Origin of the sequence: Pseudomonas sp. NPDC087358 (assembly GCF_044900785.1) — a bacterium.
Classification (GTDB): domain Bacteria; phylum Pseudomonadota; class Gammaproteobacteria; order Pseudomonadales; family Pseudomonadaceae; genus Aquipseudomonas.
The window spans coordinates 17,054-74,724 of record NZ_JBJDOA010000003.1 but is presented as its reverse complement, the minus strand read 5'-3'; the positions used below and the strand labels follow the sequence as shown (position 1 = coordinate 74,724).

Sequence of the window (57,671 nt, the reverse complement as noted above, 5' to 3'; positions counted from 1 at the left end):
CCGTAGAACACCTCAGCCAAGGGCATCGCGCCCACGGCTGCCGGCAGACCATGCCCGGTGAAGTCCCCCAGCAGCACGTGCATGTTGCCGGAGGGCGCCCATGCGGCCAGCAGCAGATCGCCGTTGAACAACGCATAGGGCGACTGCAGATAGCGGATATTGGGCGCGCTCAGGCAGCCGGAGTGGGCGATTTGGTCGAATACCGCCTTGGCCACGCGTTGCTCGTTGAGTAAGTACTTGTGATGTCGGGCGATCAGATCGCGCTGCTGCAGGACGGTTTCCTGCAGCTTGCGCAGTCGGTTCATGGCGTTGATCTTGGCCGCGAGCACCACCTGGTTGTACGGCTTGGCGACGAAGTCATCGCCGCCGGCATCCAGGCAACGCGCCAGCCCCTCGCCTTCGGTCATGGATGTCAGGAAGATGATCGGCACCAGGGCTTCCCCGGCCAGCTCCTTGATCCTGCGCGCCGCCTCGAAGCCATCCATCACCGGCATCAAGGCATCCATCAGCACCAGCTGCGGACGCCGTCGCTCGAACAGACCGACCGCTTCGGCACCGTCACTGGCGCTGAGCACGTCGTGGCCCTGACGACTGATGATCGCCGACAACAACATCCGGTCACTGGCATTGTCATCGGCAATGAGGATCGTCAGCCGCTCGTGTACAGGAGCGAGCATCAGCCGATTTTGAAGAGTTTGGAGAAATTGGAAATGGCGAGGATTTTGATGACATCGGCATTGCAGTTGATCAGGCGCACATCGGCGTGGTCGCCACCGGCATGATCACGCAGCAGCAAAAGCATGCCCAGCGCCGAGCTGTCCAGGTAGTTGGTCTCCTTGAGGTCCACCACATAGCGCTTTGCGGCAACGCCGGCACCTTCATAGGCGCCGCGAAACTCCTGATGCCTGGAAAAATCGAAGCGACCCTTTATGTTGATGGTCAGTTGCTGATCGTCGGATGAACGCTCGAAGGTTACTGACATAGACAAATCCCTTAGGTAAAACGGCGTCGGACGCTTGAAGTTTTAGCACCGCCAGCGAGGCGCGGCAAATGGAAGATTGCACGAAGGATCGTAGAGAGCATCAAGCCACGCCGTAGAGCTGGATTTGCTACCGCTGCGCGCCAGATCGTCGGCAAGGTGCAGCGCCACCATCCGGGCAGAAGCGATGGGCATCTGCGCTCATACAGGGATAACTGCGGGCAGTTCGATCAGAACGCCTCATGCCTGGGCAAACGCTGGGACAATTCGTCCAGCAGCTTCTGTTCGCGCTTGTCTTCCAGCGCTCGGGCTTCGTCCATGTAGCGCTGCACCAGTTTGCGCAGGCCTTCGACCCGGGCGTAGGCTTTTTGCCACTCGCCGCGGGCCTTGTTCAGGTTGTTCTGGTGCCAGCTCAGACTTTGCCGCTGCTGACTGACCGCCGTCTCCAGCTGATTCAGGAAGCGCTGGTAGTTCATCAGCCACTGCCCGGACACCCCGTGGGCGCCCTTGTCGATCCACTGCTGCTGATAGTCGGAACGAAACTTCTCAAGCTCGGCCAGCTTGCCTTCGGAGATCCGCACCTGGCCCTGAAAGTGGCCCAGACGCTGGGCCGCGGTTTTCTCGGCTTTTTCGGCCATGTCCACCACTGGCGCCAGACGGCCCGCGCGAGTTTGCGCCATGAGCTATCAGCCGCCTGCCTGAGGATTGAAGATCTTCGCCAGCAGCGCCTCGCTGTTGTGCATGCTTTCGTTGTCATGCAGCCCCTGGCGCAGGTATTTCACCAGTTGCGGCTGCAGCGAAATGGCCAGGTCGGTTTCGCGATCGCCACCGGCCACGTAGGCACCCACGCTGATCAGATCACGGCTCTGCTGGTAGCGCGACCACAGCTGCTTGAAGTACTGCGCCTGCACCATGTGCTGCGGATCGACTACCGAGGGCATGACCCGGCTGATGGACGCTTCGATGTCGATGGCCGGGTAATGCCCCTCCTCGGCCAGACGCCGGGACAACACGATGTGACCGTCAAGCACGCCCCGCGCCGAGTCGGCAATCGGGTCCTGCTGATCGTCACCTTCGGACAGCACGGTGTAGAAAGCTGTAATCGAACCACCGCCCTTCTCGGCGTTGCCGGCGCGCTCCACCAGCTTGGGCAGCTTGGCAAATACCGATGGCGGATAACCCTTGGTCGCTGGCGGTTCGCCGATGGCCAGGGCGATTTCCCGCTGGGCCTGGGCGAAACGGGTGAGCGAATCCATGAGCAACAGGACGTTCTTGCCCTTGTCGCGGAAATATTCGGCGATGCGCGTGCAGTACATGGCCGCACGCAGCCGCATCAGTGGCGCATCGTCCGCAGGCGAAGCCACGACCACCGAGCGCTTGAGGCCTTCTTCACCCAGGCTGTGCTCGATGAACTCCTTGACCTCACGACCCCGTTCGCCGATCAGCCCGACCACAATAATGTCGGCTTCGGTAAAACGGGTCATCATCCCCAACAGCACACTCTTGCCCACCCCGGTACCGGCGAACAGGCCCAGACGCTGACCGCGCCCGACCGTCAACAGACCGTTGATGCTGCGAATGCCCACGTCCAGCGGCTGGCTGATCGGGTCACGCTTGAGCGGGTTGATGGTCGGGCCGTCGAGCGGCACCCAGTCTTCGGCTTTCATGCCGCCCTTGCCGTCCAGCGGACGACCGGCGCCATCGAGCACGCGACCGAGCATGGTCATGCCCATGGGCAGGCGTCCGGTGTCTGGCAAGGGCACCACGCGGGCGCCCGGTGCGATACCGGCCACACTGCCCACCGGCATCAGGAATACCTTGGCGCCGGAAAAGCCCATGACTTCCGCTTCGACTTCCACCGGGTGATGGCTGTCGTCGTTGATCACCACGCAGCGACTGCCCATGGCCGCACGCAGGCCTTCGGCTTCCAGGGTCAGACCGACCATGCGCAGCAGGCGGCCTTCGACCACCGGCTGCGCAGGCAGGGCAATGGCGTCGGCGTAGGTGCTCAGACGCTTGCCGAAACTGGTTCGCTCAAGACGCATCGGACACGTCCGCCTGATGATGCTGCATCGACTGCTCGGCACTCTTGATCGCCGCTTCCAGATCGACACTGACGTCGGCCACGGCCGGGTGCAGCGCCTGCTCGTGCAGCTGGTCGAACATCTTGGCCAAGGCCACGCTGATGCGCGTTTCGATGGTGGCATCGATGCGGCTGTGTTCGGTTTCGACCCGGCAACCGCCCGGCTGCAACGTGTCGTCTTCGAGAATCCGCCAGTTTTCCTCATGCCGATCACGCAGCGCCTTGACCTGGGCGAAGTCCTGGGAGTTGACCAGGATCCGCACGTTGCTGGCGCCCATCGGCAACAGGCGCAGGGCGTCCTGCAAGACCTTGCCGATCTGGCTGGAATCGGTTTTCAGCTCACGCTGGATCACCTGGCGAGCAAGGTGCTCGACCAGTTGAACCATGGATTTTTCGATCTGTGCATCCTGGTCGGCAATCGGCTCCAGCAGATGCCCCATGAGGATTTCCAGGCTCTCGAGCTTGGCCGCCAGTGCCGCTTCGGCCTCCTGGCGAACCTTGAGCTGAGTGCTGTGAAAACCTTCTTTTTCACCAATGGCGAACCCTTCGTTGTAGGCGTCCTGACGGATGCTTTCCAACTCTTCCAGGGTCATCGGCTGGACTTCTTCGAGCGGCACTTCTTCGCTTTCGGCAGGCGCCGGTTCTTCGACCACCGGCTCAGGCTCGGGTGCCTCTACGTGAGGGTCGAAGCTGGGCAATGCCCAGACCCCGGCCGCTCGCGCATCCTTGGCGCGGATGAGCTCACTGTGTGGTTCTTTATCGGAGCTGAACATCGACGGCACCTGCTGTTAGATCATTTCCTCGCCACCCTTGCCGCCGAGAACGATCTCCCCGGCCTCCGCCATACGACGGGCAATGGTGAGGATCTCTTTCTGGGCGGTTTCGACGTCGCTGACGCGAACCGGGCCCTTGGCTTCCAGGTCGTCGCGCAGCAGTTCGGCGGCACGCTTGGACATGTTCTTGAAAATCTTTTCCTTGATTGCGTCGTCCGAACCCTTCAATGCCAGGACCAGCACATCGGAGGACACTTCGCGCAGCAAGGCCTGAATGCCACGGTCGTCGACGTCGGACAGGTTGTTGAAGACGAACATGAGGTCTTCGATCTGTGTCGACAGGTCTTCGTCCACTTCGCGGATGGAGTCCATGAGCTGGCCTTCGATCGAGCTGTCGAGGAAGTTCATGATGTCCGCCGCACGCTTGATACCGCCCAGCGTGGTACGCGAGGTGTTGGCGTTGCCCGAGAACTGCTTCTCGAGGATCTGGTTCAATTCCTTGAGCGCCGCAGGCTGCACGGTGTTCAACGACGAGACGCGCAGGATGATGTCCAGGCGCACCTTGTGGTCGAAATGGCTCAGTACTTCACCGGCCTGGTCAGCGTCCAGATAGGCGACGACGATGGCCTGGATCTGCGGGTGCTCAAAGCGGATGACGTCCGCAACGGCGCGCGGTTCCATCCACTTGAGGCTGTCCAGACCACTGGTGTTGCCACCGAGCAGGATGCGGTCGATCAGGCCGTTGGCCTTGTCCTCACCCAGTGCCTGAGTCAGCATCTTGCGAATGTAGCCGTCGGAGCCGATGCCCACGCCGGTCTGGTCGCCAATGACGTCGACGAACTCGCTCATCACCTGCTCGACCTGCTCGCGATGCACATTGCGCATTTGCGCCATGGCGACGCCGACACGCTGGACCTCTTTGGGGCCCATGTGACGCAACACCTGCGCAGCATCAGTCTCACCCAGGGTGAGCAGCAGGATCGCAGCCTTATCAACTCGGGTCATTTTGACCGCAGCAGCACGACTATCACTCATCTGTGTTGATCCACTCTTTTACGACCTGAGCCACACGAGCCGGGTCTTCAGCCACTAGGCTCTTGATTGCGTTGAGCTGCGCGTCATAACCCTCGCTCGGGCTCGGCAGCAGAATGCTTTGCGGACCGCCCAGACTCACGCGGTCGTTTGCCAGTTCACCGTCCATACCGACCATGCCGCCCAGCTCGACGTCGCCGTCAGCGTGCTTGCTCTTCGGATTGGTGATGTTGTTCAGCACCGGACGCAGCACACCGAACACCAGGACCAGGATGAACAGCACACCCATGGCCTGCTTGACGATGTCCCAGAACCAGGGCTGCGAGTAAAACGCGATTTCCGGAATCACTTCGCCACGATCGGTGGAGAACGGCACGTTGATCACGCTGACGCTGTCGCCACGGCTGGCATCAAAGCCCACCGCGTCCTGAACCAGACGGGTGAAGCGTGCCAGTTGATCCGCTGTCCACGGCACCATGGTGGTTGCACCGGTGGCCGCGTTGACCTTGACCTGATCGTCCACCACCACCGCTACCGACAGGCGATTGACCTTGCCCTGTTGTTGCTTGGTGTGGCTGATCGAACGGTCCAGCTCGAAGTTCTTGGTCGACTGGTTACGCTTGTCTGCCGGATACGGCGCCAGCATTGGCTGGCCGGTTGCCGGGTCCATGATCTGTTGACCGTTGGCATCGAGCAACGGTTGGCCTGGAGCGATCGCGCCGGCGGCACCAGCAGCACCGGCAGTGGCGTTCTGCGGAGCGGTTGCAGGGCCTGGCGGCTGGTTGCTCAGAGCACCCGGCACGCCTTGCGGACCGCTGCCGCTGGAGCGTTGTTCGTTGACCGTCTGCTCACTGCGCAGTGCAGGCTGGTCAGGGTTGAAGCTTTCAGCAGTCGATTCCACCGCGCTGAAGTCGACGTCGGCCGAAACCTCCGCCTTGTAGCGATCGTTGCCCAGCACCGGCTGCAGAATGTTCTGCACACGCTGGGTGAGCATGCTTTCCATGCGACGGGTGTAGTCGAACTGCTTGCCAGCCATGCTCAGTTCGGAGTTTTCACCCTGATCGGACAGCAGGTTGCCCTTCTGGTCGACCACAGTGACCTGGGATTTGGTCAACTCAGGAACGCTGGTTGCCACCAGGTTGATGATGGCCAATACCTGACCCGGCTCAAGCGAACGACCGGCGTACAGCTCCACCAGCACCGAAGCGGTTGGCTTGCGGTCATCACGGACGAACACCGAACTCTTCGGAATCGCCAAGTGCACGCGAGCGGCCTTGATGTTGTTCAGGCTGGAGATGGTGCGTGCCAGTTCGCCTTCCAGACCACGACGATAACGGGTGGCCTCCATGAACTGGCTGGTCCCCAGCCCCTGGTCCTTGTCGAGGATCTCGAAACCGACGTTGCCATCGGTTTGTGCGATACCGGCACCGGCCAGTTTGATACGGGCACGGGACAAGTCGTCGGACTTGACCAGCAACGCGCCGGAATTGGGCTCCACGGTGTACGGAATGTCAGCCTGAGCCAAGGTATCCATCACCTGCTTGGTGTCCATGCCCGACAGGCTGCCATAAAGCGGCTTGTAGTCCGGCTGCTGCGACCAAAGCACGACGGCAAAACCAATCGCCACACTGGCAGCCAGACCGACCATGAGGCCGACCTGGCGCAGCATGGTCATCTCGGACAGATTTTGCAGGAACGCCAAACCGAACATTGGCGGTTTGCTTCCTGTCGCACCCGTTTTGGCGGGTACGTTATCGGCGACGGCTTCAGCCATGACTTAAATTGTCCTCAAACCGGCATTTGCATGATGTCTTGGTACGCCTGAACCAGCTTGTTGCGTACCTGGGTCAGCGCCGTAAACGAAACGCTGGCTTTCTGCGAGGAAATCATCACATCGGTGAGATCCACGCCGCTCTTGCCCATTTCAAACGCAGTCGACAACTGGTTGGACGCCTGCTGGGTGTCGTTGACCTTGTTCACAGCCATACCGAGCAAGTCGGAAAAGCTGCTCCCACCCGCCTGCTCGGGGGCCTGGATCGCCTTGGGCATGGCCATGGCATCCATCTGCATGGAGCGCATGTCCAACATCAAGCGATTAAATTCAACACCTTGGCTCATGAACTTCTCTCTCAAAGGGGCCGCAAATTTTTGACACCGATTCAGCGGTTATCCATGTAGTAGCAACAACGATGCCAGACCAGTAAAGGCACGTTGCCACTTTTTCAGGAAAGTATTTGCACGGTTACAGAAGGGGCTTCAATCAGGCGTGAGTACTCTGTGGCAGCACGGCTTGCCGGCGGTGGCGTCCTCAAGACCGCCACCGTCGGCAAGCCGTACTGCCAAGGGCTGTGAGTTGATGTCACCAGCAAGCGCCGGCTGCCACAGGTTTGTACGTCTACAGGGTTATCCGATGTCAGGAAGCGAACAGATAACCTTCGACATCCATCCCGGCGTCACGCATCTGCGCCAGTTTGTAGCGCAACGTACGCGGGCTGATACCCAGCCGCTCGGCAGCTTCCTTACGCCGGCCACGCTCGGCGCGCAGGGTGTCGATGATCATCTGGAACTCGCGCCGGCGCAGGTCTTCACCCAACGCACCGGCCTGCTCGCCGCTGACCGGCTCGGGCGACGTATCCGCGGCACCGAACGTTGTCGGCAGCGATGCCGCCATCTGCAGCACAGGCTGATGGATTGACGCCGCGCCAAGCGCCGGAGCAAATGTCACAGGACCTGCCAGACAGAAGTCCTCGGCCTGAATCACCCCGCCCTGCTGCAGGATCAGCGCCCGCTGTACCGCGTTGTCCAACTCACGGACGTTGCCCGGCCAGCTGTACCCGACCAGACACTTTTGCGCATCGGCCGAGAGCCGCACCGGTGCGTGCTTCATTTTATTGACGTGCTTGGCCAGCAATCGCTCGGCCAACGGCAGAATATCGGCGGGACGCTGACGCAGCGACTGCCAGGCCAGCGGGAACACCGACAGGCGATAGAACAGATCTTCGCGGAAACGCCCCGCTGCCACTTCACCGGCCAGATCACGGTTGGTGGTCGCCAGCACGCGGATGTCCAGCTCGATAGGCTTGCGTGCGCCAACCCGCTCTACTTCCCGCTCCTGCAAGACCCGCAGCAACTTGGCTTGCAGACCCATGGGCATTTCCGATATTTCGTCGAGCAGGATGGTGCCGCCCTCGGCCTGTTCGAACTTGCCGGCCTGCGCCGCTATGGCGCCGGTGAACGAACCCTTCTCGTGGCCGAACAGCGTGGCTTCGAGCATGTTGTCCGGAATCGCCGCACAGTTGATGGCGATAAAGGGCTTGCTGGCCCGTGGCGATTGCTGGTGGATGAAACGTGCCAGCACTTCCTTGCCGGTGCCCGACTCGCCGGAAATCAACACCGTGGAATCGCTCTTGGCCACCCGGCTCGCCAGGTTCAACAACTGCACGCTGGCAGGCTCGACGGCAATCGGGCCTTCGCCATCAGCCGGCCCCAGACGCCCCAACGCATGACGCTGCACCAGCGCCAGCAGCGCCTTGGGCTCGAACGGCTTGACCAGATAGTCAGCGGCGCCTTGACGCATCGCTTCGACGGCGCGATCCACCGCCCCATGGGCGGTCATCAGCAACACCGGCAACTGCGGATAACGGCTGCGCAGCTGACTCAGCAGTTGATGGCCGTCCATGCCCGGCATATTGACGTCGCTGATCACCAGACTGAAGGACGCCTGCGACGCTGCCAGCAGCGCATCTTCGGCAGATCCGACGGCGTGATAGGCGTGCCCCGCCAGCTCAAGGGTTTCGCCCAGGGCTTCACGCAGGGAGTGATCATCTTCGACCAGCAAGACCTTGATCGTCATAAGTGGCTATCCCGCACGCTGGCGCCTGGAATCAGCGGCAAGGTGACGATCGCGCAGGTGCCGCGACCGGGTCGCGAACGAAACTGTACCTGCCCCTGGTGAGCCCGGGCCACCGCAGTGACCACCGCCAGCCCCAGGCCGGTGCCGGTGGTTTTGGTGGTGAAGAATGGCTCGCCGATGCGCTTGAGCGCCACGGCGTCAATCCCGCTGCCGTTATCGCTGACGCACAGGCGCAGCGTGTTGCCACGGCTGTACGCGTGAACCTTGATGCGCGTCTGACTCTTGCTGGCCTGAACGGCGTTCTCGACCAGGTTGAGCAGCGCGCCGACCAGTGTGTCGCGGTTGCACAACAGCTCCCCATCGACGCTGTCGCTCTGCCAGCGCACGACCACGTCGCGCACATGGGTCTGCGCCGCTGACTCCAGGGCCTGCACCAGTGCTTGCGGCGTCAGCCGGTCGGTCAGCGGCAGCTCACCACGGGCGAACACCAGCATGTCGCGCACTTGATGCTCGAGTTCGTGCAGGCGCTCCTTGAGGCGGCCGGCAAAACGCTGCTGAGTGTCGACGTCCAGCGCTTGCTCAGTCAGATGGCTGGCGTAGATCATCGCGGCGGACAATGGCGTGCGGATCTGATGGGCAAGCGAAGCCACCATCCGCCCCAGCGACGACAGCCGTTCGTGACGCGCCAGCTGACTTTGCAGGTGACGGGTTTCGGTCAGATCGTTGAGCAGCACCAGCTGCCCTGGCTCGGCGTCCAGCGAACGCGTGGCGATCGACAGACGGCGCCCGTCCTTCAGGGAGATTTCGTGACCGTCGTCTTCGCGTGGCGCGAAGCAGCGCGCGATGACATGCCGCCAGAGCAGGCCGATCAACGGCTCGCCGAGCAGGCCACAGGCGGCCGGGTTGGCCTCGCGAACCACCCCCGTACCGTCGATGACAATCACCCCGCCCGGCAACAGGTCGAGCAAATGCTGCAGACGGTTGGCCAGGCGCTCTTTCTCGGCCAGTTCCTGCATGCGCTGGGCACTGACCACCGCCAGCTCACCCTTGAGCTCGGTGACCCGCGCTTCGAGCAGGCTGTAGGAATCGGTCAATTGCACGGACATTTGATTGAACAGCGCAAACGCCTGTTCAAGACCTTGTCGGCTTTCCACTTCCGGGGACGGCTGCACTTGCAAACCCGTGGGTAAAACAGGTTCGCAAGACATATGAGCGGCCTGGGGCATAGTTGATCTCTCGCGGGGCTAACCGTCAGTAAACGGTGTGTTGCAAGAGACATAGCAATCCTCGTGCCGAAAAAAAACCGCTGATAAATCAGCGGTTTGTTTTTTCGGTGTCAAACGAGTGTCAGTCGTCGCCCTGATCGTCGCCTTCGCGGCGGCTCATGCCGTACTTGCGCATCTTCTCCACCAGCGTGGTGCGGCGGATACGCAGACGTTCGGCGGCGCGCGCGACAATTCCGTTGGCGTCGTCCAGCGCCTGCTGAATCAGCCCCTGCTCCAGACCGCCCAGGTAGTCCTTGAGGTCCAGGCCTTCAGGCGGCAGCATCGCGCTGTTGGCGAAATTGGGCGTATGACCGTTGATGGCCACGCGCTCTTCCAGATCGCTGCGCAAGCTGTCGACCAGTTGCTCGTCTTCGTCGTCGACGTAACGGAATTTCTTCGGCAGTTCAGCGACGCCGATCACCCCGTACGGATGCATGATCGCCATGCGCTCCACCAGGTTGGCCAGCTCACGAACGTTGCCCGGCCAGCCGTGGCGGCACAGCGACATGATCGCCGCCGAATTGAACCGGATCGAACCGCGCTTCTCGTGCTCCATGCGTGAAATCAGCTCGTTCATCAGCAGCGGAATGTCTTCCACTCGCTCACGCAACGGGGCCATCTCGATCGGGAACACATTGAGGCGGTAGTACAGGTCTTCGCGGAATCCACCGGTCTCGATCATGTCTTCGAGATTCTTGTGGGTGGCGGCGATGATCCGCACATCGACGCTCTGGGTCTTGTTGCTGCCCACGCGCTCGAAGGTACGTTCCTGCAGTACACGCAGCAGCTTGACCTGCATCGGCAGCGGCATGTCACCGATTTCATCGAGAAACAGCGTGCCACCGTTGGCCAGCTCGAAACGCCCGGCGCGGCTGGTGATGGCGCCGGTAAAGGCGCCCTTCTCGTGACCGAACAATTCGCTTTCGAGCAGCTCGGCGGGAATCGCACCGCAGTTGACCGGCACGAATGGCGCATCGCGGCGCTTGGAATGGTAATGAAGATTACGTGCGACCACTTCCTTGCCGGTGCCGGACTCGCCGAGGATCAGCACGCTGGCGTCGGTATCGGCCACTTGCTGCATCATCTGGCGTACGTGCTGGATGGCACGGCTGGTGCCGACCAGGCTGCGGAACAGATTGGGTTCGCGTTGGCGACCGCGCTCGCGGGCCTGGTCGTACATCTCGCGATAGACCTGGGCGCGGTGCAGGGAATCCAGCAGTTTGCTGTAGCTGGGCGGCATCTCGACGGTGGAAAGCACACGCCGGCGCAGGTCTTCGGCGAGGTCGGCCGAAGAATTTTCGCCCATCAGCAGAACCGGAAGGAACTCATCCCATGCGGCAACGGTCTTAAGCAGCCCTTGTAGACTGCCCGGGGCATTGACGGTGCCGACCAGCACGCAAAGGACTTCCCGAGTGGACGTCAGGGAACCCACGACTTGCTGCCAGTCGGTACTGGAGCAGGAGAGGTTCTCATCGCCGAGGAAGTTCAGAATCACCGCCATATCACGGCGGCGCTGGCTATCGTCATCGATTAGCAGAATCTTGATTTCACGCCACATGCAATAGCAACTTCCCTAGTCAACTCGATGCCCAATCAGGGGGCAAGCTTGGCTTTTGTATGGTCCGCAGAGACGCTACAGCTACCAGAAATTAGTGAACATCACTAGTTAAGTCAAAAAACCGTACACAGTCAATTTTATGGCGCACAATTTTTTTCGATCAACCAAGCGTCAACCGAACAGATGGTAAACCTTTGCGGCGCTTTTCGCTCGTTGGATCTGCGACATTTCATCGACAATTGCCTGACGCTCACCCACCGCGATATCTATCAGCTGTCGGTACACGCCCAATAACTCTTCCAGATTGCTTCGCAGCTGCGGCTCATCGTCGTTCGCCTCGCGAATGACATCGTCGACGCAGGCACGGCAGGCCAGATCGAGCTTGCCAATCGCCTCCCAGTCACGCTCGGCGAGTGCATCGACCAGGGCTTCGCGGGTTTCTTCGATTCGCTTGAGTGCGGCAATCATGGTGTTCTCCTTTACAGCGCGGGTTGCTGATCGCCAATCGCGTCCCAGCCTTCCTTCACGGTGGTCAGCAGGCCGCTGACTTCCTCGAGGATTTTTGGGTCGGTCTTGATGTTGGCCAGCGCCAGACGCTTCATCATGTAGACATACAGGTTGTCGACATGGGCCAGGGCCTGCGCCTGTTTTTCCATGTCCAGGCCTTCACGCAGACCGCCGACGATCTCGATCGCCTTGCCGATCAGGATGCCCTTGGCAGGCACGTCCTTGCGCTCGATGGCGCCTTTGGCCTGAGCGATCCGGTCCAGACCCGCTTCCATGAGCATCTGCACCAGACGGTGTGGCGTGGCTACAGCGGTCTGGGCTTGTGAGTTGACCTTCTGATACTGCCGAAGGGCTGCCATACGGTTCATGTTCTTACCTCACACAACTGGAAGTTTCTATATTCAGGGTATCGACATGGCCCTGAAAAACTTTAAGGCCAGATGCCAAAAACCCGGCACGGGGGCCGGGTCTTGATTGGCGTGACTTTTTATCAGCTCTTCGACGCGTTCAGCGAGTCGAAGAACGAGGTGATACTGGTAGCGGACGCCTTCAGCTGCCCGACGATCAAGTCCATGGCGTTGTACTTGGCAGTCAGGGTTGCGGTCAGTGTGGTGACTCGCAGATCCAGTGCCGCCTGCTGATCCTGAAGATCGCTCTGCTGCTTGTTCAGGCTGGTGGTGCGCGTATCGAAGATACCGCCGGTCTGGGTATAGGGCGTGATTGCCGCGTTCATCCGCGCAAGCAAACCGTTGCTACCGTCGCCGGTGCCGCTGAATAACTGCTGTACGTTGCCTGCCAGGCCCTTGTCCATGGCTGCCTGGAACTTGGTGCTGTCCAGCGTCAGCTTGCCGTCGGACTGGCCCGTGGTGATCCCCAGCTGCGACAGCACCGACAGATCGCCGCCGGCACCGGTGCTCACCAGCTCGTTACGGATCGCCGAAAGAATCGAGCGAGGCATCGAGTCGCCAGTCAGCGCAGCCGGGGTCACGGTAGAACCGGTCGTGGCATCGGCGGTGTCACTGACCGTGGCTTTGGTGACGGTGGAAACGGCGCCGACGACAGCGTTGTACGAGTCGATGAAAGACTGGAGCGAACTCTTGAGCCCGTCGGTGTTGGTCGCGACCGTCACCGTTGTCGTCGAGTTATCACTGCCCGGCAGCAGCGTCAGCGAGACACCACCCAGGGTCTTGGCCAGCGTGTTGCTGGTGCTGGTCACCGCCAGGCCGTTGATCGTCACCGAGGCGCTGGCAGGAACGCTGCCAATGTAGCCTGCCGAGGTTGCCGAAGTGGCATCGAGCTTATCGGTCTTGCCAATGGTGAAGCCGGTGATATCACTGGTGGTGGTGATTTCGGAACCTGCACCGGTGATTGTCGAACCCAGCACCAGACGCGAGCCTTTGTCGTCGGTGATGATGTTGGCGCTGATATTGGTGGTGCTGGTGTCAGCGTTGATTTGCTTGACCACCGACGCCAGTGTCGCACCTGTTGGAATCGTGTAGCTCTTGGAATTGCCATTTTGACTGATGGTTAATGCACCACTCGGAATGGCACTCGTAGATCCGCCAGAGAACGCAGCAGTACCGACGCTCGAACTGGTCGCAATGTTGTTGATCTTGACACTGTAAGTGCCGGGCACCGCGGTGTTGTCGGAGGTGACGGTCAGTTTGGTGGTGTCGGAAGAAGTCGCCGAGTAACCTGCGAACTGCAGCTTGCTAGTGGTGCCGACGGGCGGTTTGATCAGCGTCTGAAACGCGGACAACGCCGATTTCAGCGTACCGATGCCGGAAAGTTTGGTGGTGACCAGCTTGGTCTGGGTGGTGATCTGCGTCTGCTTGGCGAGCTTGTCGGAGTTCACCAGTGCGGTGACGATGTCCCCGATCGCGAGGCCCGATCCGAGGCCGGTTGAAGGGGTGATTGGACTAGCCATTTGCATCTCCTTTCGGTTTGATCGGTTTTTTGACTACAGCACAGTTCAAAGAAACCGCGTTCACGTTTCATGCCAGTTAAACTTTTGCGTCGAACAACAGGCTGTTTGCGTTTTTCAGACTGTCGGCGATTTTCAAGGCTTCGGCAGACGGCAATTGCCGCACCACTTCGCCCGTTTCCGTGGCAATTACTTTCACAACCACCTTGCCTGAATGCTCATCGATCGAGAATTCCAGGTTGCGACGAACCGACTGAAAGAACTTTTCCATTTCCTGAACGGCAGCTTTCAAATCCTTGGACTCTTTATCGGGATCAGAGCCTTTACTTGTCGCCGTGTCCGACTTCGCAGCATCCGCTGTGGCGTTGACGACTTGAGGCGCAGGTGTCGACTTGTCAGACCCCACGGGTACCGATGGCAACGGCTGCACCGCAGAATAAGCCACGTTCAGCCTGGTGCTGATGTCCATATACACTCACCTCTCAAAGTAAAAAGCGGGAGAGCACGCAAGCACACTCCCCCGCCAAAACTCTACTCGCTATTACTGAAGCAGTTTCAGTACAGCGGATGGCAGTTGGTTAGCCTGGGCCAGAACAGAAGTGGAAGCCTGTTGCAGAGTCTGTTGTTTGGTCAGGTTAGCCGTTTCAGCTGCGAAGTCGGTGTCTTGAATACGACCCAGTGCAGCGGTGGCGTTTTCGTTGACGTTCTGCAGGTTGGAAATGGTGCTGGTCAGACGGTTTTGCGAAGCACCCAGGTTTGCGCGGGTTTCGTTGATCTTGGCCAGTGCGGCGTCGATCGCGGTGATCGCGTTGTCGATGCTGCCGCTAGTGCCGCTGATCGATACCGAACCGCTGGCAACCGACAGGGAAGTAGCGTCGAACTTGGAGCTCAGAACCAGGTCGATGCGGTTGGCCGAACCTACGTCCGAACCTACTTGCAGGGCCATGGTGCCAGCCGAACCGTCCAGCAGGTTTTTGCCGTTCAGGTTGGTCGACTTGGCGATACGAGTCAGTTCGTCCGACATTTGGCCGAACTCGGAGTTCAGAGCGCCACGGTCAGCAGTGCCGTTGGTGTCGTTGCGGGACTGAACAGCCAGTTCACGCATACGTTGCAGAATGTTGGTCGATTCTTGCAGAGCGCCTTCAGCGGTCTGAGCCATCGAGATGCCGTCGTTGGCGTTCTTGATTGCTACGGTCTGGCCACGGATTTGCGAAGTTTCGCGAGTGGCGATCTGCAGGCCGGCCGCGTCGTCTTTAGCGCTGTTGATTTTCAGGCCGGAAGACAGACGAGTCATCGAAGTCGACAGAGCATCGGATGCTTTGTTGAGGTTCTTCTGAACATTCAAGGAAGTTACGTTAGTGTTTACTGTTAAAGCCATGATGAATTCCTCGTTAGTTGGGTACCGCGGCTATCCGGCCCTGGCAAGCGCCGGGTGTGGCCTAGAGAACCTACATAATGTTTATCGTCGTATGTCGCAGGAGCTTGAGGGCTTTTCAAAAATTTTTTGCCACCAGAGCGCCACCCCTGCTTTTGACCGGGGCTACACAGCGTTTCGGCGCGAACCTCATAAGCTTTAATCACAACGTTAAATCATTGTTCCATAACGGGTTTTCGGCCGGTCCCGCCTCGCGACGGTCCCGGTTGATGCATGGCTTATAGCAGCATCAGGATCACTGAAGCAGCTTCAACACCGCCGCCGGCAGCTGATTAGCCTGCGCCAGGATGGCGGTTGAGGCTTGTTGCAGGGTTTGTTGTTTGGTGAGCTCGGCGGTTTCGGCGGCGAAATCGACGTCCTGAATCTGCCCTCGGGACGCCTCGGCGTTTTTCACCATGTTCTGCAGGTTCTGCATGGCGCTCATCATGCGATTCTGATTGGCGCCTAGATCCGCGCGGGCTGAATTGATCTTGCTGATCGCCTTATCGATGGCTGAGATGGTGTATTCGATGTTTTCCGTACGCGCAGCCTTGTTCAGGGCTATGTCTGAAGCTTGGGCGTTCGCAACGTCCTTTTCGGCGTCAAACAGTTTTTTCTTGGCCGTGTTCAAGGTATCGATATCGGTTTGCGCGGGGCTCTGGATTGCCGCAAAAGTCGTCTCGGCAGTTTCCAATTCCGTCTTAGCAGTGTCTACCGCATCGGTCATCGCTTGCGTGACGGTGTTTGAAATATTACGAAAGCCAGAGCCGTCGATAGAAAGGGGCGTGTACTGTCCTTTGACGATGGCTTTGGAGCCAGAGGTTGTCGCGTCTGCAGGGACATCAGCCCGATCTTCAGCCGCAGCGAGGATCGACTCGGACGAGAAATCATCACTAAGAGTAAGACTGATCTTTTCCGTCGCGCCGACATTGGCACCGATCTGGAAGCTCAGCTCCCCCGCACTGCCATCGAGCAAGTTAAGCTCTGCACCGAACGTCGTTCCTTTGGCAGTCCGAGACACTTCTGCGCTCAACTTCAAGAACTCAGCATTCAAGGCAGCGCGTTCTTTGGGGCCCTTATCACCGTTCGCGGCTTGAACGGCCAAATCGCGCATCCGCTGCAAATTGTTCAGCGATTGATCCAAGGCACCTTCCGCCGTTTGAATAATCGAAATTGCCGCTCCAGCGTTACGCGTTGCCACAGTCATTCCGCGAATCTGGGTCGTGAGGCGCGTCGCCAGCTGTAATCCTGCAGCATCATCCTTAGCCGTGTTGATCCGCAAACCCGAAGACAACCGCGTCATGGCGGTACTCAACGAATCAGAGGAGCGGTTCAAGTTTCGCTGAACCGACAGCGACGCAATATTGGTATTAACGGTCAAAGCCATTTTGAATTCCCTCGTTGATAGAAACGGCAGGTTTTCAAAAAGCGGGGAAATCCATTTCTCCCGGAAAACCTACAGTTTCGTTATCGACGAATCAAAAACCGGCTTTAACCACTTCCCGCTCCGTGCCCCGGTGCCACCACGACAGATGTCGGACGATTAGCTGGCCAACTGTTTCAAATATATAAGTTAAAAAAAAACCAAAAAAAACGACCCGTCTGGGTCGTCTCTATCAACTATTGCTAACCGCCCTGTAAGAACTTTCCTTGATTAGTCCGCCATCGGAAAGATCATGCTTGGCACAACTCTACAAACTCCACCTCCAGCCAATCCGCCACGCCTATCCAGTCCTGGCGTTCCTGACAGTGCAGGATCGCGCTCAACACCTGCGTCCACTGCGCCTGCTCATCCGGCGGGCGCGAGGTCAGCAGGGGCATGGCGGTGTCGAGCAAGTCGACCATTTTCAGCGCGGCTTCGATGTCGCGGCCCAGCCGAAACAGTCGGGCGCAGTGTCGGGCGTCGTTGATGATCGGGGTATCAGGGCTCATGCGGCTGTCCATTGCGGATCGAACTCGGTGCCGGCGATGAAAGCGCCGTCGCGGCTGGTGTTGAAGAATTGCACTTCAGGGTGCAGCGCAATGTAGCGTTCCAGCTCGATAAGGTAGCTGCGGAAGTTGAGTTGGGTCTTGACCTTGTTGCCACGGCCGTCGCGCACCCAGTGTCTGGCGACGTCCAGTGCCGGCCCCAGGTCGCCGTCCTGCCAGCCGGTGTGGGTCTTGCCGCCGGGAAAGGCAAAGTCGGCGCCGAACAGGGTGATCCGCGTCGCGCCCATTTTCACCGCCAGGTCGACCGCCGGGTGGATCACGCTGCCGCCCACGTGCAGGGTGGCCTTGGGCAGTTGCTGGCGAATCCGCGAGTACACCGGGCTGCTGGAATAACCGACGTAGCGCGGGCCTTGCCAGGCTTGGAGCATGGCCACGTCCTGGCGCGGCAGATAGACCAGCGCGGTGCCTGCGCTGTGGTCGGGCGGCAAATGACGCGCCGTGATGCGGTGGTCGATGCTGACCACCAGATCAGGCTTGATGCCCTGCTTGCACAGTGGCACATAGGCGGTATCGACGCAGATCACCAACGGCCGCTCGGCCGCCTCACACCTGTGTGACAATCGCGGCAGGTGCTGTTGCAGGCTTGGGCCGGTGGCGATGATGAACACCTCGCGGCCAGGCTGCGTGGCAAACAGCGCCGCAACGTCGGTGTCGTGCTGGATCAACGCCCTGCCCTGTTCCAGGCGCTGGATGTTGTCAGGGTTGTCCGGGGAGAACTCCTGGTTGTTGAAGCCGACATGCACCTCGCTCACCAGTCGATCGCGAATCCGCGCGGCGCTGTCATCGGCCAGCACCAGCTCGGCGGGCAATGCAAAAAACGGCAGCTGTATTTCGCTCCAGGCATCGGCATAGTCCAGGCTGACCCGCGGGTCTGCCAGCCAGTCATGCTGCTCCAGCAGTTGCAGGATCAGAGCAAACAAGGCGCCGTTGAGGATGTGCACGTGAAGCTGTTGCAAGGCGGGGCCGGTCAATAGCACGCGCTGTAGATCGCCCAGCGCCGGGCCATAGAGATGAATCTGCGAGCTATCGCCAGGCAAGCTGTCGGCCTGCAGCCGGGCTTCGGCAAGGCGATCATGGCGGCTGGTGAGCTGAATGCCGGCGATGCTCAGGGTCGAGCCCCGGCCTTCGAGCAATTGCGCGGGGACAGACTCAGTGTCTTCGGCCAAAAGCCGTTGAGCGACATGCGGCCAGCGCTGCTCGATGATCGCAAGATTGCGCTGATGTATCTCGCTCATGACCGCCTTCCTTTCCCCGCCAAAGCGACAGAATGCAAAACGGCGACGTGAAGTTCAACGTCGCCGTTTTCCGTGACTCAAGGTCAGGGACGATAAATGATCGCCGAACCCCAGGACAGGCCTACACCGAAACCGCTGAGCGCCACGCGCTTCCAAGGGGCGTTGAGCACGTGCTTTTCGAGCAGCAACGGAATGCTGGAGGAGACCGTGTTGCCGGTTTCCAGCATGTCCTTGACGAACTTCTCGGGGTTCTTGCCGTCTTCGAAACGACGCGCCACCGCGTCGACGATGGCCGCGCTGCCCTGGTGGATGCAGAAGGCATCGATGTCCGACGATTGCAGATCGGAGTCTTGCAGCAGTTCATTCAAATGCGCCGGCACCTTGACCAGGGCAAAGTTGAACACCTGACGACCGTTCATGAAGAACGCGCCATTGCTGGTCTTGAGGAACTCCGCACCGCCGCCATCGGTACCGAACTTCGCCTTGCCCAGTTGCCACGGCGCGTCTTCGCCCATCCAGGTGGCGGTGGCCGCGTCGCCAAACAGCATGGTGGTGTTGCGGTCTTCAGGATCGACGATTTTCGAATACGGATCGGCGGTCACCAGCAGGCCGTTTTTCAGACCCGCAGCTTCCATGAAGCCCTTGATTGCGTAGATACCGTAGACATACCCCGAGCACCCCAGGGAGATATCGAACGCTGCGACGTGGGTCGGCAGACCGAGCTTGTGCTGGACGATGGCGGCGGTGTGCGGCAGCCCTTCTTCGTCGCCGTTCTGGGTGACGACGATCAGCGCATCAATGGACTCACGGGAAAGGTCCGGGTTGTTGGCGAACAATTGGTTGACCGCTTCGACGCACAGGTCTGATGTTTCCTGAGCATCGTCCTTGCGTGGCAGAAAAGCAGAACCGATCTTGCCAAGGATGAAGTCCTCATCCTTCCCGAATTTGGCACCCTGCGCGTAATTGTCGACGCCGGCCGCAGGCACGTAACTCGCTATGCTTTTAATGCCAATCATCATGGCTTCCCAATCTAAACTGCTGAACATCACCCATCGCCATCAGGCGGGGCATTGAAAATCCGGGGCTTGAGGCCGAAAAAGCGGCGACAAAAAGGGGTTGGCGCGTTCAGGAAGTCCTGAAAAACCGCCGTATGCCTTTATCTTCTGCAAGCACGATACAGTGAAGATGCCCGTTATGACTCACAGGTCACCAAAAGTTTTACAAGCTTTTAGCTGACCGGTGAGTACTGCGCAAGCGCGGATTGAGGCTCAGACAGGCAATTGACATGAAGTTGTCATGGGTTTTTGAAGGCTGAACGCAAATCGCCTCCGATGATCAACGACCTTTCTAGCAGCCGGCTTGCGCGAGCCGCGTTCGCACCACGCGGTAGTGTTAGAGGGATCGTTCCCACGCTCCGCGTGGGCACGCAGCGTGTGACGCTCTGCGTCACGCGACGAGCGACGCGGAGCGTCGAGGCAGGTGCTACCACGCGGAGCGTGGGAGCGATCAACGGCTTTCGCGCGGAATCAAAAGCAGGCGGTGCAACGGATGTCGATCGCCTCTACCCGCAGGACGCAAGAGGTCGGTCGCCTCTGCCCGCAGGGCGTAGGAGCAAGCTTGCTCGCGATCTGGCGCGAAGCGGCAGCAAACCCTGTGACCAGAAGCGATGCTGCATCGCGCCTCAACCAATTACGTCCCAACTCAACGGGGTTCCGCGCTTGAGCGCCTGGCGGGCGCTGCGGCCGAGCACGCTGTCGATGTGTTTTGGCGCCAGGCCGAGGCCGGGGCGGATCGCCCGCAGGTTCTGCTTGCTGAAGACCTCACCGGCTGCAATGTCTTGCACCACATACAATGAACGGCGGTATTGCAGCGACTTCTGCTCGGCCTGCGTGGCGCCGTACTGCACATGGCCCAGGCCCTGCCAGGCACGCTCGGTTTCGATCACCAGGCTAGCCATTTCCGCAGGTTCCAGGGAAAAGCTGGCGTCCACGCCGCCATCGGCGCGGTCCAGGGTGAAATGTTTTTCGATCACCGTAGCCCCCATCGCCACCGCTGCGATCGACACGCCCAGGCCCATGGTGTGATCGGACAACCCCACCTGGCAGCCGAACAGCCCGGCCAGATGCGCGATGGTCCGGACATGGCTGTTTTCAGGCGACGCCGGATAGGTACTGGTGCATTTAAGCAATACCAGGTCCGTGCACCCGGCCTGCCGGGCAGCGCGCACACTTTCGTCAAGTTCGGCGATGCTGGCCATGCCGGTGGAGATGATCATTGGCTTGCCCGTGGCGGCAACCTTGCGGATCAGCGGTATGTCGGTGTTTTCGAAACTGGCGATCTTGTAGGCCGGCACGTCCAGGCTTTCGAGAAAGTCCACTGCGGTCTCATCGAACGGCGTGGAAAACGCCAGCATGCCCAGCTGCCTGGCGCGGGCAAAGATCGGCGCGTGCCATTCCCAGGGCGTATGGGCCTTTTCATAGAGCGCATACAATGACGAGCCCGCCCACAGACTGGCGGGGTCCTTGATGAAGAACTCGCCCTGGGCAATGTCCAGGGTCATGGTGTCGGCGGTGTAGGTCTGCAGTTTGAGCGCATGGGCGCCCGCCTTGGCCGCAGCCTCGACGATGCGCAACGCCTGATCCAGCGACTGATTATGGTTGCCGCTCATTTCGGCAATGATGAACGGCGGCGCGTCGGGGCCGATTGTCCGGGAACCGATCTTGAACTGACTCATCAGAGCTCACTCGCTGCAATGACAACCGGCCAGCGCTGACCGATGCCTGAAAAATGTTGGCAGGACATGGCGTCAAACGCCCGGCCCTGTGTGTCGGTTATCGGCACGCGCGATCAATACATCAGCGATGCGCCTGGTCCCACGACCATCGACCAGCCCGCGCGAACGCTGGGCAAAAGCGCGACGCAGCGCAGGATCAGCGACAAGCCGTTCGATGGCATCGGTCAATTGTGCCGGCTGCAGCTGCTCATGCGGTCCCAGATACAGATGCATGCCGGCCTCGGCCAGCAGCTGTGCATTGAGCTGCTGATTGCGCGCGACCGCGATGCAGATCGTCGGCAAGCCCAGCGCCGCCCGCTCCCAAGTGGTTCCGCCGCCGGCACCGATGAACAGATCGACCTGCTGCATCAGCGCGAAGAAATCATCCACCACTGTATGCAGGCGCCAGTTCGGCCGGGCCTTGCTCAGCACACTCAGCGCATCCCACTGGGGGTTACCCAGGCCTGCGACGATATCCACCTGCAGGTCATCGAAGTGTTGCAGGGCCAGCATCGTTGCATGCACCTGAGCCGCCGCATCAAAGCCACCAAAATTGACCAGCACCCGCTGGACACGCGGTTTGATGATGATCGGCTGGCACGCGAACGCCTCACGCAGCAACGCAAAGCGCGGCCCGAGAAAGGTCTGGCAGTCGGCCTGGAGCCACCGGGCATAAGGCGCGTCGAGCACCACGGCGCAGTAGTTCTGATCCAGCAACAGGTCCACCGCGTGGGGCCGATTGGCCAAATCGTCGATGGCCATCAGCTGTTTTGCCAACGGTCGCACGGCGTTTTCCCAGCGCGCATCCAGACCGTAGTGATCGACGATCAGCCAATCGAACGGCGCTTGATCCTGCAAATGCCCGCTCAGGGCCTGCACATCTTCTGCCCAGGGCAATGACGCCTCACTGTCGGCGCTGCTCGGTTCCAGCCCATAGCGCTCGGGCAACGGGTAGCTGGCATAACCCTGATCAGTCAGCCGCTGCAGCAGATGCCCTGGCAGTTGCCGGCAGGCAAAACGCACATCGGCGCCCTGCTTGCGCAGCGCGTTAGCCAGGGTCAGGCAGCGGGCGATGTGGCCGCTGCCCAGGGTGATCGAGGCATCGGCGCGGATCAACACGCGCATTATCCAAGCTCCCCACCGGCCTTGAGCGCCGCGTACAGGTACTCGGCGCGCAGCCAGTCTTCTTCGTTGTCGATGTCCTGCACCAGGTGTCGAGGCAGGATCACCGGCAAGCTCAATTGGGAAAACACCGTATCGCCGCGCAACCAGGCTTCACTGCGGCCCCAATAGAACTGCCCGGCATCCTGATAGGCCGGCGCCAGGTCCTGCGAGCGCACGTCACGGTACTGCGGGTGCATCGACTCCAGGCTGCCGCTGTCGTTGATCAGCAAGGCGCGCTGGACCGGGAAACCGAAGCTGCACACCGAGAACGCATAGGATTTTTCCGGCGCCGCGTGCAGGCTTTGCAAACCCTCACGCAGGTGACGCGCCTGCAACAGCGGCGCGGTTGCATAGATGCAGCAGGTGTAATCGAACCGCTGCTGTAGGGCATTGATCGCGTGCACAATGACCGCGGCCGTGCCGGTGTAGGCATCGGCCAGTTCGGCGGGGCGCATGAACGGCACAAGCGCACCACAGGCGCGAGCCACGTCGGCGATTTCCTCGTCGTCGGTACTGACCACCACCTGATCGAACGCGCCGCTGGCCAGTGCCGTGCGAATGGAGCCCGCGATGATCGGCTCGCCGTTGAACAGCTTGAGATTTTTGCGGGCGATGCGCTGGCTGCCACCGCGCGCCGGGATGATGGCGACGGCGGTCACCGCTGCTGCCCTGCGATCGACTCAACCATCTGCGCGACTCGACGACGGCTCATGGCTCAGCAAACGTCGCAGCTGATCGACCACGTAATCCTGTTGTTCATCGGTCATCGCCGGGAACATGGGCAGACTGATCGCCTGCGCGTAGTACGCCTCGGCCTCAGGGAAATCACCCGTGGCAAAACCCAGATCGCGATAGTACGGCTGCAAATGCAGCGGAATGTAATGCAGGTTGACGCCAATTGCGGCTGCACGCATGCCGTCGAACAGCTGACGGTGGCTGAGCTTCAGGCGCTCGGTCTGCAAGCGGATGACGTACAGGTGCCACGCGGACTCGGCCTCGGCCTGGGTGCTGGGCAGGGTGACCGGCAAATCGGCGAGCAAAGTCTGATAACGCGAGGCCAGCTGGCGACGTCGAGCGACAAAGCCATCGAGTTTGTCCAGCTGCGACAGGCCCAGCGCCGCCTGCATGTCGGTGATGCGGTAATTGAAGCCCAGTTCGACCTGTTGGTAATACCAGGGGCCGTGGCTGGGTTCATCCATCTGCAGCGGGTCGCGGGTCATCCCGTGGCTGCGCAGACGGCGCAGGCGTTCGGCCAGCGCCGGGCGATTGGTCAGCACCAGACCGCCCTCCCCGGTGGTGATGATTTTCACCGGATGAAAGCTGAACACCGTCATGTCGGCAAACTCGCCACAGCCTACCGGCCGCCCGGCGTAGTGCGCGCCAACGGCATGGGAGGCGTCTTCGATGACCACGAAACCGTAGCGTTGCGACAGCTCGGCAATGGCCCGCATGTCACAGCTCTGCCCGGAAAACGCCACCGCCACCAGCACCTTGGGCAAGGTGCCAGCACGTTCGGCGATTTGCAGCTTGCGCTCGAGAGCGCCGACGTCGAGGTTCCAGGTCAGCGGATCAATGTCGACAAAATCCACATCCGCGCCGCAATAACGTCCGCAGTTGGCCGACGCCAGAAAGGTATTGGGGCTGGTCCACAGCAAGTCACCCTCCCCCAACCCCGCCGCCAGACAGGCAATATGCAGCGCGGCCGTGGCATTGCACACGGCAATTCCGAAAGCGGCCTGGCAACGCTCGGCCATGGCCGCTTCGAAGCGCTCGATGGTCGGTCCCTGGGTCAGCCAGTCGGACTTGAGCACCTGCACCACCGCGTCGATGTCTGCCTGATCCAGGCTCTGCCGACCGTAGGGAATCATGGCGCGATGTCGGCGTGCAGCTCACCAATCTGGCGAACCGACATGAAGTCCGGGTTGGTGTCGGAACGGTATTCGAAATCATCGGCCACGGGCAGACCCTGCTCGCCGGTCGCGTCGACGGCAAAATCGGTGTCTACGTTATTGAAACGAATCGACGGCACGATGGTGTAGTGATCGGCGAACTCCAGGGTCATGCGCGCGTCATCCTGCGGCACCATCAACTCGTGAAGCTTTTCACCGGGACGAATGCCGACGATCTTGTGTGGCAAGTCGGCGGCCATGGCCTGGGCCAGATCGACGATACGCACCGACGGGATCTTGGGCACGAAGACTTCGCCGCCATGCATGCGCGCAAAACTCTGCATGACGAAATCCACACCGTGATCCAGGGTGATCCAGAAGCGCGTCATGCGCGCATCGGTGATCGGCAATTCCCTGGCGCCGCCCGCGATCAGCTTGTTGAAAAACGGCACGATGGAGCCGCGCGAACCGGCCACGTTGCCATAGCGCACCACGGCAAAGCGGGTCTGCTCTTCGCCGCCGATATTGTTGGCGGCGACGAACAGTTTGTCCGACAGCAACTTGGTCGCGCCGTACAGGTTGATCGGGCTGGCCGCCTTGTCGGTGGACAGCGCGATGACCTTCTGCACACCGTTGGCGATGGCCGCGGCGATGATGTTCTCCGCGCCATTGACGTTGGTGCGGATGAATTCGGTCGGGTTGTATTCGGCGGCCGGCACATGCTTGAGCGCCGCGGCATGCACCACGTAGTCGATGCCGCGCATGCCTTGCTGCAAACGCTCGGCATCGCGCACGTCGCCCAGGAAATAGCGCATGCATGGCGCGTTGAACTCTTGTTGCATCTCGTACTGCTTGAGTTCATCGCGGGAGAACACCACCACTCGCCGAGGCTCGTAACAGGCCAGCAGCGAGCGAATGAACATGCGACCGAACGAGCCGGTCGCGCCTGAGATGAACACTGATTTGCCATTGAACATGACGATTACCTTTACCTGTCCGTCTTAGCCGAGCAACTGCGCCCAGTTCACTGCGCCAGGAGCGCCGAGGGTGAACGTCTGGCCATTCTGGGCCAGGTTCTGGTTGTACGCCTGATCCTGGGCAAAATTGTCCGCCCACTTGTCACGCAGTGCCGCAAGCAGGGCCGGCGCATCGGCGATGGTGCCCTGGTGAATCACCTGGACCTGCGGTGTCCAGACCACCATATGCCCGCTCTGGCCAATCTTCAGGCACAGATCGACGTCGCTGAATGCCTCGCTGAACACTTCTTCGTCCAGGCCCTGGACCTGCTCGAACAACGCCTTGCGCACCATCAGGCAGGCACCCGACAGCGCCGAGTAACTCTGCTCCAGCATCAGCCGGTTCAGGTAGCCCGGGGCATGCATCGGGTGCCCTTTGAACGCGGCAGTGACGCCGTGTTCGCCGCCCAGGATCAGCCCGGCCTGAGTGATCTTGCCCTGTGTATCGGTAAGCTTGGCGCCCACCGCGCCGACTTCCGGACGCTGCGCCTGATTGAGCAGCGAGCCCAGCCAGTTCGGATTGACCACCTCAGCGTCACCGGCCAGCAGCACCAGGTACTCGCCCTTGGCCTGGGCCGCGGCATGGTTGAGCAACGCGGTGCCGGTCAGCCCGGTGCTGTCGGTGACGACACGCACGCGGCTGCCGGGCTTGTGCTGAGCCTTGAGCCAGGCCTGGGTCGGCTCGGCAGTGTGCGTACCGACCGCGACCAGCACCTCGTAGGCGCTGTAACGCGTGCGGTAGGCCACGCTGTTCAGGCAGCGCTGCAATGCGCTCAGTTCACCCGAAGACGGGACAATGATCGAGACCAGCGCACGCTCACTGTGGCGGTAGTCTATCTGCCAGGTACCGGGCAGCGCCGAGCTGACCAGCGCCTTGTAACCGCGCGTGTTGAGGTGACGGACCAGCGTCAGGCGTTCGTGATCGTTTTCTTCCAGCGTCGGTGCGTCGCTGATCAACAGCGGCTCATCCAGATGCGCGAGCCCACCCAGACCATCGTTTTCGATGATGCGCAGCAACAGGTCGAATTCCAGGGCATCGCTGTAATCGGCCGAATAACCGCCGACATTGACCACTACTTCGCGGCGAACCAGCCAGTGGCGCGCCATCAGTGACGGCAGGCTCTGCAACAGATCGAGGTTGAAGCCGGGGCGGAATACGTCCACCAGCGCGCCGTTGGCCAACCGCTGGAACTCATCGACGCAGACCGCGCTCAGCTGCCCTGCCGACTGCAACTCCATGCCGGCACGCAACAGACCCGCGTCGGTGAACACATCGCCGACCTGCGCCAGCAACAGCCAGTCGCAGCTCAGCTGCCGGGCCGCCTGATTGAGCTTGTCGACATAGTTGGTCTTGCTGACTTTGACGAAGTGCACCGTGTTGTTGATGGTGGTGGCGACCGGCAGATCTCCGGTGGTGAACACCACGACACGGAACGCTTTGGAGTGACCTTCGACCAGGCTGTCGAGGGTCAGCTGCAGCTTGTCCATATCGTCCTCCAGGTCGAGCAGCAACAGACCGAACTGCGGCCCGCCGTTGACCGCCGCCAGGTGCGCGGTGGCCGCCTGGACCTGTTGCGGATCGGGCGAGCGGGCAGCCAGCCAGTTGAGCAACTGGCCCGACTGCATGGCGTCCAGCGCCTGGCGGCTGTCGAAATACGGCAATGCCTGCAGACGCTCGGTCCAGGCCTGCATCATCTGTTCATCGGACTCTTGATTCTGACCGATCAACCCCTGTGTCAGGCTTTTGACGACACGCCGATTGAACGGGCTGAGCGCCATTGCCGCCCACAGACGGTTAGTCACGGTCTCGGGGACATCGTTGTCATGGCCCTGGAGCAGTTGCTCCTGACGCACCCAGACGCCTTCCAGTTGTTCCAGCTGCAGGTTGCCGGCCGGGAAGGCATGGATGAGGAATTCGAAAGTCGTCAGTTGATCGAAGAACGCCTGGTTATAGAACGGCATCTCGACATATTGACGCGGCTCGAAGCGGTAGTCCGGGGTTGCCGACGGCTCGATCCAGGCCGACTGGAAAATCCGCTCCACGGTCAGCGCCTTGCCGTTGCGCAGGCTGTCGGCAAGCACCGCCAACGCGTCCTTGATCACGCCGCCGGCGAGCAGCGGGTTGATGTCGTCGATGCTCGACAATTGCTCGGCGAGAAAGGCCGAAAAGGTCGCGCGCTCCTGGGCGCAGCGTGCGTCCTGGCGGGTCAGCGCCTCGAAGATGCCAGGCTCGACACCGCTGTTGCGCGAGTCGAACTCACGCACGATGTACGGCACATCGAGGATGCGCGCCTTGGCTCGGGCCAACAGGTAGAAACCATGGCCGATTTCCTGCCACTGAGCGTTGGCGTCCTGCGGCAAGGCGTTGTACCAGTCGCGCAGCAACGGGGTGCGGGTGACGGCATTGAACGGCGGAATGTACTGAGAGAAATAGTCACTCACGCGCTGCTGAGCAGTGGCGGCGCTGTAATCGTGCTGGACCTTTTTGTCCCGGCGCAGGTATTCGACACTGCTGGCCGCCGCTTCAAACATCAGCGAATAGCCGTGGCACAGGCCGTACTCCGGCTGCTCGGCGAGGAATGCAACCGAATCGGCCAGCGCCTGATGAACGATGAAATCACTGTCGCCGGCAAACACCATATAAGGCGTCGTGACTTGCGCCAGACCATGGGCAATGCCTGCGCTCATCTTGTGCGCCGCCAGATGCGGCAGATGCAGGTATTGCGTGCTCGCCGAGGCTTCATCGAGAAAGCCGGCCGGGGTCACCGAAAAGTCGAGAATCAGCAGTTTGCAGGCCAAGGGCCGGTAGTGTTGCAGTGCCCTGCGCAGATAGGCGGGCCGGTCTTGAGTGACAACAACGACAGTCAACGCGTCGTTGAGCGTCGACAGACGATCGAGGGGCAAAACGTTGTTCATATCCGATTCCTTAAACCCGGCCTATCAGCCAATTCACGCAGGGAAAACAGCATTACTCCGCAGCACGGACAACGCCGCCCCCGTCGACAGCTCAACGAGGGCATTCAGCCATCAGCAGACGTCACCGCGCGGCAGCGTATGCCGTGGGCCTGCGCCAGAGAATTGGCTGGTTTTGAGGACGTATTGCAGGAAACGCGCCAGCAATCGAGGGCCGTCAATTGCCGCTGTTGCGAGGCGCTGTGACCAGCGGGGCGCTCAGGCACACCCGCTGGTTTTAAGAGCGGTCAGTCGGCGAGCCAGCCGTTGACCCAATGTTGCAGGTTGTCGTCACGCAACATGAAATCGCGCTTGACCACTTCGTGCAGCTCATCGCCCTGGCGATAGCTGGCGTCAGGGTCGGACAGATGACCGCGGATAGCGTCCAGCCACTCGGCGGTGCTGTTGGTGATGATCCGGGTGCGCGGCAGATAACCCTGATAGGCCGCCGTTTCAGTGCAGATCACCGGGTAGCCGCAAGCGCCGTATTCCAGCAGGCGCAGGTTGCTCTTGCAGTCGTTGAAGATGTGCTGCTCCAACGGTGCCACCGCCAGGTCCAGGTTCAGGCTGGCCAGCTTGGCCGGGTACAGCGCCAGGTCGACGACTTTGTGAAACTCCCGGACATAGGGCCGCAGGGCGTCCGGGCACATCCCGAAAAACACCCAATCGACCTCGTCGGCCAACTGCCGGACCACCTCGGCGATGACCTCCAGATCACCGGAATGGCTGGTGCCACCGCCCCAGCCCACACGCGGCTTGTCGCTGGTGCGCCGGCGGCTGCGCAGCCCTTCCCAACGTGAGGGCGTGAGCATGTTGGGGACCACGCGGATGTCCGAATGCATCGATGACAGGGCATCGGCCAGCGGCTGCGTGGACACCACGACGCGATCGCACAGCGAGATGCCGCGCCGGACCACGCGTTCCATCTCCTGGCTGTCGGGCATGCCGCGGATATGGTCGTTTTTCTTGGGTACATGGATGACGTAGTCATCGAGTTCAAAAATGCGTCGGGCGTTGGAATAGGTCTTCAGGCTGACGATTTCGTTGACCCGGTCTTCGCTGTAGCGACCCTGCAAGACTAAGATGTCCGGCGACAGCCGTTCAATCTCGATGGTGCTCGGCTGGCTGTAGCTGATCACGCCCGTGGCGCGGCCTGCCGACTCCAGGGCAATCATCGGCTCGGTAACCCGGTAATGCCCAATGGCCGAGGCGTTGATTGGCACCGCCAGGACCAACGGCAGGTGGTGCGTGGAAAAAGGCGTCCAGCCGCTGTTCAGACCCGGCTCCAGACCAAAACTGGCAGCGCCCAGGCTGCTCAGCGCCAGGTTCGGGTTGTACGCCGGATCTCGCGCCACCTGCGGCAACCAGCGTAGATAGAACCGCTCCTCGTGCTGCGTCCGCTGCTGTTTCCACTCCTCGTCACGGGTCGGCGCCGGTTGCGAACCCTGAGCCAGCAGCGCGTGGGGGGTCCAGACCACCAGAAAGCCGTTTTCGCGTATCCGCAGGCACAGGTCGACAAGGCTCAGATGATCGGAGAAGTCCGAGGCGTTGAGCCCGGTCAGACTGTCGAACAGCGACTTGCGCACCATCAGGCAATCGCCGCCCACGGCGCTGAGCTCGTGCACCACCTGCAGCCGCTGCATGTAGCCGCAGGACTGAATCGACTCGCCGGACCAGGGCATACCGGCGGGGCCATGCAAGCCGAGGATCAGGCCGCCATGCACGACGTTGCCATCGGGACCGAATATTTTGGCGCCGGTGACTCCGACTTCCGGGCGTTGGGCCTGGCTGACCAGCTCGTCGAGCCAGTCGCCGTGAGTGATCACCGAATAGGGGTTGAGCAGCAGCAGGTAGTCACCGCGCGCATCCTCGGCGGCCTGGTTGTACAACGCCGCATGGCTGTTCGGCTCAGGCAGATCCAGCACCCGCAGGCGATTGCTGTCCAGCTGCCCCATCGCCGCCAGCCAGGCCAGGGTCTGCGGCTGCTGGCTGCCGTTGTCGACGATCAACAGCTCGTAGCGGCCGTAGGCGGTCTTGTCCAGCAGGCTTTCCACGCAGCGCTGCAACGGCGGCAGCTGGTCCTTGATGATGATCATGATCGAAACCAACGGCTGCTCATCGTGCAAATAGCGCACGCGGTTGACCAGCGACAGCTTTTCATCGGGCTCGATAAGGTGAGCCACCCCACAACGCTGCAGATGCTCCTGCACCAGCTCAAGGTTCTGCTCGCGCACCTCGGGGGTGGCCAGCCAGCTCGACAGCGCGAACTGCGACTCGACCATCAACTCGCTCAGGTGCCCGATGGCCTGCTCGCCGCCCTCCTCGACCAGACGCCACAGCAGATCATGCGGCGCCAGCACGCCGTGGCGACTGTCCAGACCGCCAGCCTGCAACAGCGCTTGGCGCTCGAACGCCAGGCATCGGCCCACGTAGGGATAGCTGCGCAGCAGATCCAGGTTGAAGTCAGGTTTGAAGACCGGCTCCGCGGACTCGCCTTCGATCAGCGCACCTTCGTCGCTGTATACGCAGGTCAGGCGATCGTTCATTGCCACCCGCTCGGCCAGCATCAGCAGCGCAGGCTTGACCAGTCGATCGCCTGCGCGCAACAGGTAGATCCATTGCCCGCCGTCCAGTTGCGGCAACAACCCGTTGAGCTGCAGCCACGGATCATCCTGCAGCGGCATGTAGAACACCCGCCCCTCCAGACGTGCCTCCTGGCAATTGCACGAGAGCACCAGGGTCAGTTCAGGCGGATACAGCTGGTCGTCGAGGCTGTGCAAGGTGATGTTCAGGCTGGCGCGACTGCCGGCCTGGTCGATCACCACCGGGACAATCCGCGGCCGCGAAGGCCATTGCGCCAGTGTGTTGGGCAGCTGTTTGTGCTGCACCTCGGTCAGCGTGCGGCAGGCCAGCCATTGCGCGTAGACATCGGCGAAGCTGTCGCTGTTGGCCCCCACTCGCCATGGCTGAATGCTCTGCTTGGTGCCCAGGGAACGGGACAACGGCAGTTCCTTCCAGACGCGCTCGTCGGTCTGGGCAGTGTCCAGGGGCTGGTAGCGCACCCAGCCTTTGCCCAGTGCAGGATCACCGCTACGTGCCTTGAGCATCTGCAGCAGCCAGTTACGCTCGGCATCCAGAGCGTCCTTTACCGCCTGCTGGCGGCTGAGCCGCTCAGGATGCAGGCGCTCGACGCCGAGCACGTTGTTGAGCACGACGACGTTGCCCCGGCGCATCATGCAGACGTACAGCGCCAGATCGACCAATGCAACGAAACAGTGGCCGGGTTGAGTCAGGGCCGGCAGAAATTCCAGCAGGTCCGCGCGGCGAAACAAGGCGCTGCTCAAGCCGCCCAGAAAATTCAGCGGGAAGGCCTCGATGATGCCCAGCAGATCCTCGCCCTTGAACACGGCGCTGTTCGGCGCCAGGGCGGTGTTTTCCAGGCGTGCTGGCAACTGGGCGTCATTGGCGTCCCAGAACAGGCGCTGGGACAGCACCAGATTGACGTCGTCGTGCGCGCTCAATTGCTCGGCCTGCATCAGCACCGACTGGGGGAAAATCTGATCGTCGTCACAGAGCAATTTGACGTAGTCGCCCGACGCCTGAGCCAGGCACTCGCGCAGGTTGCCGGCAAACCCCAGGCGCTGCGGATTGCGCACATAGCGCATGGGCACCGGACTGCTCTGGGCGAACAGATCGAAACTGGTCTGGATTTCGTCACCGCGTGAATCGTCGCACACCACCACTTCGATGTTGGCGTAGCGCTGGGTCAGCGCGCCCTGCAGCGCCCGCCGGAAGAAACGCGGGTTGAAGGCGGGGATGACGATGCTGACAAGAGGAGCTGGATTCACGGGGATAAACTCACAGGCGGCAAGCGGGAGTGCCGTAACAATCCTGCTGAACCGCTGACGATAACGGTTGACGTGCGGCGCGGGCAGCACCGGTCGGACGACCGGCACTGCCAGGGGTCAGGCGATTACAACTTGCTGAACAGGTTCAGCGCGGACAGTTGCGTAAACACCAGCTGCGAGGCCTGCAGCATGGTCTTTTGCAGGGTCAACCGAGCAATCGCATCGACCGGGTCGGAGGCGGTGATGGTGCTCGCTTCAGTCGTGCCGTTGTCGAGCAGGTTCTGGTTGGTCACGCCCTGATCGGTCGCGGTCGCCTGGCGCGCACCGCCGTCACTGACCACATCGTTGATCTGGTTGGCGGCGCTTTTCAGGTTGCCGATGGTCGAGGTCAGCGTCGCTTGCAGTTTCTGCACCGCTACAGGATCGCCATCGACCTTGCCGTTGAGCGCGCTGATCACGTTCGACAAGGTGTTGAGGATGTTCTGGCTCTGCTGAGTCGACGACTGCGCGGTGAACTGATCGCCCGAGGCCAGCGCCGGCGGCGTGCCGCTGAAGGTGAAGGTCACACCGGCGGCGGTGGCCGTGTTGCCGGTCAGGCTGGCACCGGTCACCACTGGCTTGCTGGTCGCCGGGTCGTACGGTGATGCGTACAAATCGAAGGTGGCCGAATCGGTAAAGTGCAGGACCGCGCCGCCGTTGGGGAAGGTCTGGTCGAATGTCGATTGATCGGTGACGGTGGAGCCGGTGATCACGGTGTTCTGCGACGAGTTGCCCGGCAGACGCGCAGTGCTGACCGTGCTTGGCGTCGCCGCCAGTACGAAGGTGTGCGGCGCGGCTGTCATCGCAGCGTCCGCGGCCGTCGAGCTGCCGTACTGGGCAGCGGTCAGGTTGATATTCAGGCCCAGTTCCAGACCGCGGAAACCGATGGTCTGGGTGCCGGCACTAGTGGTACTGAAGCTACCGGCAGAGGTCGCCTCGCCGGTGACGTCGTTGTTGTCCTTGTCGAGAATCTTGAACTGCGAGCCGTTCTCGAACGAGATCTTGTAGGGCTGACCGCTGGTGAACTTGCTGTCGTAGGTAGCCGAGTTGCTGACGCTGCCGCCGGACAGGGAGATCATGCCATCGTCGGTCGCCGGCGTGGTCAGGGTCGCGGAAGTGCGCGTGGTGTTGACCGCCTGCTCGAATGCGTCCCAGCCGGTGGTGTTGCTGGCCATGGAAATACCGCTGCCGATGGCCAGCATGTTGCGCGTCTGGTCGCCCTGATAGCTGTAGGTGCCATCCGGGTTGACCGCATACGGAGGGGTCGTGGATTTAGAGCCGGAGAACAGGTACGAGCCGTCGGCGTCCTGGCTGTTCATCAGGCCCAGGATCTGCCCCTGCAAGCTGGTCAGTTCCGCGGCGTTGGCCTGACGGTCCTTGTCGGTGAAGGTCCCGTTGCCAGCGCCCAGGGTCAGTTCCTGAGCGCGCTGGATAGCCGAGGTGATGGCGGTCAGCGCGGTTTCAGTGTTGGTCACGCCAGTGCTGACGGTGCTGATATTGGAACTGTACTGATTGAGCATCGTGCCCATCTGCTGCAATTGCAGGACGCGCGCCGCGCCCACCGGATCGTCGCCGGCGGTGTTGAGCTTGACCTGACTGGCGACTTCATCGCCGGTCTTGACCACGTTGGCATAGGTACGCGAATAGTTCGAAGCACTGGTTTCGTAAAACTGGGCAGTTGAAATACGCATGGATTACGACTCCTTAAAGACTGTTGATCAGCGTGCTGAACACGGCTTGAGCGGCTTTTATGATCTGCGACGAAGCGGTGTAGTACTGCTGATATTTGACCAGGTTGGCCGCTTCCTCATCCAGCGAGACGCCCGAGACGCTGTCGCGCGCGGTTTTCGCCTGACCGAGCACCGCGGTGGTGGCGGTGACGTCGTCCTTGGCCTGCGAAGCCTTGCTGCCGACGGTGGTGATCATGTTGCTGTTGGCACCGCTCAGGCTCATGCCTGTGCCGTTGCCCGCAGCGCTGTCGATCGTTTGCTTGGTCTGCAAGGTCAGGGTGGACTGGGCGTTACGGTTGTCAGACGACCCGGCGCTGGTCAGGGCGATGCTGTAGGTGTCACCACTGGTCGGCGATCCTGAGATAGTCATGCCGACACTGAACGACTGGCTATTGCCCGCCGTATCGATGTAACCCACGTTCAGGCTGATATCGTTGCTCTTGCCCTGCACGATGGTGCCGGTGATCGCGTTGCCGTCCTTGTCCTTGACCGCTTTACCGGTCGAGTCGAGCAGCGAGTAGCTCTGCGAGCCATCGGCGGCGGCATCCCCCATCAACAGACGCATCGGCGTGGCACCGGTCAGCGCGTTACGCAGATCGGTGGTGCCCTGGGTGTCGTAGATGTCGGCCTGGGTGTTCAAGACCGGCTGGGTATAGTTGCCGGTGGATTTGTTGCTGGCCCCTGCCGTGCCGGTCAATGGCGCGGCAACGGCGACGCCCTTCGGATCGGTCAGCACGGTCTTGATGCCGTCCGCGCCGGTCTTGGTCGGGTTGATCGTGAAGCTGTCGCCCTTCTTGGAACTGCCGGTGAACGCCAGCGAGAACCCGTCGATCACAGGCGCCGTGGTGTCGCTGGTGCTGTAGCTGCCCATATCCTTGCCGTCAGGCTGGCGCTTGACGCTGTAGCCACCAGCGTCGTCGGTCAGCGTCACCTGATAGGTGTTGGTGGTCAGCGCACCGCTGTTGGTGATCGACACCGCGAAATTGCCGGAGCTCGAATCGTTGTTCTTGTTCGCCAGGCTGCGCAGCGAAGTCAGGCTGGCATCGTTGATGTCGGTGAACAGGTCGGTGCCGAATTTGCCGTTGGCATCCACACCCTGGTTGAGCTGGGTGTTGATCTGATCGGATGCCACCAAGGCCAGACGCCCCAATTCATTAGCCGCCGGTTGCAGGACATCGCTGCGATAACGCAGCAGACCGCCCAGCGTACCGCCGGTCACGACACTGGAAACGTCGACATTGCTGTTCTGGTAATTGAGCTTGAGCGAATACACGCTCGGATCGCTGTCGCTGGGCGAGGCGGTCAGGGTATTGGCTTTGCTGCCGGTGACCAGCGGCTGGCCGGTACCGATGTAGATGTCATAGTTGCCGTTGGTTTCGACGACCTTGGCGCCCACCAGATCGTTGAGCTGGCGCACCGCCTCGCTGCGTGAATCGAGCAGGGTGTTGGGTGTGCCGCCGGAGGCCTGAGCCTGGGTGATCTGCATGTTCAGGCTGGCAATCGACGACGCCAGGGAATTGACTTGCCCGGCCACCGTGTTCAGCTGATTGTTGATGCTGGCGTTCTGATCCTTCATCTGCGAGGAGATCGAATTGAACTGCGCAGCGAGCGCCGAGGCGCTGGTCAGAAAGTTGGTGCGCGCCGCAGAGTCAGTCGGGCTCTGGGACAGCGTGCCCAACTTGGTGAAGAAGTTGCCGAGCACGGTGCTGATGCCGGTCGAACTGTCCGACAGCATCGAGTCCAGTTTGCTCGCCTGACCCAGATAAGCCGTGGCATCGGAGTTCAGCGAAGTACTGCTCTGCAATTGGGTGTCGAGAAAGCCGTTATAGATCCGACGCACGTCCGACAGCGTGGTACCGGTGCCGATGAAACCGACGCCAATACTCTGCTGCGCACCGGCTGTGGTCATCGCTTGCTGACGCGAGTAACCCAGCGTGTCGACGTTGGCAGTGTTGTTGCCGATGGTGGTCATCGCTGCACTGCTGGCGTTCAGTCCCGAAAGCCCAATTGAAATCAGTGACATGGTTCAAACCTTATAAAGTCGTGGAAGAGCCCGATGCGGCTGCGTAGTTCTGGTAACTCTTCATCTGTTTCGCTATTTGAGAAATCTTGCTCGCATAGGCCGGGTCCGTGGCGTAACCGGCCTTCTGCAGCTCTTTCACAAACTGTTCCGGGTTATCGGCCGATTTGAGCGTGGCTTGATAGCGATCGTTGTTCTGCAAGAAACTCACCAGGTCGTGGAAGCTGCTGGCGTAGGAGTCGTAGGACCGGAAGTCTGCCGTCTCCTTGACCATTTTGCCGTCGCGGAACTCGCTGGTGATGGCGCGCGCTTCCGGCCCCTTCCAGCCACTCTGGGCCTTGATGCCGAACAGGTTGTAGCTGCTGCTGCCATCGGATTGACGCATGATCGATTTACCCCAACCGGTTTCCAGCGCGGCCTGAGCCACCAGCACCGAAGGGTCGACGCCAATACGCGCGGCGGCATCCTTGGCCAGCGGCAACATGGTCGCGACGAATTCGTCGTGGTTGCTGAAGGCGCTCTTGCCCGGCGCCAACGGCGGCTGAGCCATGGTGCGCACGTAGGCGTCGGCCGGCGCGCTGTAGCTCGGGCCGACGGTCCAGTCGCCGTTGCCCTGGCTGCCTGCTTTTTTGGCAGCGTCCACGGCATTGGAAACGGCAATACGGTTTTTCAGCGTGGTCGCGCTGCTGGCGCTGTCCTGGGCGGTGGCACTGTTGCTGGCCCCCGGCACGATCCCCGCCAGAATCCGGTCGCTGAGCTTGCTTGGCAGCGACAGGCGACGGGAATTGAGCGCCGCCACGTCGTTGTGCGGCGTGCCATCGGTGGTGGCCGTGGTGCTCGCCACGGAACGGGTCGCCCACAACGGACGCTGGGCAATGCGCGTTGCCAGGCCGGTCTGCGGCAAGGCGCTGTCGGTCTTGGCAGCGGCGGTGTTATCGGTGACTGCCGGGGCGACGTCTGCGGTCCTGGTCTTGGACAGTTGACGCATCAACACATCCTGCAGACCGATACCACCGCCCTCGCGGGACATGCTCACCGACAGTTGCTGGTCATACATGTCCTGGTACTGGCGGGTCGCCGCGGTGTTCATCGGGTTGTCCTTGGCCAGCACTTCGTTGGCCGAACGCATGGCCTTGAGCATCTGGCTGACGAACAGCGACTCGAACTCCTGCGCCACCTTTTTCAGGTTCGCTTCGCTGTCGCGATCGCCGTTCTTCATGGCGGTCAGGCGATTGAGGTCGGTATACGCCCCCGAATCACCGGAGGAAACACCGCCGCTTGGAATACTCATGCACGCTTCCTCAAGTCACGGGTCCTTAAATCACGATCAGGTCGGCTTGCAACGCGCCAGCCTGTTTCAGTGCTTCGAGAATCGCCATCAAGTCGCCTGGAGCCGCGCCGACCTGGTTAACCGCACGGACGATCTCGTCCAGGGTGGTGCCGGGGCCGAACTTGAACATCGGATGCATTTCCTGCTGCGCATTGATCTTGGAGCGCGGCACCACGGCGGTCTGGCCGTTGGAGAACGCACCCGGCTGGCTGACGACCGGATCTTCGGTGATGGTCACCGTCAGGCTGCCGTGGGTCACTGCCGCCGGCGATACCTTGACGTTCTGGCCGATCACGATAGTGCCGGTACGCGAGTTGATGATGACTTTGGCCGAGGTCTGACCCGGATCGATTTCCAGGTTTTCCAGCACCGACAGATAATCGACACGCTGGTTGGGGTCCAGCGGCGCAGTCACGCGCACCGAGCCACCGTCCAGCGCCTGAGCGACGCCTGGGCCGAGCATGTCGTTGATCTTGTCGACGATGCGCTTGGCGGTGGTGAAGTCATTGCGATTGAGATTGAGCGTCAGCGAGTTGCCCTGGTTGAAACCGCTTGGCACGGCACGTTCCACCGACGCGCCGCCCGGGATACGCCCCGAGGACGGAACGTTGACGGTGATCTTCGAGCCGTCGCGACCTTCGGCGTCAAAACCGCCCACCACCAGGTTGCCCTGGGCGACGGCGTAGACGTTACCGTCGATACCCTTCATCGGCGTCATCAGCAGGCTGCCACCGCGCAGGCTCTTGGAGTTACCGATAGACGACACGGTGATGTCGATCTGCTGACCGGGCTTGGAGAACGGCGGCAGGTCGGCATACACCGCCACTGCTGCAACGTTTTTCAACTGCACGGTGCCCGAGCCGGCCGGCACCTTGATGCCGAACTGCGAGAGCATGTTGTTGAAGGTCTGCAGGGTGAACGGGGTCTGGGTGGTCTGGTCACCCGTGCCGTTGAGCCCCACCACCAGGCCGTAGCCGATCAACTGGTTGGTGCGAACGCCGGAAATGCTGGCGATGTCCTTCAGGCGCTCGGCGTGAGCGCCCAGAGCCGTGGTGAACAACAGCGCTGCCGCTATCAGTTGCTTGAACGTGATCATGGCTATCCCGGTATCAGAAAGGGAACAACGGACTGAGGAAGAATCGGTCGAACCAGCCTGGCTGACTGGAATCGGCAAACGCCCCTGTACCGGAATACGTGATGCGTGCATCGGCCACGCGGGTGGACGAAACGGTGTTGTCGGTCGCAATGTCATCGGCACGGATCAGCCCTGCGATACGCACCAGTTCATCACCGGTGTTGAGGGTCATCCACTTCTCGCCACGCACCGACAGGATGCCGTTGGGCAGCACATCGGCCACGGTCACGGTGATCGAACCGGTCAGGCTGTTGCTCTGCGCAGCCTTGCCGTCGCCCTTGGTGGCACGGTCGCCGCTGTAGCCGGCGTCCAGGCTCAGGCTGCCACTGCCCACCGGGTTGTTGGTGCTGACGCCGGCGCCAAACAGCGACGTCAGGCCCAGGCTGGTCTTGCTGGTCTTGGTGATCCCGGAGCTGGCTGCCTTGCTGGCGGCCATCTTCTCGGACAGGGTGATGGTGATGATGTCACCGACCCGATAAGCCTTGCGATCGCCATACAGGTTCTGCTCGAAACCGGCCTGATAGATCGAACCGTTGTTCGCCGCCGAAGGCAGCGGCGTTCGCGGCAACACCGGCGCGTAGTAAGGGTCATTGGGTTTGGCCGCAGGCGCAACGCAGCCGGTCAGCAGCGCGATACCGCACAGCGGTGCTGCCAACAGGGAAAGCCGCAATACAGAAAGCCGTTTCATGACACTTAAAACCTCGCGGTGTAGCAGGCGCGTATCAGGCGCCCCATCGGATTGATCAGGTGTTTCTTGCAGGACATCAGGCATTCAAGAACCGGTTTACAGATTCTGCGTCACGTACTGCAGCATCGAGTCGGCGGTCGAGATCACTTTGGAGTTCATCTCGTAGGCGCGCTGGGTGGTGATCATGTTCACCAGCTCTTCAACGGTGCTGACGTTGGAGTTTTCCAGGGTGTTCTGCTTGACCACGCCCAGACCGTTCAGACCCGGCGTACCCACTTGCGGAGCACCGCTGGAAGCGGTTTCCAGGTACAGGTTGCCGCCTTCCGATTGCAGGCCGGCCGGGTTGATGAAGTCGGCGGTCTGGATGTTGCCGATGATCTGTGGCGTGGCGGTGTTGGTCGAGGTGGTGATCGACACGGTGCCGTCTTCGCCCACGGTGAAGGTCTGCGAATCCTGTGGAACGACGACCGCAGGCTCCAGCGCGTAGCCGTTGGAGGTCACGATCTGGCCATTGCTGTCCAGGTGGAACGTACCGTCACGGGTGTAGGCCACGGTGCCGTCAGGCTGGCGCACCTGGAAGAAACCGCGACCGTTGACCGCCATGTCCAGCGGCTGGTTGGTGGTCTGCAGGCTACCGGCGGTGAAGTTTTTCTGGGTGCCGACGATGCGCACACCGGTACCCAGCTGCAGGCCCGATGGCAGCTCGCTGTCCTGAGTGGACTGAGCACCTGGCTGACGCTTGATCTGGTACAGCAGGTCCTGGAATTCGGCGCGATCACTCTTGAAACCCGTGGTCGAGACGTTGGCCAGGTTGTTCGAAATGGTCGTCAGGTTGGTGTCCTGAGCGGCCAGGCCGGTTTTAGCCACATAAAGTGCCGGAAGCATTGTTAATCTCCTCGAGCGCCTGATTGTCGGCGCAAGCTGTCAGTCATTAGCCCATTTGCAAGACGCGAGCCATCGACTCGTCATCTTGCTCGGCGGTCTTCATCATCTTGATGTGCAGTTCGAATTGCCGGGACAGCGCCAGCACCGATGTCATTTCATCGACGGCGTTGACGTTGCTCGATTGCAGAAACCCGGATTCCACTTGCACGTCGGCATCGGCCTGGGCCGGCTTGCCGTCTTTGGTGTGCATCAGACCGTCGGGGCCTTTTTCCATGTTCTTGAGGTCCGGCTTGACCAGTTTGATCCGGTCGATCTGGGCCATGACCTGCGGGCTCTCACCCAGCGAGCGAACGCTGATCGTGCCGTCGGCGCCGATCTCGATCTGCTGCTGCGGCGGCACGGCAATCGGCCCGCTGTTGCCCATGACCGGCAAACCATTGCCATCACGCAACACGCCCAGGGCGTCAACGTTCATGCTGGAGGTGCGGGTGTAGGCTTCGCCGCCATCAGCCGTCTGGACTGCCATCCAGCCATTGCCCTTGACGGCAACGTCCAGATCGCGACCGGTGTCGATCATCGAGCCCTGACTGAAGTCGGTGCCCGGACGCTCGCTCATGGCATAGGCGCGCGACGGGTTGACCTCGCCAAATACCGGCATCGAGCGGGCCTGTTCGAGGTCGCGCTGAAACCCGTTGGTCGAGACGTTCGCCAGGTTGTTGGCATGGGCCTTTTGCGCGATGGCGTTTTCCGACGCACCGCTCATGGCCACGTAAAGCAACTTGTCCACAGTCTTCCTCCTCCGACAGACGTTTGCCGCCTGTAGCTGTACTGCTCAGGTCATAGCAATAATCGAACCAGTTTTTCAGAACCGATACAAAGTGCTGATTTTCCAATGGTTACGGGGCCCGAATGCACTCAGCCGTCAGCGCCGAGGGCAGTGGCGACAGCGGACCGCCGCTTTCTCGGTAAATCGACGCGATTGCCGCCAAAAAAATTTCGCGCCAGGAGCGATAATTGCAGCGACTTGCTCATCGGCTCATCGTCAACAGGAAACCGTCATGCGTCCGCGCCTCGCCCTGCTCCTTGCCCTCACCGCCTCGTCATTCTGGGCGGTGGCCGCACAAGCGCCCTATTATCTGTGGCAAGGCAAAACCACGACCCTGTGCTCCCAGACCAGCCCCGGCAAAGGCTGGACGAAGATCAGTGGCGGGTTCGTGAAGGCCGATTGTTCGATTTGAAATGGAGCGGGCTTGCCTCCAGGGCACATCCGGAGGAGCTGTCGGGCACCGGCAGACAATCCAGACGCGTTGGTCGTGTCAGACACACCACGTTGGCAGGGTTTGCTGGCGCTTCGCGCCATTACTCCTACGCCCTGGGGGCAGAAGCGAGGCCGCGGCATGGTTGTCATTTTATGCCGCAGCCCTGCTTTTGCCCTGAGCGGCCTGCTCTGAGGTCAGGTCGCCCGAATCAGCGTCTGCAACAATTCCGCTTCGGTCGACAGGGTCTTGGAGTTGGCCTGGTACGCGGTCTGCGCCTGGATCAGCTCCACCAGCTCTTCGGTCAGCTTGACGTTGGAACCCTCCAGTGAATGATTGACGATACCGCCCATCGCGCCAACGCCGGGCTCGTCGTAGTTGGCGACACCGGATGCGTGGGTCTGCAACCATCGGGTGTTGCTGATCGGTTGCAGCCCTTGTTCGTTGGCGAAGCTGGCGAGCATGACCTGACCGATCTTGCGGTGCAGGCCGTTGCTGTAACCCACGCTCATGATCCCGCTCTTGTCGATGGACAGCTGCCGCGCCTCCCCTGCCGCGTAGCCATCGACGATCAACCCTGAACTGCTGGTGCCGCCCTGATGCTGGGTCAGCTTGCCCAAGTCCATGACGATGCCCTCGCCATTTCCGACCGCGCCGTTGGCCCCCCAACGTCCGGCTGCGCCGCTGCCCAGAGGCTTGGCCGGCACCCAGCCGCTGAGCGTCAATGTGTTGTTGGCCGCGATCAGCCCCGGGCCTGCGGTGACCGAACGCAGAGAGCCATCGGCGTTGAACAGCACGCTGGCAGTCAACGGCTCGGTGCGGTCCGGATCCTGGGGGTTGCGCCCGTCGATCAGCAGGTGCATTTGCCAGCTGTTGCTGCCGTCCTTGACGAAGTACTGGGTCATCTCATGGTGGTTGCCAAGGCTGTCGAATACCCCTGCGGTGAACGCCTTGTTGTAGGTACTGATGTCCTTTCGATCAAACGCCGGCACAGGCCTGGACATGACAGGATCGGCGCGGTCCAGCACCGGTCCATTGACATCGTCAAGCGGCAGGTTGATTGGCCCGTTGCTGCCCGCAGGCCCGGCAACCCAGTGGCCATTGACGTTGATCGCCGGGCGCCAGTTATGCAGCGCCAGCTGTGTATCGGAGACGACCTTCACCGCAGCCGTGGCGCCGCTGACGGAGACCTTGCCGTTGGGGTGCGTGTACAGGCCGACTTCCAGCGGCGAGGCGTTGGACGGCTCGAGCGGATTGACGCCGTCGACGAGGATGTACGAGGTCCAGTTGTTGTCATCGATCTTGACGAAATACTGCTTGAGCTCATGGTCCTGGGGTGGCACCGCGGCCCTGCCGTGGACGCGGATCACTTCATTGCCCTTGCTGTCCATGCCTTTGACTTCCTTCACCTGCGGGACCCCGGCATCCTGGATGGTCTGCGTGGTCATGCGCGTCCAGGTGCCCGGATCGTTGACATCGAAGCGCCTGACAGCCGCCAGCGACGCTTCGGCGGCATCCAGATTGAACGTGCGCTCGATCTTGCCGGTGGCTTTGGGCAGCATGTTGGTGGATTCGATCTTCAGGTCGGTGCGCACGCCGTTGATCACCTTGCCATCGGCATTCACGCCGTAGCCCTGGAGCCGACTGCCCTGGGCATCGACCACAAAATCCTCGGCATCGCGGATGAAAGCGCCAGCCCGGCTGTAGCTGACGGCCCCGCCATCACTCATGACGAAAAAGCCCTTGCCCTGGATGCGCATGTCCAGCGCCCTGCCCTGGCTGGACACCGCGCCGCCGGGGGCAAAATCCTGCGAGACATTGGCCACCTGCACGCCGTCGCCGACCGCGTTGCGGTTGCCACCGAGCATGGAGGAGGAATACAGCGCGGAAAACTCCGCCCGCGATGATTTGAAACCTGCGGTGCCGACGTTGGCGATGTTGTTGCCCGCCACTTCCATTCGTTTATGCGCGGCGTTCAATCCTGATACGGCGATGTTGAATGACATGAACACTCCCTGCGTCGTGGGCCACGACACGTTCGTCAATGCATTGATTTATCGCAGGCAAACGAAGGCGATCGAACGAACTTATTCAATGGCCGGTATTTGTCAGCGAACTTGATTCTCGCATTGACGAAAGTAGGAAGTTTCTAGTTATGAAGTGGGATGCCTCTGCAAGTTTTACCCCGCGCCAGAGGCCTTTTTCGCCGTTGGGCAGGCATAAAAAAGCCCCTGCGAAGAGGGGCTCGATGACAGCAAATCAACTGACCGTTATCAGGCCATCTGGATCGTGGTCTGCATGATGGTGCTTTCAGTCGAAATGGTTTTCGCATTCGCCTGATAGTTGCTTTGCGCCTTGATCAGTTCAACCAGCTCACCGGTCAGGTCGACGTTGGATTCTTCCAGCGCCGATCCGGTAAGGGATCCCAGCGTACCCGACTCCGGCGCGCCGGTGACAGGGATACCCGAGGCGTAGGTTTCACGCCATGCGGTACCGCCCGCCGGGGCCAGACCCTGAACGTTGGCGAAGGTGGTCAGGGCCACCTGGCCGATCACTTTGGACTGACCGTTGGTGTAGGTGGCGAACAGATTACCGCCGGAGTCAACGTTCATCGCGCTGATCTGGCCGGTGTAGTTACCGTCCTGACTCTTGGAGATCGCACCGCCGGCAGCGTTGGTCTGCGTGGTGGCAAGCATGTCCAGCTTCATATCCTTGGAGTCAGCGCCGTTGGCTACCCAGGTCGTGCCGGTGCTGTCGGTCTTGCTCTGCGCCGGTTTCCAGCCAACGATGGTCATCGTGTTGTCGTCGTTGACCGTGATATTGGCGGTGGTGGTGGTGATCGGCTTGAGGTTGCCCGCGCCGTCGAACTCCAGCTGGGTGGCATCAGGCACTACCGGGTCGGTACCCGGAGCGCTGATGTTGCGGCCGTCGATCAGCGAGTACATGGTCCAGGAGTTGGTATCCGTCTTGCGGAAGTACTGGGACAAGGTGTGCTCGTTACCCTGGCTGTCGTAGATCGGGGTGCTGAACGTCGAGGTGTAGGTGCTGGTGTCGGCCGGGTCGAAGTCGGCACCGGTCACGATGGCCTTGGAGGAGTCCAGGTTCGAGGCGATGGAGATCGAGCCGGTCGCTTTCGGCGCCATGTTCGAGGTGTCGACCTTGAGGTTGGTCAGTACACCGGTCATCACGTTGCCGTTGGCATCGGTGGAATAACCCTGCAGGTTGCTGCCGTTGGTGTCGACGATGTTGCCCGAGGTATCGGTGTGGAAGTTACCGGCGCGGGTGTACAGCTTCTCGCCGTTGTTGCTCATCATGAAGAAGCCGTTGCCGTTGATCGCCAGATCAAGGTCACGGCCGGTGCCGGTGGTCAGCGCACCCTGGGTGAACTGCTGGGTCACCGCTGCGGTATAGACGCCGCTGCCGACGTTGGTGCCGCCGGAAGTGCCGCGAATCGATTGCGAGTACTGGTCGGCGAACTCCGCACGGGAGGACTTGAAGCCGACAGTGGCGACGTTGGCAATGTTGTTGCCGGTAACGTCCAGGCTTTTGTTCGCTGCGTAGAGCCCACTAAGACCGATATTGAAAGACATGTTTCACTCCTGCGCCGTCTGGTCGGCTCTAGATTCCGATTTGTTGAACTTTGGACAAGGCAAGGTTGGTGCCGTCGGCCAGGTTGAGCGTCATGCTGGTACCCGCCGAGCCCATGGTGACGCTGGAAACGGTCGCAGGCAGGTAGGTGGTCAAGCCAGTAGCCGTGCCGTCGAGGCTGCCTTTGGCGATGAAGCTGTAGTTACCGGATGCAAGGGTTTCACCCGAGTCATCCTTGCCGTCCCAGGTGAAGCTGGCGTTGCCGGCCTTCTGCTCGCCCAGGTCCAAGGTACGTACGGTGGTGCCGGTACTGTCCACGACTTGCACCGTGGTGACGGTACTGGTCGATGGCACGACTGCCTGACCGGTCATGCCCTTGGTGGTATCGACGTTGGTCGAACCCGAATCGACGATCACCGAGTGGCCTACCAGCGACGAGGCTTGCAGCGCCTGGGAAGACTGGTACATGCCGCCAATCGCATCGACCGAGGTGCTGAGGTTCTGCATGGTTTCCAGGCTGCTGAACTGCGCCAGCTGGGCAACGAATTCACTGTTGTCCTGTGGATCCAGCGGGTTCTGGTTCTGCATCTGGGTGACCAGCAACTGCAGGAACGAATCCTTGCCCAGGCTGCTGGCACCGGTGGTGCTGTCGCCGGTCTTGCCGGAGGTCACCGTCTGCAGCGACTTGAGGTAGTCGCTGGTGGTGTCGTTGGTTACGGTCGTCATTGCTCGCGCCCCTTATCACTGACCCAGGGTCAGGACCTTCTGCATCATTGTTTTCGCGGTGTTCATGATGTCCGCGTTGGTCTGGAACGACCGGCTGGCCGAAATCATGTCTGCCATTTCATTGACGACGTTGACGTTCGGGTAATAGACGTAGCCGTTCTTGTCGGCCGCCGGGTGGTTTGGCTCGTAACGTGCTTCCAGGTTGGACTGGTCTTCGACGATGCCGGAAACCTGCACGCCGGTACCGGCCTGCCCCTGGTCATCGAACAGCGAAGCGCTGCCGCCGGACTCCTGGCCCTGGAACACGGTGGCGAACACCGGGTGCCGGGCGCGATAAGTCTTGTCCATGCTGGAGGACACTGTTTCGGCGTTGGCGATGTTACTGGCCACGGTGTTGAGGCGAGTGTTCTGCGCACTCATGCCGCTACCGGCAATATTGAAAACACTGGATAGAGACATGGATTACTCTCCGCGCAGGGCTGCAACCAGCCCTTTGAACTTACTGTTGAGCAAAGTGAAGCTGGCCTGAAAGCCAATGGCGTTCTCGGCGTAGTTGGCACTCTCGACTTGAGAATCGACGGTGTTCTGGTCCAGCGAGGGCTGGGACGGTGTGCGATACAACAGACTCGCGTCGCCGTCGGTCATGCCTTGCGCTTCGATATGATTGCTGTTGGTCATATTCAGCGCGAAGGTGCCGTTGGTGGTCTTGTCGCTCTGGGCAGCCAGCACCTTGGAAAAATCCAGGTCGCGCGCCTTGTAGTTAGGCGTGTCGGCGTTGGTGATGTTGTTGGCCAGCACTTCTGCACGTTGAGCGCGGAAATTCAGCGCTTTCTCGTGGATACCCAGTGCGTTGTCAAAACTGATGCTCATGTCGGGAAACCTTTACCGGTTGACCAGATGTTCGTGACAGAGACATAGCAAGCCTCGTGCCATATTCATATATCCCCATATTCCGGGGCTTTCAGGGCAACCGGCAATGAGCCATGCCAGAAAAGCGGCAAGTGATTTCCGCTGATGGGGAGGCAAGCGGCAATCGGCGTGCCGTTTTTTTGCCGTCGCCGCTTGCCACTCGCCGCCTCGGGCCGATCACTTCCCGGAAAACGACGGCGGTCTTCTGGAGGCGAAAAAAAACGCCTGATGCAGTGCATCAGGCGTTGATGTTTTTGCGTCACGCCCCCTGGGGCTCAACCTCCACCGAAGACTGCCGCCCCGCCGTGCGCTGCCTCGACAGGGGCGTTACTGGCGCAGCGCATAAAGCTCCATCTGGGCTTTGTAGCGGTTCGCAACGGCAAAATCGAGCACGGCGAAGCCGTTGTCGTTCAACAGTGCGACGAGCCGGTCGCGACTGAAGTTGTGGTAGTGCTCGATTTCCAGCCAGTAGGGGTTGGCTTTGTGCGCATCCATGATTTTCCAGCTTGAAGAGGTCAGATCGGGCAGGCTGATCACCATCACCCCGCCAGGGCGGAGGAGTTGCGCGGCCTTGCGCACAGCCTGATTGGGGTCAGCAATATGCGCGAGAACATCCATCAGGGACAAAACGTCGAACACAGCCTCGAACTGCAGGGTCATGAAGTCATCTTGCTTGGCATTGAAGCCCAGGCCCTGGATCTGGCTGACCGACTCGCCACGCACATCCAGACCCATTGCCGAAAACCCGTAATCGGCGGCGGTCATGAGCAGCGCCCCATCGCCGCAGCCGACGTCCAGCCATAACGGCGCAGCGGCCTGTTGGTGCAACGCGCCGAAGCCGCCGAGCAACCCCATGACCCTGTCCACCACAGGCGCCCAGACCGCCCGCTTGTTGTCATGGGAGTCGACGGATAGATCGAGCTGCCCGGCGCCGGCATTGCGGAAGACTTCTGCCAGACCCGACTCTGTCCAGTAGTGACGGGTATGCACATGCCCGCACGCTGGGCATTGCATCCATTCAATCGATTGCGGCAACGGCTCATGCCACAGCGGATGCGTGGTGCAGGCGGCGTAACCCAGCGTTGTGCTTGCGCCCTCGCACAGCGGGCAGGCCGAAAAGGATTCTTGCAGTGGCAGCGCACAGTCAACCGTGTCAGGTTCAACGGCCGGCTTGGCTTCGACCGGCCCGCCGTCCGGCACATCGATATGCTCACCCTTCACGCCGACGCGATGCTGGCGGGTCATCATCTCGATGGCTGTTTCGAAATCACGGGTAAAACGCAGCGTATCGAACAGCGGAGTCGTCAGCCGATTGGCGGCGACCTTTTCCCGCAGTGCCCCGCGATAGTCGGCGTCGGTGCCGATGCGCCGGGCGATGCGGACCATATCGTCATGGTCGGCGCCCACCAGCTCCGGCAGTTCGATGGCGTTGAGCAGGCTTTCGCTGACCCGCGAACAGAAGTGCTCGCCGCGGGCGGTAATCACCGGCACGCTGGCCCAGAGTGCGTCCGATGTCGTGGTGTGACCATTGCAGACCAGCGTGTCGAGGACCGCATCGGCCAGTTGCAGACGGGCAAGGTGATCCTGGGGCGCGGCAAACGGCGCGAAGATCAATCGCTGCGGATCGATGCCTGCCAGCGATGCGTGACGTGTCAGGTGGGTGATGGCCGCGTCGCACTGGCCGAGTAACCAGAGCACGCTGTCTGGCACTTGCGCCAGCACCCTCAACCACACCGAGAAGCTGGTGCGGTCGATCTTGTAGGACTGGTTGAACGCGCCGAACACCACTTTGTCGTCCGGCAAGCCGTTGGCGGCGCGGGTGGCCGGCTGGGCCGCGGCGCTGCGTTTGCGGTCGTTGCACTGGTAGGAGTGGGGCAGACGACAGAATGCCTCGGGGTAATAAGGCGTGCTGCTGTCCGGCGTGACGAAGCGGTCCGAAACAATGTAGTCGATGTCGGGGCTCGCGGCACTGCCCGGATAGCCCAGGTAGGCGACCTGCAGCGGCGTCGGCCGGTAGGCCAGGATGCCGGGCCGACCGCCTCCGGTGTAGAGCTTCAGATCGAACAGGATGTCCAGCTGATCGGCTGCGATTCGCTCGGCGGCCTGTTGGTCGCTCATGGCGTGAATGGGCACGTGATGCTCGATGGCATCGATGAAGCGTTGTCGATATTCGGAGACATCGAACGCGCTGTAATCGTAGGCGAATACCTCGAAGCGTTCCCGGTCGTGCGACTCGAAAAGCCCGGCCATCAAGTGCATGGTCGCGTGGTTGCGCAAATCACAGGATACGTAGCCAACACGAATGCGCTTGCCCGGGCGCGGCGCTGCAACGGGGCTGGGCAAAGGCTCGACCCTGGGCACCATGCGCTTGACGTAGGCCTGGGTCACCCCCAGATTGCGCGCCTCGTCCGTGCACCAGGTAAGGTGCGTCAGCGGGTATTCCTGCGGCAGATCGAACGCCGCCTGGTCGTACCAGGTGCCGATCTTCTGCTGCAGAGCCTCGACCCATTCCCACTCACAGGTGAAGCGAGCCGGTACCAGCGCTGCGCCGATCACCGCCGGGGCGTCAGGCGCCAGCTCGATGATCTTCTTGAAGGCATTGGACGATTCCTCATAACAGTCATTGCTCTGCAGCAGCAATGCCGCATGCGTCAGCAGCCTTGGGTTGACGCTGAGGGACAGTTGCAGGCGGGCGAACTCGATACCCTCTTGCTGGCGATTGGCGTTGAAATAGGTGGTAATCAGCGCGTCCAGCACTTCATCGCTGTCGGGTGTCTGTTCATGGGCCTTGAGCAGGCATTGCAAGGCGTCGTCGGTGGTGCGCATGGCGGCCAGCAGCACGCCCGCGGCAAGCCAGTTGCGGGCGCCGGCGCCCTTCTCGGCCGCGAGCTTGAAAGCCACTACCGCTTCGTCAAAGCGTGCGCACAGTCGCAAGGCCTCGGCTCTGAGCCCGAGCAAGGCAGGCTGCTGCGGCTCCTGCTCCAGCAGTCGGTCAAGTTCGGGCAGGGCCTGGTGAGCATGGCCGCCGTTGATCTGAGCGAGCAGCGCCTCAAGGCGCCCTTCCTGAATCGTCATAGTGATAAGTTTTCAAAAAAATGATCGCAGTATCGCGACAAAGACATCCAGCGATGTCCGGTGTTGGAAAAAAATCAACCGATGGATCAGAGGGTGCCCTTCACGCGGCGCAGCTGCAACTGATCCTCAATGAGCCCATCAGGGTGCGTGCATCAACCGGGCAGGCATCATCACCCCCAGGCGCCGGGTCATCCCGAATACCTTATCGGCTTGGCAAATTGATACTTTAGACAGGCGCACGTCAGCCGCCGGGCTTGAACATCCCGTGGCCGGGGTTGTGGCGTTTTGGGAAAAACCTGCCTGCGTTGCCTGCCGGAAAATCCGCCACAGGCACGAAAAATCCCGCCGAAGCGGGATTTTTTCAAGCTTGGATCAACACCCGATTTACTTGGCCTGATAGATGATGCCGGGACTGCACTGAACCATCTGATAGTGATCAGGCAGACCGTTCAACGCCTCCGACGCGCCCAGGAACAGATAACCGCCAGGCTTGAGCGTTGAATGGATGCGCAGAAGGATGTCCTTCTTCACATCCGCCGAGAAGTAGATCAGCACGTTGCGGCAGAACACGATGTCGAACTTGCCCAGCGCCGCGTAGCTGTCGAGCAGGTTGAACGAACGGAACTCCACGCGGTTCTTGATCGGCGCCTTGATCGTCCAGCGACCAGGGGTTTTCTGGTCGAAGAAACGCTGCAGGCGGTCAGGCGACAAACCACGGCCAATGGCCAGGCTGTCGTACTCACCGGTCTTGCAGTTGTTGAGCATGCTGCCGGACAAATCCGTGGCGACGATCTGCGCACCGGCCTTGAGCTGGCCCGGATTGCTGCGCTCGAACTCATCGATAGACATCGACAACGAGTAAGGTTCCTGCCCGGACGAACAGGCCGCCGACCAGATGCGCGGGCGCAGGCCCGGGCTGGCTTTGAGCTGCTCGGGCAGGACCTTGTTCTTGAGCACCTCAAACGGGTAGGTATCGCGAAACCACAGGGTCTCGTTGGTGGTCATGGCGTCGACCACCTGCTCGCGCAAACCACTGCGTGGCTGGCTCTGGATGCGCTGGATCAACTCGCCCAGGGACTTGATGCCCTGCAGTTCCATCAGCTTGTTCAGGCGGCTGGAGACCAGGTATTGCTTGTTTTCACCCAGCAAAATGCCACAGGCTTTTTCCAGGAAGACCCGGAACTGTTCAAAATCCAAATTACCTGTAGACATGCCGCCTCTCAAATCATGTGAACAGCCAAGGCCGGTGGCCTCAGCTGATGTCTGCTGCCCTGATACGATCTACTACTCTAGCTGCCAGATCGTCCGGCCGGAATTTGGCCAGAAAATCATCGGCACCTACTTTCTTCACCATCGCCTGGTTGAAAACCCCGGACAGCGATGTATGCAGGATAATGTGCAGCTTCTGCATACGCGGATCGTTGCGGATCTCTGCGGTGAGGGTATAGCCGTCCATCTCCGGCATTTCAATGTCGGAAATCATCATCAGGAATTCTTCTTCCGGCTTCTTGCCCTCGTCGACCAGCTTGCGCAGGAATTCGAGTGCCTGTCGGCCGTCGTTCAACGCCGTGACTTCAACGCCCACGGTTTGCAGGCAACGCGTCACCTGCTTGCGTGCCACCGACGAGTCATCGACCGTCAGCACCCGCAGCGATGTAGCCTTGTGCTGTACTTCGGCACTCACCACGCCAGCCGAAATGTTCTCCGACACCGGCGCCACCTCGGCGAGGATTTTCTCCACGTCGATGATTTCCACCAGCTGGTTGTCAATGCGCGTCACGGCCGTGAGGTAGTGATCGCGCCCCGTTCCCTTGGGTGGTGGATGAATGTCTTCCCAGTTCATGTTGACGATGCGTTCGACCGAATGCACCAGAAAACCCTGAATCTTGGTGTTGTATTCAGTGATGATCACAAATGCGTTGGCGATGTTGCCCAGCGGCGCGCCGCCGGTGGCCAGCGCCAGATCGAGGATCGGAATCGTCCCGCCACGAATACTTGCCACTCCGCGCACAATCGGACTGGATTTGGGCATGTGGGTAAGTTTTGGGCACTGAAGCACCTCTTTTACCTTGAACACGTTGATCCCATACAACTGCTTGCCATCCAGACGGAACAACAACAGTTCAAGGCGGTTCTGCCCTACCAGTTGAGTGCGCTGGTTAACTGAATCCAAAACACCAGCCATGCCCCACTCCTTCCCAAAACGACCAATTGCACACACCGGATCGGCATGCGGCACGGGCCTTGCTATTTACCCATCATGAACACACAAATGACAGTATCTCGACGCCTGACATCCGCAACCCGCCAATTCTTTCGCGTGGTGGCTGCGTTGTGTCTGTTTGCCACCGCCGGCGTTAGCCATGCGGACAATGTGACGCTGCCTGAACAACTTATCGGCGTCACCCAGGGCTTTCTTGAATTCACCGTGGAAGACTATCTGGCCACCAGCCAAACGGTTGGCCGCTACGAAATCGAAGTCAAACAACTCGATCCGCGTCTGCGCATGCCGCATTGCGACAAGGATTTGACAGCCTCGCTGGAAAGCCCGGCGCAGCCCATCGGCCGCGTAACGGTACGCCTGCGTTGTGAGGGTAGCTCTCCATGGACGGTGTTCGTCCCCGCCCAGGTACATCTGTTTCGCAACGTGGTGACCGTGGTAAGACCAATGAAGCGCGATGCGATTGTCTCCGAAGCCGATGTGGCCCTGCGCGAGCGTGATATCGGCCTGCTGGGGCAGGGTTTCCTGGATTCGGTCGATCAGGCGGTCGGGCAGAAGGTTGTCCGACCAACGGTCATCGATCAGATTCTCACCCCTGTCCACCTGGAACAGCCACAAATGGTGCGCAAGGGCGATCAGGTGGTGATCAGTGCGCGCAGCGGCTCAATGAGCGTGCGCATGCCGGGTGAAGCCTTGTCGGCAGGAGGTTTGAACGAGCAAATACGGGTCAAGAACCTCAACTCACAGCGTGTGATCAAGGCCAACATCGTCGCCCCCGGGCAAGTCGAGGTGCCTATGTGACATGCATTGACCTCTGGCGCTGCGCTTGCGCTTTTTCTACACTCGGAACCGGTATGCCCTGTGCGAAGTCAATTACTGACTGTTTTCGCACGGGCCCTAAAGTTATTCCGGGTTTGGCCGAAACCAAGGCAAGCGTCCAAGAACCCAGAGGTTTTCAATCATGGTCATCGACTTCAGTCGTTTGAATAGCTCCACTACCGTTGGCGGTACGTCGCGTACCGCCAGCACCAAGGAAACCAGCAAAACCGAAGCCTCGGCGACGGTCAGCGGTTCGGCCAAGGTCAGCGGTAGCGGTGAGACAGTACATTTGAGCAGTGAAGCTCAACAGTTGCAGAAGATCACTGATTCGTTGCGTGATCAGCCAGTCGTCAACAGCAGCCGCGTGGCTGAGTTGAAGCAGGCTATCGCCGACGGCAGCTATAAGGTCGACAGCAACCGTGTTGCCAGCAAACTGCTTAATTTCGAAGCCCAGCGCTAGCCCCCGGTCTGCGCAGGGGCTTCTGGACGCTTAAATCCCAGGGCATGCGATGCAAGACACTACGTTGCTTCAACTGATCACGGACGATATCGCGCCGACCCAGCACCTGCTGGAGATCCTGAAGGCCGAGTCATTGGCGCTTCACGGACGCGATATGGTCGAAATGGAACATATCCTGGCGCAGAAACAGGCGCTGGTGATCGTTCTCGAACAGCATGGGCGCCGACGCAGCCAGCTGCTGGCGAGCCTTGGCCTGCCCACCAATCGCGCAGGCCTGGAAGAAGTGGCCAGGCATTCGTCGGTAGGCGAGGCGCTGTTGAAATCGGGCGATGAACTGACAGGGCTGATCGCCGAGTGTCAGGCCGCCAACGAGCAGAACGGCAGTCTGATCCGGCTGCAGCAGCTGACCACCGCGCAGCAGCTCAGAATCCTCAACGGTGGCGATACGCCGACGCTGTATGACAGCCGGGGTTCGACATCCGGCAAGGTAAGACCACGTCCGCTTAGCCAGGCGTAAGTTCTTGTATCAAGGCGTGCAACATGGTGGCAAAATGCCTGTCGCTGCACGCTGTCGTTTTTTGCCTGGAGATGGATGAACCGTGAATGCCTCAAGCGCGGAAGATGTTCCGCAGCCCCCGAAGGTACTTACCACGCCTTTGGAAATTGCCGCCAACATGCGCCTGCTGATGGAAAGCCATGATCCGTTGATCATCACTTTTCACGAGCGCAGTCAGCGCTTCCAGAGCTATGTCATCGACGTCGACCGAGACAGTAACGAGATCTCGCTGGACGAGATGATCCCTCGCGACGGCGAACGTTTCCTGGCCAATGGCGAACCTTTCCGTGTCGAAGGCTTCCACGATGGCGTGCGCATCGCCTGGGAAGTCAAGGCGCAGATGACCGTCATCGAGGATCCGCACTGTTATCGCGGCCCGCTGCCGGAAGAAGTCGTCTATCACCAGCGTCGCAACGCGTTCCGCGCCGCCCTCAAGCTCGCCTCGCTGGTGGACATCGAGATCGGTGGTGAAAAACTCAAGTCGCCCCTGCGCGGCAAGTTGCTCGATGTGTCCGCCACCGGATGCAAACTGCGTTTCGAAGGCGACTTTTCCGAGCGCATGCAGCTCGGTCAAGTGTACGACCGTTTCATCGCCAACCTGCCCTTCGGCAACATGACCACTTCGGTTGAATTGCGTTATCTGCATTTCGAAGAAAAGATCAACACCACCTTCGCTGGCGTGCGCTTCCACAACATCAGTGGTCTGGTGCAGCGTCAGGTCGAGCGTTTCGTCTACCAGCTGCAGCGCGAAGCACGACGTTTCGATAAAGACGACGACTTCTGATCGAGCGCCAACGCCATCAGCATCCTGTCGTAAGGCTTGCCAGCGCCAGCGCCCTCAAGGACGCTGCTGCCGGCAAGCCGTACTGCGACAGCAGAACTGCCCAAGCCTTGAGCTAAAACGCATCCACCACGGGTCCAAAGCTGCGCCGCAGCGACTGGGGCGATTGCCCATAGACGCGCATGAACGCTCGACGCATGCGTTCGCGATCGCCAAAGCCGGTCTCGCTGGCCACCATCTCCAACGAATGCCGCCCCTGCTCCATCATCAGCCGCGCGGCCTCAAGGCGTAGGTTCTCCACCGCCTTGGCTGGCGATATCCCGGTCTCTGCGCGGAACGAACGGCTGAACTGGCGCGGGCTCAGACACGCGGCATCGGCCAACTCATCGACTGACAGCTCGCGACGCAGGTTTTTGCGCGCGAAATCCAGTGACAGCTGGATGCGGTCGGAGCTGGGGCTCAATTCGAGCATTGCCGAGTGCTGCGATTGACCGCCCGCGCGACGATGGTAGAGCACCAGATGTTGGGCAACCTTGCGCGCCAACTCCGCGCCGTGGTCTTTTTCCACCATGCCCAGGGTCAGGTCCAGGGCCGCGGACATGCCGGCGGAGGTCCAGATCTTGCCGTCGATGATGTAGATCCGGTCCTCTTCGACCTTGATCGCCGGATAGTCCCGACGCATTTCCCGCGCCCGCGCCCAGTGCACCGTTGCCCGGCGCCCGTCGAGCAGACCGGCTTCTGCCAACGCAAACGCGCCCACGCACAAGGCCCCGACACGCCGGCAATCGGCATACGCCCGGATGAGAAAAGCGTTGATCGCAGGAGACGCCGCGGACCGGTCCATGGCCCCGCTGATCAGCACGGTGTCGAACCGGGCCTGATCCAGCGGTTGGGTGGAAACCGAAGTGAACAAGGCGCTGGCGGCGACCAGACCACCGTGTTCGGACAACAGATGAATGTCGTAGAGCTTCTGGTCAGCGGCAAGATTGGCGAATTCGAACGCCGACAATGCGGCCAGACTCATGACTTGAAAGTCGGGTCTGACGATGAGCGCAACGCTTTGCATGGGCTCTGTCCGTCACAAAGACAACGATTCTAGACTCAAGCGCCCGGCGCGCAAGTGTAGTCGTCAACGTCCGGGCGATGCGCTCAGGCATTGACCAAGGGCATCGCGCCTCTTGACGCGATGGCCACCGGCATCGGCGGATCAGCCGGCCAGGAACGCGTTGTTGAACTCGGTCACGAAAGCCATTTCATTCGGCCCCGGCGCGGCACGCAGCGCAGTAGCACGCTCGACCAGGATTTCATCGGCATCGGTCCCCAGCGCGGCCATGGTCTGATCGATGAATTCGGCCAGTGGCATGGCCCGCGGTTCGTCGTTGCTGCCCAGCAGATCGGTCTGGACCCAAGGCGGCGCAATTTCCAGGACCCGTACCGAGGTGTTGCGCAGCATGTAGCGCTGGGACATCGAGTACGAATGCATGGCCGCCTTGGTCGCGCTGTAGACCGCCGTGACTGCCAGTGGCACGAAGCCCAGCACCGAGGACACGTTCATCACCACCGCATCAGGCCGGGTCTTGAGGTGCTCGATCAGGCCGGAGGTGACCCTGATCGGTCCGAGGACGTTAGTGGTGATGGTGTCGATCATCAGTTGTTCATCAATGGCGCTACTCGCATCGTCGATCAGCATGATGCCGGCGTTGTTGATCAGCACGTTCAGATCAGGGAAGCGGCCAATCACTTCAGCGGTGACTCGGGCGATGTCGGCAGCATCACCGACGTCCAGCGTCACGCCTTCCATACCTGGGTTGGCGGTCGCCACTTCGTCGAGCAGGGCCTTGCGCCGACCGGCGATGATGACCTTGTTGCCACGCTTGTGCAGGGCTTCGGCCAGCGCACGGCCGATGCCGGAGGTGCCGCCGGTAATGAAGATGGTGTTGTGGGTCAGGTTCATGTCGCTTCTCCGAAAGTAGGTTTGATGGACCGGCGCAGGCCCAGGGGGCTGTGTCGTGCATCTCGAGAACCGATAGTAGAGAGGTGGGACAGGCGGCAGCTGTCGTAAAACCATCGTTTTCGGCCATTCGCTGCGCGCCTGAACAACACGTCTGGATTGGTGGGTTTTTTGACCTGTGAGGGTATTTGCAGGGCCGTACGCTGGCGTCTGATATCGCACCGACAGCAGACGCAGAATGTTCAGGCATAAAGGCACGGCAGTGATCACCGGGGTAGCTTCAGGCACAAGCCTGATGTATGCCCGGCGCATGGCAGCGCTGGGTTACGACCTGATCCTGGTGGGCTGCGACCGCGAGCGCTTGCACACAACGGCCAGACGCATCACCGACGTTTGCGGTCGATGCGTGGAAGTGCTGGCGGGCGATCTGGCCGTGTCCGAGGATCTGCAGCGCATCGAACAGACGCTGCGCGACGATGCCAGCATCACACTGCTGGTGGCTTACGCTGCGCACCCTCCCCGCAGCAGCTGCGCCATCGATCGCCTGAGCGATGCATTGATGCCAGGCTTTGCGGCGCGCCGCTGTGGTGCTGTCATCCAGGTGACCGGCAAGGCCCGATGCCCGCTGGATGAGGCGTGGTGGACGTTGTCGCTGCTGCAACGGGATCAAGGACAAGCGTCCGCGCATTGAGCCTGGCCCAGGCAGTGGCGCATCTGCATTTGCTGGCGCTTCGCGCCAGATCGTCGGCAAGCCAGACTCCCACGCCCTTCGGGCAGAAGCGGTCGGCACCTGTCGCTCTCCTGGCAGAGGTGGTCGACACCTGTCGCCCTGCTGGCAGAGTTGGTCGACACCTGTCGCCCTGCTGGGAGAGGTGGTCGGCATTTGTCGCTCTCCAGTCAGAAGCAAATCGACATCTATCCCCGGGTGCTTTTGATTCTGGCCGAAGGCCGTGGGAGCCGGCTTGCCAGCGATCTGCCGGGCACCGGCAGTAGAATCAGGCGGCGCGGTGGGTCAGGCGTATAGCGTTTGCAGGGTTTGCTGACGCTTCGCGCCAGATCGTCGGCAAGCCAGACTCCCACGCCCTTCGGGCAGAAGCGGTCGGCACCTGTCGTCCTGCTGGGAGAGGTGGTCGGCATTTGTCGCTCTCCTGGCAGAAGCAAATCGACATCTATCCCCGGGTGCTTTTGATTCTGGCCGAAGGCCGTGGGAGCCGGCTTGCCAGCGATCTGCCGGGCACCGGCAGTAGA

50 protein-coding genes (1 of these 50 cut by a window edge) are annotated in these 57,671 nt (G+C 60.9%); 6 read left to right on the top strand and 44 right to left on the bottom strand.

Annotation, left to right across the window (positions count from 1 at the left end):
• The 34 genes from ACI2KS_RS07195 to ACI2KS_RS07030 all read right to left on the bottom strand — a co-directional run.
• Positions 1 to 677 carry the start of a SpoIIE family protein phosphatase gene (locus tag ACI2KS_RS07195; RefSeq protein ID WP_404618596.1) on the bottom strand. 1,033 nt of this gene lie to the left of the window's left edge, so 677 of the gene's 1,710 nt are visible here — the first part of the coding sequence; its start codon is at positions 675 to 677; its stop codon lies off the left edge, out of view.
• On the bottom strand, positions 677 to 982 hold the full coding sequence (locus ACI2KS_RS07190) for an STAS domain-containing protein (RefSeq protein ID WP_404618594.1): 306 nt from the start codon (positions 980 to 982) through the stop codon (positions 677 to 679). The genes ACI2KS_RS07195 and ACI2KS_RS07190 overlap by 1 nt, the downstream gene beginning before the upstream one ends.
• Before the next feature lie 227 nt (positions 983 to 1,209).
• Positions 1,210 to 1,659 (bottom strand): flagellar export protein FliJ, encoded by a 450-nt coding sequence (gene fliJ / locus ACI2KS_RS07185; RefSeq protein WP_404618592.1) that lies wholly within the window; start codon positions 1,657 to 1,659, stop codon positions 1,210 to 1,212.
• Positions 1,660 to 1,665: 6 nt separating this feature from the next.
• Complete coding sequence (gene fliI, locus ACI2KS_RS07180; protein ID WP_404618590.1) at positions 1,666 to 3,024, bottom strand: flagellar protein export ATPase FliI; 1,359 nt, start codon at positions 3,022 to 3,024, stop codon at positions 1,666 to 1,668.
• Positions 3,014 to 3,835, bottom strand: a complete 822-nt coding sequence (fliH, locus tag ACI2KS_RS07175; protein WP_404618588.1) for a flagellar assembly protein FliH — start codon at positions 3,833 to 3,835, stop codon at positions 3,014 to 3,016. The genes fliI and fliH overlap by 11 nt, the downstream gene beginning before the upstream one ends.
• A gap of 15 nt (positions 3,836 to 3,850) precedes the next feature.
• Positions 3,851 to 4,870: a flagellar motor switch protein FliG gene (fliG, locus tag ACI2KS_RS07170; protein ID WP_404618586.1), complete on the bottom strand. Its 1,020-nt coding sequence runs from the start codon at positions 4,868 to 4,870 to the stop codon at positions 3,851 to 3,853.
• Entirely contained in the window at positions 4,863 to 6,641 is a 1,779-nt protein-coding gene (gene fliF / locus ACI2KS_RS07165; RefSeq protein ID WP_404618584.1) for a flagellar basal-body MS-ring/collar protein FliF, read from the bottom strand. The genes fliG and fliF overlap by 8 nt, the downstream gene beginning before the upstream one ends.
• 14 nt (positions 6,642 to 6,655) lie before the next feature.
• A complete protein-coding gene (gene fliE, locus ACI2KS_RS07160) occupies positions 6,656 to 6,985 on the bottom strand; it encodes a flagellar hook-basal body complex protein FliE (protein ID WP_404618582.1) in 330 nt (109 codons plus the stop codon).
• 295 nt (positions 6,986 to 7,280) lie between these two features.
• Positions 7,281 to 8,720: a sigma-54-dependent transcriptional regulator gene (locus ACI2KS_RS07155; protein WP_404618580.1), complete on the bottom strand. Its 1,440-nt coding sequence runs from the start codon at positions 8,718 to 8,720 to the stop codon at positions 7,281 to 7,283.
• Positions 8,717 to 9,928: a sensor histidine kinase gene (locus ACI2KS_RS07150; protein WP_404618578.1), complete on the bottom strand. Its 1,212-nt coding sequence runs from the start codon at positions 9,926 to 9,928 to the stop codon at positions 8,717 to 8,719. The genes ACI2KS_RS07155 and ACI2KS_RS07150 overlap by 4 nt, the downstream gene beginning before the upstream one ends.
• Before the next feature lie 139 nt (positions 9,929 to 10,067).
• Positions 10,068 to 11,543, bottom strand: a complete 1,476-nt coding sequence (locus ACI2KS_RS07145; RefSeq protein ID WP_404618577.1) for a sigma-54 dependent transcriptional regulator — start codon at positions 11,541 to 11,543, stop codon at positions 10,068 to 10,070.
• Positions 11,544 to 11,714: 171 nt separating this feature from the next.
• Positions 11,715 to 12,011 carry a flagellar protein FliT gene (gene fliT / locus ACI2KS_RS07140; protein WP_404618575.1) on the bottom strand — a complete coding sequence of 99 codons (297 nt, stop codon included), beginning with the start codon at positions 12,009 to 12,011 and terminating at the stop codon, positions 11,715 to 11,717.
• Positions 12,012 to 12,022: 11 nt separating this feature from the next.
• Positions 12,023 to 12,418: a flagellar export chaperone FliS gene (gene fliS / locus ACI2KS_RS07135; protein ID WP_404618573.1), complete on the bottom strand. Its 396-nt coding sequence runs from the start codon at positions 12,416 to 12,418 to the stop codon at positions 12,023 to 12,025.
• A 122-nt stretch (positions 12,419 to 12,540) separates the two neighbouring features.
• Positions 12,541 to 13,977 (bottom strand): flagellar filament capping protein FliD, encoded by a 1,437-nt coding sequence (gene fliD / locus ACI2KS_RS07130; RefSeq protein WP_404618571.1) that lies wholly within the window; start codon positions 13,975 to 13,977, stop codon positions 12,541 to 12,543.
• 76 nt (positions 13,978 to 14,053) lie between these two features.
• Positions 14,054 to 14,443, bottom strand: a complete 390-nt coding sequence (locus tag ACI2KS_RS07125; protein WP_404618569.1) for a flagellar protein FlaG — start codon at positions 14,441 to 14,443, stop codon at positions 14,054 to 14,056.
• 72 nt (positions 14,444 to 14,515) lie between these two features.
• Positions 14,516 to 15,352, bottom strand: coding sequence for a flagellin domain-containing protein (locus ACI2KS_RS07120; RefSeq protein ID WP_404618567.1), 837 nt, complete (start codon positions 15,350 to 15,352; stop codon positions 14,516 to 14,518).
• 292 nt (positions 15,353 to 15,644) lie between these two features.
• Complete coding sequence (locus ACI2KS_RS07115; protein ID WP_404618565.1) at positions 15,645 to 16,775, bottom strand: flagellin; 1,131 nt, start codon at positions 16,773 to 16,775, stop codon at positions 15,645 to 15,647.
• Between the two features lie 287 nt (positions 16,776 to 17,062).
• Positions 17,063 to 17,320, bottom strand: coding sequence for a hypothetical protein (locus ACI2KS_RS07110; protein ID WP_404618563.1), 258 nt, complete (start codon positions 17,318 to 17,320; stop codon positions 17,063 to 17,065).
• Entirely contained in the window at positions 17,317 to 18,612 is a 1,296-nt protein-coding gene (locus ACI2KS_RS07105; RefSeq protein ID WP_404618561.1) for a motility associated factor glycosyltransferase family protein, read from the bottom strand. Before ACI2KS_RS07105 ends, ACI2KS_RS07110 begins: the two co-directional genes overlap by 4 nt.
• A gap of 83 nt (positions 18,613 to 18,695) precedes the next feature.
• The gene (locus tag ACI2KS_RS07100) at positions 18,696 to 19,628 is read right to left on the bottom strand and encodes a ketoacyl-ACP synthase III (protein WP_404619467.1); all 933 of its coding nucleotides are present in this window, start codon (positions 19,626 to 19,628) and stop codon (positions 18,696 to 18,698) included.
• A 665-nt stretch (positions 19,629 to 20,293) separates the two neighbouring features.
• Positions 20,294 to 21,346 carry a pseudaminic acid synthase gene (gene pseI, locus ACI2KS_RS07095; protein WP_404618559.1) on the bottom strand — a complete coding sequence of 351 codons (1,053 nt, stop codon included), beginning with the start codon at positions 21,344 to 21,346 and terminating at the stop codon, positions 20,294 to 20,296.
• Between the two features lie 72 nt (positions 21,347 to 21,418).
• Positions 21,419 to 22,510, bottom strand: coding sequence for a UDP-2,4-diacetamido-2,4,6-trideoxy-beta-L-altropyranose hydrolase (gene pseG / locus ACI2KS_RS07090; RefSeq protein WP_404618557.1), 1,092 nt, complete (start codon positions 22,508 to 22,510; stop codon positions 21,419 to 21,421).
• Positions 22,510 to 23,208 (bottom strand): pseudaminic acid cytidylyltransferase, encoded by a 699-nt coding sequence (gene pseF / locus ACI2KS_RS07085; RefSeq protein ID WP_404618555.1) that lies wholly within the window; start codon positions 23,206 to 23,208, stop codon positions 22,510 to 22,512. The genes pseG and pseF overlap by 1 nt, the downstream gene beginning before the upstream one ends.
• A gap of 21 nt (positions 23,209 to 23,229) precedes the next feature.
• Positions 23,230 to 24,417 (bottom strand): UDP-4-amino-4,6-dideoxy-N-acetyl-beta-L-altrosamine transaminase, encoded by a 1,188-nt coding sequence (gene pseC / locus ACI2KS_RS07080; RefSeq protein ID WP_404618553.1) that lies wholly within the window; start codon positions 24,415 to 24,417, stop codon positions 23,230 to 23,232.
• Positions 24,414 to 25,415 (bottom strand): UDP-N-acetylglucosamine 4,6-dehydratase (inverting), encoded by a 1,002-nt coding sequence (pseB, locus tag ACI2KS_RS07075; RefSeq protein WP_404618551.1) that lies wholly within the window; start codon positions 25,413 to 25,415, stop codon positions 24,414 to 24,416. The genes pseC and pseB overlap by 4 nt, the downstream gene beginning before the upstream one ends.
• Positions 25,416 to 25,439: 24 nt before the next feature.
• Positions 25,440 to 28,370 carry a TIGR00180 family glycosyltransferase gene (locus ACI2KS_RS07070; protein WP_404618549.1) on the bottom strand — a complete coding sequence of 977 codons (2,931 nt, stop codon included), beginning with the start codon at positions 28,368 to 28,370 and terminating at the stop codon, positions 25,440 to 25,442.
• Positions 28,371 to 28,654: 284 nt separating this feature from the next.
• Positions 28,655 to 32,254, bottom strand: coding sequence for a glycosyltransferase (locus ACI2KS_RS07065; RefSeq protein WP_404618547.1), 3,600 nt, complete (start codon positions 32,252 to 32,254; stop codon positions 28,655 to 28,657).
• 125 nt (positions 32,255 to 32,379) lie between these two features.
• Positions 32,380 to 33,984: a flagellar hook-associated protein 3 gene (locus ACI2KS_RS07060; protein ID WP_404618545.1), complete on the bottom strand. Its 1,605-nt coding sequence runs from the start codon at positions 33,982 to 33,984 to the stop codon at positions 32,380 to 32,382.
• Positions 33,985 to 33,997: 13 nt separating this feature from the next.
• Complete coding sequence (gene flgK, locus ACI2KS_RS07055; protein WP_404618543.1) at positions 33,998 to 36,046, bottom strand: flagellar hook-associated protein FlgK; 2,049 nt, start codon at positions 36,044 to 36,046, stop codon at positions 33,998 to 34,000.
• Positions 36,047 to 36,056: 10 nt separating this feature from the next.
• Entirely contained in the window at positions 36,057 to 37,334 is a 1,278-nt protein-coding gene (flgJ, locus tag ACI2KS_RS07050; RefSeq protein ID WP_404618541.1) for a flagellar assembly peptidoglycan hydrolase FlgJ, read from the bottom strand.
• Between the two features lie 25 nt (positions 37,335 to 37,359).
• On the bottom strand, positions 37,360 to 38,469 hold the full coding sequence (locus ACI2KS_RS07045) for a flagellar basal body P-ring protein FlgI (protein ID WP_404618539.1): 1,110 nt from the start codon (positions 38,467 to 38,469) through the stop codon (positions 37,360 to 37,362).
• A 13-nt stretch (positions 38,470 to 38,482) separates the two neighbouring features.
• Positions 38,483 to 39,196 carry a flagellar basal body L-ring protein FlgH gene (gene flgH, locus ACI2KS_RS07040; protein WP_404618537.1) on the bottom strand — a complete coding sequence of 238 codons (714 nt, stop codon included), beginning with the start codon at positions 39,194 to 39,196 and terminating at the stop codon, positions 38,483 to 38,485.
• A 96-nt stretch (positions 39,197 to 39,292) separates the two neighbouring features.
• A complete protein-coding gene (gene flgG / locus ACI2KS_RS07035; RefSeq protein WP_404618535.1) occupies positions 39,293 to 40,081 on the bottom strand; it encodes a flagellar basal-body rod protein FlgG in 789 nt (262 codons plus the stop codon).
• Positions 40,082 to 40,127: 46 nt separating this feature from the next.
• Positions 40,128 to 40,868: a flagellar basal body rod protein FlgF gene (locus tag ACI2KS_RS07030; protein ID WP_404618533.1), complete on the bottom strand. Its 741-nt coding sequence runs from the start codon at positions 40,866 to 40,868 to the stop codon at positions 40,128 to 40,130.
• 271 nt (positions 40,869 to 41,139) lie between these two features.
• On the opposite strand from ACI2KS_RS07030, the gene ACI2KS_RS07025 reads away from it, so the two are divergent.
• Complete coding sequence (locus tag ACI2KS_RS07025) at positions 41,140 to 41,319, top strand: hypothetical protein (protein ID WP_404618531.1); 180 nt, start codon at positions 41,140 to 41,142, stop codon at positions 41,317 to 41,319.
• A 215-nt stretch (positions 41,320 to 41,534) separates the two neighbouring features.
• Here the strand turns inward: ACI2KS_RS07025 and ACI2KS_RS07020 are convergent, their stop codons facing one another.
• The 8 genes from ACI2KS_RS07020 to ACI2KS_RS06985 all read right to left on the bottom strand — a co-directional run bounded on the left by ACI2KS_RS07020 (position 41,535) and on the right by ACI2KS_RS06985 (position 51,820).
• Positions 41,535 to 43,343 carry a flagellar hook protein FlgE gene (locus tag ACI2KS_RS07020; RefSeq protein ID WP_404618529.1) on the bottom strand — a complete coding sequence of 603 codons (1,809 nt, stop codon included), beginning with the start codon at positions 43,341 to 43,343 and terminating at the stop codon, positions 41,535 to 41,537.
• Positions 43,344 to 43,610: 267 nt separating this feature from the next.
• Positions 43,611 to 44,927, bottom strand: coding sequence for a flagellar hook protein FlgE (flgE, locus tag ACI2KS_RS07015; RefSeq protein WP_404618528.1), 1,317 nt, complete (start codon positions 44,925 to 44,927; stop codon positions 43,611 to 43,613).
• A 28-nt stretch (positions 44,928 to 44,955) separates the two neighbouring features.
• Positions 44,956 to 45,651 carry a flagellar hook assembly protein FlgD gene (locus ACI2KS_RS07010; RefSeq protein ID WP_404618526.1) on the bottom strand — a complete coding sequence of 232 codons (696 nt, stop codon included), beginning with the start codon at positions 45,649 to 45,651 and terminating at the stop codon, positions 44,956 to 44,958.
• A gap of 15 nt (positions 45,652 to 45,666) precedes the next feature.
• Positions 45,667 to 46,110 carry a flagellar basal body rod protein FlgC gene (flgC, locus tag ACI2KS_RS07005; protein ID WP_404618524.1) on the bottom strand — a complete coding sequence of 148 codons (444 nt, stop codon included), beginning with the start codon at positions 46,108 to 46,110 and terminating at the stop codon, positions 45,667 to 45,669.
• A gap of 3 nt (positions 46,111 to 46,113) precedes the next feature.
• Positions 46,114 to 46,521 carry a flagellar basal body rod protein FlgB gene (flgB, locus tag ACI2KS_RS07000; RefSeq protein WP_404618522.1) on the bottom strand — a complete coding sequence of 136 codons (408 nt, stop codon included), beginning with the start codon at positions 46,519 to 46,521 and terminating at the stop codon, positions 46,114 to 46,116.
• Positions 46,522 to 46,887: 366 nt separating this feature from the next.
• Entirely contained in the window at positions 46,888 to 49,635 is a 2,748-nt protein-coding gene (locus ACI2KS_RS06995; protein ID WP_404618520.1) for a methyltransferase domain-containing protein, read from the bottom strand.
• A 384-nt stretch (positions 49,636 to 50,019) separates the two neighbouring features.
• Entirely contained in the window at positions 50,020 to 50,847 is an 828-nt protein-coding gene (gene cheR, locus ACI2KS_RS06990) for a protein-glutamate O-methyltransferase CheR (protein WP_404618519.1), read from the bottom strand.
• Between the two features lie 40 nt (positions 50,848 to 50,887).
• The gene (locus ACI2KS_RS06985) at positions 50,888 to 51,820 is read right to left on the bottom strand and encodes a chemotaxis protein CheV (protein WP_404619465.1); all 933 of its coding nucleotides are present in this window, start codon (positions 51,818 to 51,820) and stop codon (positions 50,888 to 50,890) included.
• 75 nt (positions 51,821 to 51,895) lie between these two features.
• Between ACI2KS_RS06985 and flgA the strand changes: the two genes are divergently transcribed.
• From flgA to ACI2KS_RS06965, 4 genes are all read left to right on the top strand, one after another.
• Positions 51,896 to 52,657, top strand: coding sequence for a flagellar basal body P-ring formation chaperone FlgA (gene flgA / locus ACI2KS_RS06980; RefSeq protein ID WP_404618518.1), 762 nt, complete (start codon positions 51,896 to 51,898; stop codon positions 52,655 to 52,657).
• Between the two features lie 160 nt (positions 52,658 to 52,817).
• A complete protein-coding gene (flgM, locus tag ACI2KS_RS06975) occupies positions 52,818 to 53,135 on the top strand; it encodes a flagellar biosynthesis anti-sigma factor FlgM (protein WP_404618517.1) in 318 nt (105 codons plus the stop codon).
• A 49-nt stretch (positions 53,136 to 53,184) separates the two neighbouring features.
• Positions 53,185 to 53,652, top strand: coding sequence for a flagella synthesis protein FlgN (locus ACI2KS_RS06970; RefSeq protein WP_404618515.1), 468 nt, complete (start codon positions 53,185 to 53,187; stop codon positions 53,650 to 53,652).
• A gap of 82 nt (positions 53,653 to 53,734) precedes the next feature.
• Complete coding sequence (locus tag ACI2KS_RS06965) at positions 53,735 to 54,475, top strand: flagellar brake protein (RefSeq protein WP_404618513.1); 741 nt, start codon at positions 53,735 to 53,737, stop codon at positions 54,473 to 54,475.
• A gap of 112 nt (positions 54,476 to 54,587) precedes the next feature.
• On the opposite strand, the gene ACI2KS_RS06960 is transcribed toward ACI2KS_RS06965, so the two are convergent.
• Positions 54,588 to 55,538, bottom strand: coding sequence for a GlxA family transcriptional regulator (locus tag ACI2KS_RS06960; RefSeq protein ID WP_404618511.1), 951 nt, complete (start codon positions 55,536 to 55,538; stop codon positions 54,588 to 54,590).
• 141 nt (positions 55,539 to 55,679) lie between these two features.
• Positions 55,680 to 56,426, bottom strand: coding sequence for an SDR family oxidoreductase (locus ACI2KS_RS06955; RefSeq protein ID WP_404618509.1), 747 nt, complete (start codon positions 56,424 to 56,426; stop codon positions 55,680 to 55,682).
• 235 nt (positions 56,427 to 56,661) lie between these two features.
• Here ACI2KS_RS06955 and ACI2KS_RS06950 point away from each other — a divergent pair, with 235 nt between their 5' ends.
• Entirely contained in the window at positions 56,662 to 57,114 is a 453-nt protein-coding gene (locus tag ACI2KS_RS06950) for an SDR family NAD(P)-dependent oxidoreductase (protein ID WP_404618508.1), read from the top strand.
• Positions 57,115 to 57,671 lie beyond the last annotated feature (557 nt).

Coding starts and splice junctions, on each gene's coding strand:
- ACI2KS_RS07190 (WP_404618594.1), bottom strand. CDS start 982: ATGTCAGTAACCTTCGAGCGTTCATCCGACGATCAGCAACTGACCATC.
- fliJ (WP_404618592.1), bottom strand. CDS start 1,659: ATGGCGCAAACTCGCGCGGGCCGTCTGGCGCCAGTGGTGGACATGGCC.
- fliI (WP_404618590.1), bottom strand. CDS start 3,024: ATGCGTCTTGAGCGAACCAGTTTCGGCAAGCGTCTGAGCACCTACGCC.
- fliH (WP_404618588.1), bottom strand. CDS start 3,835: ATGTTCAGCTCCGATAAAGAACCACACAGTGAGCTCATCCGCGCCAAG.
- fliG (WP_404618586.1), bottom strand. CDS start 4,870: ATGAGTGATAGTCGTGCTGCTGCGGTCAAAATGACCCGAGTTGATAAG.
- fliF (WP_404618584.1), bottom strand. CDS start 6,641: ATGGCTGAAGCCGTCGCCGATAACGTACCCGCCAAAACGGGTGCGACA.
- fliE (WP_404618582.1), bottom strand. CDS start 6,985: ATGAGCCAAGGTGTTGAATTTAATCGCTTGATGTTGGACATGCGCTCC.
- ACI2KS_RS07155 (WP_404618580.1), bottom strand. CDS start 8,720: ATGACGATCAAGGTCTTGCTGGTCGAAGATGATCACTCCCTGCGTGAA.
- ACI2KS_RS07150 (WP_404618578.1), bottom strand. CDS start 9,928: ATGTCTTGCGAACCTGTTTTACCCACGGGTTTGCAAGTGCAGCCGTCC.
- ACI2KS_RS07145 (WP_404618577.1), bottom strand. CDS start 11,543: ATGTGGCGTGAAATCAAGATTCTGCTAATCGATGACGATAGCCAGCGC.
- fliT (WP_404618575.1), bottom strand. CDS start 12,011: ATGATTGCCGCACTCAAGCGAATCGAAGAAACCCGCGAAGCCCTGGTC.
- fliS (WP_404618573.1), bottom strand. CDS start 12,418: ATGAACCGTATGGCAGCCCTTCGGCAGTATCAGAAGGTCAACTCACAA.
- fliD (WP_404618571.1), bottom strand. CDS start 13,977: ATGGCTAGTCCAATCACCCCTTCAACCGGCCTCGGATCGGGCCTCGCG.
- ACI2KS_RS07125 (WP_404618569.1), bottom strand. CDS start 14,443: ATGGACATCAGCACCAGGCTGAACGTGGCTTATTCTGCGGTGCAGCCG.
- ACI2KS_RS07120 (WP_404618567.1), bottom strand. CDS start 15,352: ATGGCTTTAACAGTAAACACTAACGTAACTTCCTTGAATGTTCAGAAG.
- ACI2KS_RS07115 (WP_404618565.1), bottom strand. CDS start 16,775: ATGGCTTTGACCGTTAATACCAATATTGCGTCGCTGTCGGTTCAGCGA.
- ACI2KS_RS07110 (WP_404618563.1), bottom strand. CDS start 17,320: ATGAGCCCTGATACCCCGATCATCAACGACGCCCGACACTGCGCCCGA.
- ACI2KS_RS07105 (WP_404618561.1), bottom strand. CDS start 18,612: ATGAGCGAGATACATCAGCGCAATCTTGCGATCATCGAGCAGCGCTGG.
- ACI2KS_RS07100 (WP_404619467.1), bottom strand. CDS start 19,628: ATGATTGGCATTAAAAGCATAGCGAGTTACGTGCCTGCGGCCGGCGTC.
- pseI (WP_404618559.1), bottom strand. CDS start 21,346: ATGAGTCAGTTCAAGATCGGTTCCCGGACAATCGGCCCCGACGCGCCG.
- pseG (WP_404618557.1), bottom strand. CDS start 22,510: ATGCGCGTGTTGATCCGCGCCGATGCCTCGATCACCCTGGGCAGCGGC.
- pseC (WP_404618553.1), bottom strand. CDS start 24,417: ATGATTCCCTACGGTCGGCAGAGCCTGGATCAGGCAGACATCGACGCG.
- pseB (WP_404618551.1), bottom strand. CDS start 25,415: ATGTTCAATGGCAAATCAGTGTTCATCTCAGGCGCGACCGGCTCGTTC.
- ACI2KS_RS07070 (WP_404618549.1), bottom strand. CDS start 28,370: ATGAACAACGTTTTGCCCCTCGATCGTCTGTCGACGCTCAACGACGCG.
- ACI2KS_RS07060 (WP_404618545.1), bottom strand. CDS start 33,984: ATGCGTATTTCAACTGCCCAGTTTTACGAAACCAGTGCTTCGAACTAT.
- flgK (WP_404618543.1), bottom strand. CDS start 36,046: ATGTCACTGATTTCAATTGGGCTTTCGGGACTGAACGCCAGCAGTGCA.
- flgJ (WP_404618541.1), bottom strand. CDS start 37,334: ATGAGTATTCCAAGCGGCGGTGTTTCCTCCGGTGATTCGGGGGCGTAT.
- ACI2KS_RS07045 (WP_404618539.1), bottom strand. CDS start 38,469: ATGATCACGTTCAAGCAACTGATAGCGGCAGCGCTGTTGTTCACCACG.
- flgH (WP_404618537.1), bottom strand. CDS start 39,196: ATGAAACGGCTTTCTGTATTGCGGCTTTCCCTGTTGGCAGCACCGCTG.
- flgG (WP_404618535.1), bottom strand. CDS start 40,081: ATGCTTCCGGCACTTTATGTGGCTAAAACCGGCCTGGCCGCTCAGGAC.
- ACI2KS_RS07025 (WP_404618531.1), top strand. CDS start 41,140: ATGCGTCCGCGCCTCGCCCTGCTCCTTGCCCTCACCGCCTCGTCATTC.
- ACI2KS_RS07020 (WP_404618529.1), bottom strand. CDS start 43,343: ATGTCATTCAACATCGCCGTATCAGGATTGAACGCCGCGCATAAACGA.
- flgE (WP_404618528.1), bottom strand. CDS start 44,927: ATGTCTTTCAATATCGGTCTTAGTGGGCTCTACGCAGCGAACAAAAGC.
- ACI2KS_RS07010 (WP_404618526.1), bottom strand. CDS start 45,651: ATGACGACCGTAACCAACGACACCACCAGCGACTACCTCAAGTCGCTG.
- flgC (WP_404618524.1), bottom strand. CDS start 46,110: ATGTCTCTATCCAGTGTTTTCAATATTGCCGGTAGCGGCATGAGTGCG.
- flgB (WP_404618522.1), bottom strand. CDS start 46,521: ATGAGCATCAGTTTTGACAACGCACTGGGTATCCACGAGAAAGCGCTG.
- ACI2KS_RS06995 (WP_404618520.1), bottom strand. CDS start 49,635: ATGACGATTCAGGAAGGGCGCCTTGAGGCGCTGCTCGCTCAGATCAAC.
- cheR (WP_404618519.1), bottom strand. CDS start 50,847: ATGTCTACAGGTAATTTGGATTTTGAACAGTTCCGGGTCTTCCTGGAA.
- ACI2KS_RS06985 (WP_404619465.1), bottom strand. CDS start 51,820: ATGGCTGGTGTTTTGGATTCAGTTAACCAGCGCACTCAACTGGTAGGG.
- flgA (WP_404618518.1), top strand. CDS start 51,896: ATGAACACACAAATGACAGTATCTCGACGCCTGACATCCGCAACCCGC.
- flgM (WP_404618517.1), top strand. CDS start 52,818: ATGGTCATCGACTTCAGTCGTTTGAATAGCTCCACTACCGTTGGCGGT.
- ACI2KS_RS06970 (WP_404618515.1), top strand. CDS start 53,185: ATGCAAGACACTACGTTGCTTCAACTGATCACGGACGATATCGCGCCG.
- ACI2KS_RS06960 (WP_404618511.1), bottom strand. CDS start 55,538: ATGCAAAGCGTTGCGCTCATCGTCAGACCCGACTTTCAAGTCATGAGT.
- ACI2KS_RS06955 (WP_404618509.1), bottom strand. CDS start 56,426: ATGAACCTGACCCACAACACCATCTTCATTACCGGCGGCACCTCCGGC.
- ACI2KS_RS06950 (WP_404618508.1), top strand. CDS start 56,662: ATGTTCAGGCATAAAGGCACGGCAGTGATCACCGGGGTAGCTTCAGGC.